Below are 56,470 nucleotides of genomic sequence, written 5' to 3'. Positions count from 1 at the left end.
CTCCCCCCCTTTGTCAACTCCTTTTTTCAACTTTTTTGTATGTCATTGTTGTAAATACCCTTCTTCCCCGTAACCGCGCGCCGTCAAGCCCGACAGACTGCAGGCTAAAAGGCCGGCAGTAAACGTGCGAAGGCCGCTCAGAAAAGCCGGAGACTGCTCCCGTCCTATGCTTAGGTGTCTGATAGAGATGATACTATAAAAAAAGCATAGACAATACCAGCCTATGCTTTTCTCTGTTTTTTCTAATAGATAACGAGGCATTGTGGGGAACCTAGTTAAGGGACAAGCTTAATTGACTGCCTCAACAAGAGCTCGGGCTATTTGTGATACGCTTTGGTAGCCTTCCTCAGAAACTTTTTTGGTGAGTGTTCCCCCTATACCGACTGCACAAGCACCGGCTTCTTTCCAATCTCTGATATTGTTGATTGTTATGCCCCCAGAAGGCATGAGTTTAATATCAGGAAGCGGGCCGTGTACAGCTTTAATAAAGTTCTTTCCTACAGTTTCACTCGGAAATAATTTTATTATGGTTGCCCCCATTTTTGTTGCTTTTACAATCTCTGTTACTGTAGCACATCCCGGTGTATATTCAATATTGTGCTTATGAGCATACTCAGCTATTTCTTCCGAACAGTGCGGACTGACTAGAAATTTTGCTCCTGCCCTATCAGCCAGTTCTGCTTGATCACTATTCATGACAGTCCCCGCTCCAATGATAACCTGTTTATCTCTTTTGTAATAATTTGTTAATTCTTCAATAACTTTATCTGCGTTTGGTGTTGAAAAGGTGATCTCAATATTTTTGATACCTCCGCGTACTGAATATTTAGCAATTTCAATAGCATCTTTCTCACTTTTCCCGCGGATGACCGCGAAAAAATAGTTATTTAACAACTGTGCTGTAATCATATCAGCCTCCCTTAGTACTATTTAAAAATACTCTTATAAGCAGCTTTTAAATTTGGAAATACTCCTTGATATTTTTCTGAATCAGGCAGCGTTTGGCTCAACTCCTTAGAAACCAGACAGACATCAACTCCTGCATTTTGGGCAGCTTTCGCACCTGTCAAGGAATCTTCAAACGCAAGAGCATCTTCAGGAAATTTACCAGCCAAACTAAGAACTTTCTTATATACATCTGGTGCCGGTTTTAAAAACTCAACTTGATCTCCTGTCACGACATAGTTAAAAAAGCAGCAGAGCTCTTTTGAGTTTAGAAGCTCATAAACACGTTGATTATTTGAAGAAGACGCAAGAGCAATTTGATAGCCGTCTTTTTTTAAAAGGCTCCCCATTTCTACTGCAAAATATGATGTTGGAACCTTATCTTCTGCCAATTTTTGATAAAAATAATCTTCTCGAATTTTCCTAACAGCTTGCAGCGTAGCCTCATCCAAAAACTTACCCATAGCGAGATTATTATCGTGAGCACTTTGACCAGCCATCGAATAGATAAACTCATCACTAACGCTGATATCAAAGGTTTTAAATCCTTTTCTCCATCCTTCTGCATAGATTTTTTCAGAGTCAAAAAACAGTCCATCCATATCAAAAATCACTAATGACTTCTCTTGAACTTGTATTTTAGAACTCATCATCTTCATCTTCCTTTAAAGAATCACTGATATGCCAGATAGTTTCTCTTGAAGGTATGAACTGTTCCAGACTCTCAACGGCTGTTTCTATATCAGAACCTAAAATTTTATGGTTGAGAACTTCTAAAATCATAGATAGATTGACATTGCTAACAACAAAAACCTTTTCAGCCTGCTCACTGCTTAACTGTCTAATAGCAAGAACTGCTTGGTTGTAAGGAGAAGCACCGATCAAATCTACAAAGACAATCGTTCCATTTGTCAAATCTGATTCTTTAATTTTGGCAGATAAGCGCTCTCCAAACGCTTCCACACTTTCCCCAGCTGATAGTTTTTCTGTTTGTATATCTGAAACGTCTCCCAAAATAACAGCCAAAGCATCCTTAAAGCCTGCTGAAAGTTCACCATGACTGGCAATAATAATATCCAATTGTTTCACCTCCTGTATCTGATTCTTGGTTTAAAACCAAGGAGCCTTACTGATCCAACTAGAGCTCAAATTTTTTCAAAACTTCATCCAGCGATGTTTTTGCCGCTGCCGGTGTTGCTTGAAAATAGATATCATTAACACCATGATGTTCTTTTAAATCTTTTAACAGTTCTGCATCTGTCTTATTTAAATGAACAGATTTTGTCACTAAAATGTCATCCTCACCTTTCTTAGCAATTCCACCAATATTAAGTTCAGAAACAGGAATGCCATATTTCACTAAATCTACAATTGTTTTAACAGTTTTAGCAATTAAAATACAGCTATATTCTTTAAATTGGTACTCATCCCAATAGTATTTAGCTTTTTCTTCTGACATGACAATGGTTTTCTGTCCCGTTCTGTTGCCGGCACTTTTGTACAAATCCTTCATAAACTTATCTTGAGCAACGACATCGTCAACAACAAAAATAGAATTCACACCATTGCGCTGGGATAAGGTGATCATGACCTGACCATGTATCAGACGCTCATCAACCCTCGCTAAATTAACATTTCCCATATTTTTTTCCTTTTCTTCCTTGCACTATAAGATTCCAATTGCAGCCAAAAGAGCTAAAATAAGCGTCAGCCACAGCAATGATTGTGTAACTTTCAGACCTTTTTTAACATAGTATAAATAGACTCCTATAACTACAGCCAAAGGCAATAATCCTGGAACAATCTTATCCAGTAAATCCTGAATAACAAACTCTTTGCCTGAAAGCTTAAATTTCAAGCTAGACGTCACTGTCACATAATTTCCTGCTAAAACCCCCATCATAAATAAGCCTAAAATAGACAATAAATTAATGGCATTCTGCACACCAGTGCTATGCATCAAACTTGTTGCATTGCGTCCCAGAGAGAAGCCTTGTTTGGCAAAAAATAAACCAACGGATAATTGATAAATAGCAAAGCAAACAAAAGGGAACAAGGCTCCCAACGCATTACCTGACTGCGCCCATGGTACAGCAATGGCTATAAAAATATACTGTATGGTTCCGGAATCAATAGCATCACCAATCCCTGCTAAAGCTCCCATCAAACCAGCCTTTGTGTTATACATTAAATCATCACTCATAGTGATTTCTTCATGTGCATTTTCTTGGCGTGCCCTTTCCCGTTCCATAGAAGCCATAAGACCGGTTATAATACCGCCTCCCCAAGTCAGCTGTGTGTTAAAAAATAGCAGTTGACGTTCATAAGCTTCTCTTCTTTTTTCAGGATCTTTATACAGTTTATTCAAGACCGGCATCATTGCATATAGTAAAGAAGATGCTATATAGCGATCAAATGAATGAGGAATTTCATTTGCAAAATGCCATCTTAAATAAGCTTTATTAACATCTTTTTGGCTAATTTCCTCAGGCTGATTAGCAGTAGTCGTTTTACTGATAGTTGAAGTCATTTTCTCTACCTCTCATTTAAAAATCATCATCGTCATCTTCTAAACTACTTGATGACTTCGAGGAACCGGCGGCCTGTGTATTTGTTTTAGTAGCCATTACAAAAATCACAGCCACAATCGTTCCCAATATCGCATAGGTTACCATAGTTACATTAGAATCCTTAAGAATAACACTGGCGAAATAAGCTAAAAAGAAGAAAACCAGATAATCTCTACGTCCAATAACATAGATAGTTGTCGCAATACCGATAGCTGCCAAACCGCCGCCTACAACTTCCAAAACGTGTAAAATAACGGTTCCTTTTAGAGCAGCGATAACATCAGCAATGACCGGCGTTCCCCAATATAAAGCGACAAAAATCAAAGGAACAAATAAGATAAATGATGCCAGAGTTGGATATAAAATGATTGAACGTTTAATAGCTTTTTCATCCATCTTTTCAACGGCACGATCGGTATATTTACCAAGAAACGTATTCAGAAAGAAACGAAATTGGTACAAATAACTTCCTAGCAAGCCTACAGGAACTGCTACTGCAATGGCCGCCTGAGGCTTTAAGTTTCCCAACAACGCTACTGGCACAGCAATTGCAGCAGCAACCGCTGGTTCAGAAGGCATTGAGCCCCCCGGTGAGAATACACCCATATAAATCAATTGCAGCGCTGCTGTAACAATCATGGCATGATAGACATCCCCCATGACAAAACCGCAAAACAGTCCTGTCATGAGAGGTGAAAACCGCAGAGTTAACGTTGCACCGCCACCCAGCCATCTGGACATAATAGCGGCAACCCATAAACCTATGGCTAAACTTTGAACAGCTGTTAAAGTTTCCATCTTTTTTCCTCCTATTTTTTATTTGCAATATAGTCTTCCAGCTTCAATAGTTTTTCTTTGAGGTTTTTTTTACTGGTATCCACTGGAATCAAGTGAACTTTTTCTTTGCTATCCATGAAATCTACTATATCGTTGATAACGCTTTCATTTTTAGGGAAAATTCCCATATTAGTCAAGGAAGTTGGCAAATTCATTTTATTGTAATAAGGCAGCAAGTCATCAATAACATTCCACTTATCTTCAAGCGCTAATTGGTAAAATATGCCATAGGCAACTTTTTCACCATGTAAATAAGAATGACTTTTCGGAATATATTTAGCAATTCCATCATGTAAAGCATGGGCAGCTGCGTTGCGTGCATATTTATCGCCTAACCCGCCAACAAGACCTGCTGTGGCAAAAATAATTTCAGAGCAATGAACAAATTCATCTGTAACATTAACATTTTTCATGTCTTCAATGGCCTTACTTCCGTCTCGCATAAGAATATCTTTGGCGATAAGAGCTGTATAACGAGCCAGCGCAACAAAGGGTTCATTCTGCAAAAAACTTTGCTGGGTTATCATATCACTTTCATACCATTTAGCTAAAGTATCTGCTATTCCGGCAATAAAATAATTAACAGGCGAATCAATAATTAATCTGGGATCAGCCAGTAAAAAACGAGACTGCTGCAGAAAATGCTCAGTTTTCCCTTCAGCTTCTCCGCTCTCTTTATACATTACTGACAAAGGGGTCCATGGCGCACAATTGCTGGCTAACGTCGGTATGAGACCGAAAGGTACATTCGCAATATTACCAGCATAGCCTACAAGGTCAGCAAGCTTACCGCCGCCAACTCCTATAATAAAATCTATTTTATCTCCCTTCACCTTATCAACAATCAAATCTGCACCATAGTAGCTACACTCACCTGTGTATTGATGAAATTCAAACTCAAAATCCGAAGTATTTAAAAACGTCAGATAAGGTTTTGCCTTTTCCCAAGAGATGGTTCCATGGACTACCAGCACTTTTTTAGCCTGTGCAGAGTTAAGCAGTTTCTCGACATCCATGATGGCATTTTCGCCATAACGGTAATACTGCGGCCCAACTTTAACCTTAAAATCTTTCAGCATTTCAACCCCCTCCTTTAATCCATGAGCTTTCCGCTTGAACGCTGCGCACAGGTAACTTTCTTAAAGAAACATTTTCACAGTCTTCAACGCATTTTTCTCCCATTGCTTCTAGACACTCCATTGTGTAGGCTGAAGTATGCGGTGTAACAACAACATTATCAAACGCCAAATAAGGATGGTCAGAACGTCCGGGTTCAACTTCAAGAACGTCAGTGGCAAAACCAGCAATTTTCCCGGAGCTTAAACCTTCCACAATTGCCTCTTCTGAAACCAATGCTCCTCGTGCAGAATTTGAAATGTAAACATTGTTTTTCATTTTGGCAACTTCAGCTTTACCGATGAAATGATAATTCTCTTCAGTTAAGTTGGCACACAAACACAAGACATCTGACTGCGTTAAAACTGTATTAAAATCAACTTTTTCAGCACCAAATTGCTCAATCTCCGCCCTTGAACGGTAAGGATCGTAAGCCAATACTTGACAGCGAAAACCATTTCTCACTGTTTCAGCTACGCAACTTCCTGTATTACCAAGGCCAATAACACCAACTACCTTGTTATAAAGCGTATGCCCGATAAACTGTGCTCGCTCTTCCCACTTATCATCCTTTACTCTTTGCTGCGCTTGACTGGTCTTACGCATAACGTTTAATAAATTGGTTATATTATTGCCCGCAACAGCATCACGTTCTACCAGAGCCGGAACAAGAGCGACAATTGTTCCATGAGCCTTTGCCGCTGCCAGGTCAACGTTATTATAGCCAATTCCATGACGCGAAATAAGTTTTAAATCGTCCTTATAGTCAAAAAACTCCCGGCTGAAAAACGGTGTTACACTGGCAATGATCATGTCATAACCGTCCAAAGCTGCCGCCAACTCTTTTCCAGGCACCGTCTGCTCAAATCTAAAATAATCAACTTCACCAAGCGCCTTTAAACGGTCCATATGTTTCGGAAAAATTTTCCCAAAGCTACTGGAATTGACAATAGCAATCTTATGTTTCAGCATCTCTTCTCCTCATTCTTTTAATTTTACAGCATGACCGCCAAAACCATGTCGCAAGGCAGCAACCACCTTATTTGAAAAACTGTCAGTCAGCTTACTTGAATTCCTGACAAATAAAGAGTTGGCAATGACAGGAACAGGCACTTCTAGCTGTAAGGCTTCTTCGACAGTCCATTGCGCTTCACCATTAGCCTCAATAATACCTTCAATCTTTTCTAATTTAGCGTCATCCTTAAACGCTTCTCCAGCAATTTCCACCAGCCAAGAACGGATAACGGAGCCATGATCCCAAACATTAGCCACTTTTGCGTAATCATAGTTAAATCCAGACGCTTCCAATACCGAAAATCCTTCGCCAATTGCTTGCATCATTCCATATTCGATGCCGTTGTGAACCATTTTCAGATAGTGACCTGCAGACGGTTCAGGAACAAACAGACAGCCTCCTTTGATTGAAATAGCCTCAAAGAAATCCGCTATATCATCATAGACCTCCTGCTCACCGCCAATCATCAAACAAGCTCCGTGCCGGGCACCGGAAACGCCTCCAGAGGTTCCGCAGTCAATAAAGCCAATATCTTTTTCTTTAAGAGATTGATAATTTTTTAAGCTATCTTTAAAATTCGAATTACCACTATCAATAATAATATCTCCTGCCTGCAGGTTCTCTTTTAGCTTGTCAATCAAATGATTCGTTATTTCTCCTGCAGGTGTACTTAGAAGAATAATCTTCTTAGTTTCCAATGATTCAATTAAAGCACCAAGCGAATCTACCGTTTGAACACTTGCTCTTACTGCTTTTTTTCGAACCTTAGAATCCTCATCAAATCCTATAACATTCCAATCATGATCTTGAGCATTTAAAGCTAAATTAAACCCCATTTTGCCTAGGCCGATAATTCCAATTGTTTTCATAAACACGCTCCTCTGCTTAAATCTAAGCTTAGTATATAATAAAAATTTTGTTTTGTAAATATTATTTCGAAAAAAATTTTTTCTTTTGATTTTTATCTTCTTTTATCTTATAATTATTATCAAAAAGATGAGGATGGATACTCGTTTGAAAAATCAATACCTAAGCACCATTATTAATCGTCATAAGTATGAATTCAGCAATACAGATGAGCAAATCGCCAGATATTTTCTTTCCTTAGGTGATGATATTATAAATAAAACGATTGCTGTCCTATCGGAAGAAATTGGTGTCTCACAATCATCTATCTTTACTTTTGTTAAAAAAATAGGCTTTAAAGGGTTCCAAAACTTTAAATTATCTGTTGCTTCAAATCTAAAAAAGGAAAATCCCGACGACGGGCCGACTAATATTTTAACAAGTATCAATGATATTTCTGACTCAGATTCCAGTTCAGAAATTGCAGAGAAAGTCATTTATTCTAATATTCAATCGCTTTATTCCATCATCGAAACAATTCCCCAGATTCCTATCGATCAGATTATTAATATTATTGAAAAATCAAGAACTATTTATTTCATGGGAATTGGAGGCTCATCTATCCTCGCATGGGACAGCTATCATAAATTCTTAAGAACGAAATACAACTGCAGCTACATATTTGATTACCATATGCAGTTGAGTCAAGCTTCTAAGCTAAACGAAAAGGACTGCGTCTTTTTGTTTTCACATTCGGGAGAGTCTATCCAAACTATTGAACTGGCCCGCACTGTACACTCAAAAAATGGAAAAATTATTTCTTTGACCGGCAATCCAAAATCCGAATTAGTAAAACTGTCAGATGAATGTGTTATCGTTAATTCTCAGGATTCTTTATTTCGTGCTGAGTCTCTGACATCTCGAATACTATATTTAACAATCTTAGATATCATTTATGTGAATTTGATGTTCAGAGATGAGGCAGCTAATACCCGGTCATTGATGGATGTCCGCAACGCCTTAAAAATAACAAAAAACGGGAACATCATTACTTGGTAAAAAATACGTCATCTTTCTAATTTGAATTATGCTATTTATCCCATAAACAAATAAAAAGAGCAATAAGAACCTACATTTTATGATCTGGTTCTTATTGCTCTTTTTATATATAGCAGCAGAGACTGCTTTTTGTGCCTTTTTTTACTGCTGCGCTGAAACATAACAGCAAAACAGATTGTTGGATAATTTTGACTGTCTGTCCTGCTTTTTACTGAACTTTAAATTCTTTTTGATAGGTTTTTGCTTCTTCTTCGGTTGATAAGACAAAATGTCCCGGAGTGATTTCTCGCATCTCACGCACTTGTCCGTCTAATTCATGGGCAGGATCGTAAACCTTGTGAACGCGTTTGCGCTCTAACTCGGGATCGGGTTCAGGAACTGCCGATAACAGGCTCTTTGTGTATGGATGAATAGGATGATGGTAAACTTCATCTGATGTTCCAATTTCCACTATTTTCCCCCAATGCATAACGCCGATACGGTCAGAAATGTACTTAACCATAGATAAGTCGTGAGCAATAAATAGGTAAGTCAATCCTTGTTCATGCTGCAGTTTTTGCATCAGATTAACGACTTGAGCCTGGATGGAGACATCCAAGGCAGAGATTGGTTCATCGGCAATGATAAATTTGGGCTCTACAGCCAAAGCACGAGCTATTCCGATACGCTGCCGCTGACCGCCTGAAAACTCATGCGGATAACGCGTTAGATGGTCCTTATTCAAACCAACTAAATCAAGCAGCTCTTGAACTTTAACATCACGTTCCTCTTTATTTTTAACTAATTTATAAGTATCAAGACCTTCAGCGATGATGTCTCTGACTTTCATACGTCCGTTCAGACTGGCTTGAGGGTCCTGGAAGATCATCTGTGCTTTCTTACGAAAGGCAAAGAGCTCTTTCCCTTTAAGGCTTGAAATGGTTTCGCCCTCAAAATCAATCTCACCTTCATCAATATTATAGAGTTTAAGAATAGCGCGGCCGATAGTCGTTTTACCTGAACCGGATTCTCCGACAAGGCCAAAGACTTCCCCCTCATAGATATCAAAGCTGACATTGTCAATAGCCTTGACTTCATTGGATCTGCCTTTATTGAATATCAACGAAACATTTTTGACTTCCACCAGTTTTTTACGATTTTCAGTCATTAGGCTCTTCTCCCTTCAAGCTCTTCCATTTTTCCCAGCGCTTCAAAATTCTTTCTGGAGGCACAATTTGAGGAGCACGTTCATCCAGCAGCCAAGTAGCTGCATAATGAGAATCACTGACTTTGAAAAACGGTGGTTCTTCTTCAAGATCAATGTCAAGTGCAAATTCATTTCTCGGAGCAAAGGCATCGCCTTTTGGCGGATGCAGCAAATCAGGCGGTGTTCCCGGAATCGATTGCAGACTTCCTGCTGCTGTACTAGTTGTCGGCATAGAGTTCAAAAGTCCCCAAGTATAGGGATGTTGTGGATTGTAGAAAACTTCGTCCACTTTTCCGTACTCGACAATCTTTCCGGCATACATGACAGCAACTCGATCAGCCATGCCAGCCACAACACCTAAATCATGCGTAATAAAAATAATAGAAGAATCTGTGTTTTTTTGGATTTCTTTCATCAAATGAAGAATCTGTGCCTGAATCGTCACATCAAGGGCTGTTGTCGGTTCATCAGCAATGAGAATTTCCGGATTGGTTGCAAGAGCAATGGCAATAACAGCCCGCTGGCGCATACCGCCCGACCATTGATGAGGATAATCATTGATGTGTTCTTCAGCGTTAGGAATGCCGACCTTTTTCATGATATCTAAAGCACGCGTCAAAGCTTCTTTTTTAGCAAGCTTTTCATGCTTGATGATTGGCTCAGCAATTTGTAGGCCAATTTTCATTGTCGGATCGAGGCTGGTCATCGGATCTTGGAAAATCATGGAAATATCATTGCCGCGGATATTAACCCAGTCTTCTTCTTTTAAATCAATGAGATTGCGGCCTTTAAATTCAATATCTCCTGAAATCTCAGCGTTTTTAGCAGACAGCCCCATCAAGGTACGGGTTGTTACAGATTTACCAGAACCGGATTCACCTACAATAGCAAGGGTTTCACCCTTTTCCAGATAGAAACTGACATCACGGATCGCTTTAACCTCACCAGCATAGGTATGAAAATTGACATGGAGGTTATTGACCTGTAAAATTTTTTCTTTACTCATATCTTCCTCCTTAGTCCTTATCTGATTTTGGATCAAATGCATCACGCAAACCATCACCCAGCAAAATAAAGGCTAAGGAAATCAGTACCAAAGCAAGGGCCGGCAGAATAATCTGATAAGGATAGTACTGCAAGTTTTCCTGAGCATCAGAAATCAGAGACCCCAGTGAAGAAGTCGGCGGTTTCACACCCAAGTTGATTGCTGAAAGAATAGCTTCATACATGATAGCCGAAGGAATGGTCATCATAATCTGAACGATAATAACTCCGGAAATATTAGGTAGGATATGCTTAAAGGCTATCTTAGGTCCGCTTTCACCAAGGGTTCTCGCAGCCAAAACAAAATCTCTTTCCTTATAAGACAAGGTCATATTTCTGACCTGTCTGGCCATTGAGGTCCAGCCGGTCAAACCGATAGAAAGAATGATAGCCAATATCCCATTACCCAATAAAAGTCCTAGCATTGTCACAATAATCAAGTTAGGAACAGAAGAAATGATTTCAATAATACGCTGCATGACCGTATCAACCATTCCGCCGATATAACCGGAAGTTAGACCGTAAATGACACCGATGAGAAGGTCAATGCAGGTCGCCGCAACCGCAACTAACAGCGAAATACGGATACCAACAATAATCCGTTTGCCAAGGCTGCGTCCTAAGCTGTCAGTCCCTAATAAGAAATGTTTTCCTTCTGGAACCGACTGATCTTCATAAACATTAGAAGCAGAACTGGAGCCAGGCATTTGAAACACACCATTCCAGCCAGGAATCCCTAGACCGCTGTTAGGCGGTAAATTACTATAAGTAGATACCTTATCCGAATCAAAACTATTGGCATCCTTTTGTGACACAAACAAAGGTGACAGCAGTGAAAATGTGATCAGCAAGGTAAGAAACCAAAGTGAAACAACTGCTAATTTATTTTTCTTTAAACGCCGCCAAGCATCCTGCAGAAAAGACAGGGCTGGCTTTTCAATTTTTTCTTGTGCACTGGCGCTTCCTGCACCAACAAGCACAAATTTTCTATTCTTATCTGCCATGTTAGTCTCCTTACTGCAAACGAACGCGCGGATCAACAATACTGGTAATAATATCTGTCAGCAAAATCATGCTCATCAGCATTACCGCGTAAACAATAGTTGTTCCCATAATAACAGGATAGTCATTGGACGGAATTGAATTCACAAACTGTTCTCCGATTCCCGGAATGGAGAATATTCTTTCGATCAAAACAGAACCAGTTAACAAGTTAGCCGCCATAGGACCCACCAAGGTTAGAACAGGAATCATAGAATTGCGGTAGGCGTGACGGTTGGCTACCTGCCGATCTGTCAGCCCCTTAGCCCTTGCCAACTGAATATAATCAGAATTCAAGGCTTCAATCATCTCACTTCTGACAAAACGTGTGGTCACAGCAAAAGGATTAAAGGATAGAGCTAATGTCGGAAGGATGGTTTGCGAAAAGCTTCCCCAACCTGAAACCGGCAGAAACTGAAAACGGTAGCCTAAAGCATTAAGCAGAAAAACCGCCAAAATGAAAGATGGAACGGAATACCCAAGTGTTGAAATCACACTTAAAAGACCATCAACTCTATCATTTTGATGCCGTGCAGAAAGAGCTCCAACGATCAAGCCCAGACCTACACCTAAAATCAAGGCCTGTAATCCCAGCTGGGCAGAAATACCCAATCTTTGGACAATAAGCGTTGTTACAGATTGATTGGTATATTGGAAACTTGTTCCCAAATCGCCGGTAAAGACATTTTTTAAATAAATCAAATACTGTTGCCATTCAGGTTTGTCAAGTCCATACTGCACATTTAAGGCAGCAATAGCTTCTGGAGTTAATTTAGGGTTATTAAAAGGAGTTCCTTTCATCGCTTTCATAAGAAAGAAAGTAATGGTGACAACTATAAATAAGGTCAGCAAAAGAATCCCTATACGTTTAAGAATATATTTAAGCATAATGTTCCTTTTCTTAGTTTTTATTGGAGCTTTTCCCAATAAAAACAAGAACTGGCCTAAGCCAATCCTTGCCATGTGTGAAAAATTCCTTATCCTAAGCCTTATTTTTTATAAGCATAAGTGAAGTCTACATTTAATCCTGTAGAGCTGCGGATTAAACCTTTAATGCTAGGATTTTGCAGTCCCTTCATACTGCGGAAGTAAATTGGATTAATATTGGCTTCGTCAAATAAAGCTTTTTCAGCTGCTTTGTAGTCTTCAGCTGCTTTAGCAGGTTCTAAGGCATCCGTTGTCACAGCTTTTTCATAAGCTTGGTCATAAGCAGGGTTTGAGAACTTACCGTTATTTTGTGAAGAATCACTGCCAAACAGGCCATAGAAAGTTGAACCTTCTGGATAGTCACCACCCCAAAGTGACATTACAATATCAAAGTTTTGTGTTTTTGAATCTTGCAGACGTTGTTTGAAAGGAACAAGTTTTTCTTCAATGGTTAAACCTGGCAGAGCCTTTTCCCAAGCGCCTTTAATGTAATCAAGACCGGACTTAGCAGTTGGTGAATCAGCATCAGAAGTAATTGTAAATTTCACTGATGTTTCACCAATTTCCTGCAAACCTTCTTTAAAGAGTTTTCTTGCTTTCTCCACATCATAAGCGTAACCAGGTGCTACTTCTTTTGATAAATCCTTGCCATCAACTTTGGCCAGTTTATAAGGAGCTATACCGGTTGCCGCACGGGAACCTGTCGGAACAACTGTATCAACATAAGCCTTACGGTTAGTTGCATAGTTAAGGGCTTGACGGATTTTCTTATTAGATAGAGCTTTATTGGCACCTGTTTGATTGTATTCAAAGTAGGTTGTTGTAGCTTCATAAATATTGACAACATCTTTGTTGTTTTTATTAGCTTTGAAAAGGGCTGGTGTATTGGAAATTTCCGCCATATCCAACTCACCACGTTTGTACATTTGAACTGCTGTTTCAGGCTTCTTAATTGTTTGAATGTTGACAACTTTTGTCTTGACCTTGTCAGCATTCCAGTAGTACTTGTTCTTTTTAAGTTTGTAAGTGCCGTTTGTTCCATTCCAGCCGGTTGCAATATAAGGTCCTGAATAGATTTGACTGTCAGAATTTGTTCCGTATTTCTTACCAACTTTATTGACAAAGGCTTCTTTTTGCGGCATAAAGCTTGTAAAGGCAAGGAGATACTTCATTTGCGGAGTTGGCGTTTCCAAAGTAAAGATGACCTTATTTCCTTCAGCTTTCACACCCAAAGCATTGAGATCTGTTATTTCTCCGCTGTTAATAGCTTTGGCGTTTTTCACATGTGAATCAAGTGCTATATTTGAATACTCAGAAGCTGTTTTAGGATTAACAATGCGCTGCCATGAATAAACAAAATCTTTGGCTGTAATAGGACTGCCGTCTGACCACTTGATGCCTTTGCGAAGTGTAGCTGTATAGGTTAAACCGTCTTTTGATACCTCTACTTTTTTAGCCAAATCAGGAACTGTCTTACCTTCAGCATTGACACGAAGAAGGTTGCTTCCTGAATTTCCTATAACTACTCCAGAATATGTATCTGTACTTTTAGAAATGTCCAAAGAGTTGATTTCTGTACGGAAATACCAATTAATCTCATCTTTTGATGATTGTTTGCTGCCATTTCCACAGGCTGCCAAAGCAGCTACTGAAGCTAAAGCAACCACTCCTAAGCCGACATGTTTCCATGTACTTTTTTTTGTTTCGAACATAAAAGTCTCCTTTTTATTAGCCTTTAATAGCTTGAAATTTAAAACCAATATTACAAATATTTTATCTTATTTTAACCTTTTTAGCAAGTATTCAAAAAATTCAAACAAGCATCTCCTAAAAGCTTAGAAAGCGCTTTATTCCAAAGTTTTTTAAAGGAAATCTCCTAAAAATGCTAAAAAATTATTTTTCAAAGCAAGCAATTTTAGTCTATAAAATCCTATTTTTTCTTAATTACATCCTCATATCAAGGCCACTAAAATTTTAAGAAAGGCCTTTCCTCCATAAATAAAAATTATGCTATAATTGAACATATGATGAAAAAGATTTTATGCCTTGCGCTGCTCTTTCTTTCCTTACTTGGTTTTCAAGTTAAGGCCGAGGAAAACTTTGATGCAGCTGCCAAACATGCCATTGCTGTCGAAGCCGATACTGGTAAAATTCTTTATGAAAAAGATGCCCTAAGTCCTGCCGGGATTGCTTCTATTACAAAGATTTTGACTGTTTATATGGTTTATAAGGAGATTAAATCCGGCGAGCTTACCTGGAATACCAAGGTAAAAATTTCTGATTATCCTTATGAACTGACAAGGGATTACAGCGCCAGCAATGTCCCCATGGAAGCCAGAAAATATACTGTTAAACAATTAGTAGATGCCGCCATGATTGCCAGCGCCAATAGTGCAGCTATAGCCTTGGCCGAAAAAGTTGGCGGAACAGAAGCCAGATTTGTCGATATGATGAAAAAACAGCTGCAAGACTGGGGAATTACCGACGCCAAATTGGTCAACGCTTCCGGACTTAATAATAAACTTTTGGGTGAACATATCTATCCCGGTTCCAGCAATGATGAAGAAAATATGATGAGTGCTAAAGATGTTGCCATTATCGCTCGCCACTTGATCAAAGAATTTCCTCAAATCTTAAAAATCACTAAAAAAACAAGCAGCGATTTTGCCGGAACCAAGATGGACACTTACAATTACATGCTGCCTAATAGGCCTTACGCCCGAGAAGGTATTGATGGTCTTAAAACAGGAACAACTGAACTTGCAGGAGCTTGCTTTGTCGCTACGACTAAGGAGAATGGTATGCGTATTATTTCTGTTGTTTTAAACGCTGACCACTCTGATAGCGATGATTCTGCTCGCTTCAAAGCAACTAACGATTTGCTCAACTATGTCAACAACACTTATGAATTGACTACCTTGATCCATAAAGGGCAAGCCTATAAAAATAGCAGAGCAAAGGTCATTGATGGTAAACAAGCAAGTGTCCCTGCTGTTGCTGAAAAGGACTTTATCGCTGTACAAAATAAGACAACTAATAAAAAAAGCTCTGTCACCATCACCTCGAAAAAAGAAGGCTATACTGCAGCCATTAAAAAAGGGCAAAACGTAGGGGAGGCCACCTTTAAAGACAGCAGCCCTGTCGGTCAAGGTTATCTGGAGTCTCCGCCCAAGGTTAAACTAGTTGCCAAATCCCAAGTTAAGCGCAGCTTCTTTCTTAAGGTCTGGTGGAATCATTTTGTCAGATATGTCAATGAGAAACTTTAAGAAAATCTGAGCTGCTTTGTTTGCTGAAAGCCTACTGATAAAAAAGAGGAGAAGCCAAATGTGTACTGGCTTCTCCTTTTAAACTGAGCTGCCTAAAGCAGCACAAGTATTATTGATGTTTTAAATAGAATTAGAATCGTTAGAATCAGTATTTGACTCTGCATCTGGCAGTGAAAATTGTGAATCCTTAACTTTATTCCATTTTGAAAATTCGCCTTTTGCTCTTAAATCAAGGCTGCCTCTGTCACCGTTGTATGAAATACTCAAATCAAAATCTTTTAAATAAAGTTTTTTCTTATCAAAAGTGACTTTAAAATCTTTCTTTAGCTCAGTTTGATTGATTCCTCTGACATAAAGATTCAACTCTTCTCTAAACAAAGAAACAACATCGACATTTTGACTGCGTAAAGTCAGCTTATACTCACTTCCACTTTGTTTGAGAACTAAGTCATCCTCCATAGAATAGAGAACCTTTAAAAAATTGAAATAGCTCGGATGAATAGTATATCTGCCTTGAGGGTCAGCTGTCCGCCAGCTGCCGTCTTTTGAGGTCCGCACACGGGCAGTGTTTTGATCTCCGATAATCTCTTGATAGCGATTTGTCCCATTGACGGTTTCATCAATAACAACATTGGCTTTTTCGATTGTTTCACCAGAAGTATCATAGGCTAAATCTGCTGTCATTTGCTGACTCTTATGACCGTTTGAGCTAACATCTGTGTTCATGTCAAAATGCACTGTTTCAACAGAACTGTTGGCCTTTTCAACCTTTTTGAGAAAACTCTTGACAGACATCTTACTTGTTTCCTGCTGGTTTTTAGCCGAATTGGCCATACGCTGAAGGCCACAGCCCGTCAGTAAAAGCAAACCGGCAAAAAGCGTTAACAAAATTGAACATTTTTTCTTCATATTTTCTCCCTTCAAAGAGTGTTTGCCTCTATTTGTTTATTGTAACATTTTTTGAAAGCTCTTTCAATGCAGCTGAAAAACTAACATATGCTATAATAAAGATAAATTTCGGGTGAAAAACTGGAGGCCATCTATGGAAATTAGGGATATCGAATATGTTAAGGCGATTGTAGATAAGGGAAGCATTACCAAGGCCGCTCAGGCGCTTTACATTACCCAGCCCTCGCTAAGCACTTATATTAAGAATATGCAGCAGCGGCTAGGATTTGAAGTATTTATCCAACATGGCAAAAAATTAGATTTAACCTATTTAGGTGAAGAATTTTTGAAATATGGCATGCAGATTTTGAAAGTTCAAGAGGACTTTAACGACACCATGCAAAATGTATTGGACAACAAATTTGGACGGCTAAGATTAGCAATTCCTCTTTTAAGAAGCTCTTACTTAGTACCAGTCCTTTTGCCAAAATTTCAAGAGCAGTTTCCTAATGTTGAAGTCCAGCTGAACGAATCCTCTTCCAAAACTTTTTTTCATCTCATTGAAAACGGCGATGTCGACCTTGCATTAATGAACCGAACAAAAGAGGGGCATCGGCTGGAAACAGAGAAAATAAAATCTGAAGAGATTTTACTTGCCCTTCCTGCCAATCACCCCTTGAGTCAATTTGGTGTTTACAGCAATAAGGAACCATATCCTTCTTTAAATTTAGACTTATTAGCAGATGAGCTTTTTATTTTGCATCAGCCTAATCAGTTCTCAAGACAGGTCGCCGATGATATTTTTGCTAAAAATCATTTCCAGCCTCAAAGAATTTTAGCGACGCGCAACATTGAAACAGCCATCAACTTAGTTGCTAATAATTTTGGTGTTTGTTTCATTAATGCTTCTCACACCAAGCACCTTAACTATAACGGAAAAATTAGTTTTTTCTCGCTGAAGGACAAGGTTTATGTCGACTTAATTGTTGCTTACCGCAAAAATCGTATTCTTCCTTCATTCGCTAAGGCATTTATAGATATTTGTAAAAATTCCATCTAAATTGGAATAGCTCCAATTAGGACAGCCGTTGCTGTCTGCAGAACAAAGCTCGCTAAGCCCCACTTCAAGTATTCTTTTTGATAGTCGATAAAGCTGACCTCGGTCCTATCAACCAATACATAAAGGAAGGCAACCAGCGGACTGGCAAAGCGGACAGCCTGTCCCATTAATGAAGCTACCCCAACTTGCACAGGTGTTGCTCCGTAAGAATAAGCTATAGGAGCAATAACTGGCAGGAGCCCGAAATAGAAGGCATCATTTGGTAAGAAGAATAAACCTGGAAGAGAAATCAAGGCTAAAATTAAAGGAATATAGCCACCCAGGCTGTGCGGAATCATTGATACCAATTGATGGGCAATAGCGCTGCTCATGCCGCTTCCATTAAGAACCCCCATAATAACTCCAGCACCAAAGACTAAGGAAACAGGCCCCAAAGCTTCTGAACCATTTGCTAACAAGCGAGAATTTTGGAGAGATAAATCTTGATAATTGACGATTAAAGCAATGGCTGTCCCCAGCAAGAATAAAATGCCACCATTAATAACATCCATAATCAGTAAAACCATAATTGCAATGGTCAACAGTAAATTAAAGTAAATTAATTTTGGTCGCTTATATTCAACATTGGTGAGAGTTACATCGTTAATAATATGAGTAGTTTCACTTTCTGTTAAGATCCCTTGACCGGGAACATAACCCAATCTTTTTCTTTCCCTTTTGCCGTAAGTATAGGCTTGGAATAGACCTAAAAGTGCTGCTACAAACATCCCTGGCAAAACAGGAAGCAAAAATTCTTTAGGACCGATATTCAAAACAGGCATGGCCCGCGCCATAGGGCCGCTCCAAGGAACTAGGTTCATAACAGAATTGCCAAAACCAATGATGGCAGCAAGATAAATCTGCTTCATACCCATTTTTTTATAAAGCAACAGCATGGCAGCGGTTACAATCAAAACCGTAGTTGTTCCGTCACCATCTAGTGAAACAGACAGAGTGATGACCGCAGAAGCAATAGTGATTTTCATAGGATCACCCTTTGCCCACTTAATCATCATGACCGCTAAAGGATCAAAAAGTCCGACATCCAGCATAATGGAGAAATACAAAATAGCAAAGAGCAAGAGAGTGATTGTCGGCGCCACCCCTGTTGTAATCTTACCAGAACCAGCTACAGCATAATAAAGCCCTTCATAAATCCATTCGAAAGCTTTCAGTATGGAAACATGCTTTAGATATGCTGCAACAATACCAAAAATTGCTGGAACCAAAATCAAACCGACAAAGGGTGTAATCTTCTTTGTCAACAGCAGCACCATAAATATAACAATCATTAAATATCCAAGCAGTGCTAACATATTCTATCCTCCTCAATGAATGCTGTTCCTACCATAATTTTTCTGGCTGTTCGATAACTTGAAACAGATTTTATCAGAGTTTCATTATCGCTAGTCTCGTAATCAATTGAAACTGATATTTTACCACTGCTGTGAGCAATTTCTAATTGATTGCCTAAATTCTTATCGCTGACTAATTCATACGGAATCGTTCCTTTAATTTTGCTGGCTGCACCTGTACACAAAGCTCCCGTCAGCGCAATAGATTTATGAGCTTTCTGCATACTCATCATTCTGACAGCAAGATCGAAATTAGCAGCCTCTATTTTTTCATTTTCCGTCGTAACATAAGTCTTAGGAGCCGAAACAACAGTAAGTTTCGGTACCCCCGGAGTGATAACTGCACTGTCTTCTAATTTATCAATAAGTCCCATCAGCTTAGCAGCTCTTCCTCTGATTTCTTCCAGCCGAGCCAACAGTTCAAGATCACTGTCAATCATCTCAGGACTTTCTGTCCCTTCCAATCCCAAGTCCTCTGCCCGAACATAAACCAAAGGGTTAGCTGCATCGACAAGCGAAACAGTTAGTTCTTGACCGTTTTCCAAAACAAGGGTATCTTTTGTGTTACCAGTTGGCAGCAGTTTGCCGCTGAAGGCGCCCGAAGGCTCAACAAACTGCAGTTCTATTTTGATCCCTTTACCGGGAACACCGGAAATGGCAAAGTCCCCTTCATAAGTTAATTTTCCATCAGGTGTAGGAATGTACTCGTTGATAACTTTTTTAGTATTGGTATTGTAGACACGAACCATAGTTGTTGGCGAGCTTGTTTCCACCAGCTGATTTTCAATAGCATAAATCCCCACAGCAGAAGAAATATTGCCGCAGTTGCCCGAGTAAGAAACCACAGGTTTATCAACCGCTACCTGAGCAAATGTATAATTAACATCCCAATCTTCTTTTTCTTCTTTAGAAATAATCGCTACTTTGCTGGTTGTCGATACTGCTCCGCCTAAACCATTAATTTGTCTGATGTCTGGACTTCCCATTAATTTCAGGAGAATCTTATCTCTGGCATCTTTATCGGTCGGCAGTACTTTTTCATCAATGAAAACACCCTTGCTAGTACCGCCGCGATAAATACTTACTGGTATTTCTTCTAACATATTCACCACTCTTTCTAAGATAATTTTAGGTTAGTTAATCAGTTTAGATTTTTGCAAGAAGCTCCGTCAATTCACTGATATCAATGTCTTCCAGTTTTTCAATTGTCTTAGCAATTTTCTCTGCCAATTCTCTGTCAATATTAGCTGTTAAGGAATAATATTTTTCCAACAGAACATTCCAGCTGGCTGGTCTTGATGTAAATCCTTGGTAGTCATCTTTTTCGACAACATACACCTGACCATCATTGGTTTCAATTTCCAGCTTAATAGCCATTTCTGCTGGGAAGCGTTTGCTAAAGGCAGGGTTTTCTCTAACAGTAACTTTTTGCAGCAAGTCTTGAACATCTTGCTTCAGAATTCTTTCTTGTTCATACTGTGCTGGCAGCACTTGACCATCTAAGTAGGCTGCAGCTAGCATGTAAGGAAGGGAATGGTCGGCTTCTTCCTTAAGCCTAATTTGCTTCTTATCTCCTTCCTCACCGCCACCGATAATGTTGAAGGCAACATCAAAAGTATCCAAGCGAATCTCTTTAATATCTTCTGGAGCAATATGCTCTTTATTTCTAAATTCAATCAAACCTTCGATCGAAGATTGAGAGTGAATTTCAGCATTGTAGCGCTTGATGATCGTTTTTACAACGCGTTCCAAACCTTCTTTTTCCCAATCAATATCAAATTTACCCACGATTGTTTCATAAAAACCTTTATTGCCCTCAAAGACTTCACGCGGTCCAGTGATATTGTACTTAGCCAACAGGGCAGATGACATAGCTCCCCTAGCAGTATTTGGAGCTGCTAAGCCTTTCCAGTTAGACAAGGCCCCTGTTCTTGTCACGCGCAGAGAATTATAACTGGTTCCTGAAATAGCAATTGCATTTGCAATTTGTTCCTTGCTCAAGCCAAGTGCCTTAGCTGCACCGGCTGCTGCACCATAAGCTTCTTGAACAGTATGGTCAAAACCATGTTTTCTAACAGGTGCTTCATCGGACAAACGGCATTGAATTTGGTAAGCAATGGCAAGACCAAGCAAGAAATCTTTACCTGTTCCTTTATTGTGTTCCGTTGCTGCCAAGATAGCCGAAATATTATCAGATGGGTGGCAGGTTTCCCCCTTTGCCAAGTAAGCATCGTTATAATCCAAATAGCGAATAGCCGCTCCATTAAATAAAGCTGCATAATCAGGAGTTGTTTTTCCGCCGCCAATCAAAGAAACTGAGCCTTCCTTAGTCAAATCATGTGTCATTTGTTGGATGTTTTTTATGGTCTGGCTTTTCAAGGCTCCTACAGCGCAGCCAATAGCATCCAAAACTCGTCCTTTAAGAGCTTCAATCTCTTCTTTGCTTAGATCTTCGAAGGTTTTGTCTGCGACCCATTGACCCATTTGTTCAACAACTGTTAGATTTTCCATATTTTTTCTCCTTTTTTCTTGTTAAATCAATTATAATGTAACCGCATTCATTGCACAAATTAATATTTTATATATATTACATAGCCTAAACCTATGATTATACTGATTTTGCTATTATCAAATGATTTAAAAGCTTTTTGAGACAAAATAAAAAAGATTTAGAAACATTAAATCAATTATGTTTCTAAATCTTAATTTTTCTGATTAACCTACAGAACCTTCCATTTCATAGGAAATGAGGCGGTTGAGTTCTACAGCATATTCCATAGGAAGTTCTTTGGTGAAAGGCTCTACAAAGCCCATGACAATCATCTCAGTAGCTTCTGATTCTGTCAAGCCACGGCTCATGAGATAGTAAAGCTGCTCTTCTGAAATTTTGGAAACCTTAGCCTCATGTTCCAAAGCAACCTGTGAGTTATGAATTTCATTAAATGGAATGGTGTCTGATGCTGAAATATCATCCATGATGATGGTGTCGCATTCAATATGGCTGACAGACTTTTTGGAGGCTTTATTAAAGGTAACTTGTCCGCGATAGTCTACCTTGCCGCCGCCCTTGGCAATGGATTTCGACACAATAGACGATGAGGTGTGCGGAGCATTGTGAATCATTTTAGCCCCTGTATCCTGATGCTGACCATGATTAGCAAAGGCAATTGACAGCATGGTTCCGCGGGCTCCTTCACCATCAAGATAAACCGAAGGGTATTTCATGGTAGTATGGGCACCCAAATTGCCATCAATCCATTCAACCGTCGCATTCGTGTTTGCCTTGGCCCGTTTAGTAACCAGATTGTAAACATTATCCGACCAGTTCTGAATGGTTGAATAGCGCATATAGCTGCCTTCTAAGGCAAAGATTTCGACGATAGCCGCATGGAGGCTGGCTGTTGAATAAGTAGGTGCTGTACAGCCTTCAACATAATGAACACTAGCCCCCTCATCAACAATAATCAAAGTCCTTTCAAACTGGCCTGTCCCCTCATTATTGATGCGGAAATAGGTCTGCAAGGGAATATCAACCTTAACGCCCTTTGGCACATAGATAAAGGTTCCGCCAGACCAAAAGGCTGAATTCAGCGCAGCCAATTTATTATCAGTCGGCGGCACTAATTTAGCAAAATATTTTTTGAAAAGTTCTGGGTACTCCTTGAGCGCTGAATCAGTATCCGTAAAGATAATGCCAAGTTTATCATACTCTTCTTTCATATTATGGTAAACGACTTCTGATTCATACTGAGCAGAAGCGCCAGCTAAAAAGGCACGCTCTGCTTCAGGAATGCCAATCTTTTCAAAGGTATCTTTAATCTTCTCTGGAACCTCATCCCAAGAACGGGCGGGTTTATCTGTTGGCTTTTGATAATAAATAATATCATCAAAATCAATTCCTGATAGGTCAGGTCCCCATTCCTGCATGGGCATTTTATGAAAGACTTCCAGAGACTTCAAGCGAAAATCCAGTATCCATTCAGGCTCACCTTTAATGCGAGACATCTCACGGACCGCTGCTTCTGTCGGTCCTTTTCCGGTTGTCGCAATAGGCTTTACATCATCATGAAAGCCAAATTGATAATCTCCTAGATCAATGGGCTTGGGTTTTACTGTTTCGTTTTCGGGCATAATGTCCTTTCTTTAATTTTCTAATTCTTTTGTCTTTTAATAACTGTTCCAATCTAGCAAACTTGCTGGAGAAGACGATCCTCCTAGCAAATGACTAATTTCACCAGCTCAGCTACTGACTGGCTTATTATCAAAATTAGCAGCTTTGTGTCGCTTGAGCGTCACTCTCACTGCGTTCGATTGCTTTTTTTAGGGCATTCCAGGCCAGAGTTGAGCACTTGATCCGCTGAGGAAATTTGGAAACACCTGCCAAAAATTCTGCATCTCCCAGCTTTTTTTGCTCTTTGTTTTTTTCTCCTTGAACCATTTTTGAAAAAATATCAGCTAACTCAAGCGCTTCTTCCTTGGTCTTTCCAATGACAGCATCTGTCATCATACTGGATGAGGCGGTTGAGATGGTGCAGCCTTCACCGGCAAAAGCGATGTCAGATATCTTGTCGCCATCAAATTTGACAGATAAACTGATGACATCACCGCAAGTCGGATTATTGAGATTGACCTGCTCTACTCCTTCTAAAAAACCATGGTGATGGGGATTTTTTGAATGATCCCCAACAACAGCCATATAAAGACTATCTAATCTTGAGAGTGCCATTAAAGAACTCCTTTGCTTTGATGATTGCTTCAATCAATTTGTCGCAATCTTCTTTTGTGTTATAAATATAAAAACTTGCCCGTGCCGCTGAAGAAATACCTAAATGATTGATTAGCGGCTGAGCACAGTGATGGCCTGCCCGTACCGCTACTCCTTCATAATCAAGTGCTGTAGCCACATCGTGCGGGTGCAGCCCGTCTAGGTTAAAAGCAATGACTGCAGAGTGCTTAGATGGATCTTGAGATCCATAAATCTGCAAGCCATCAATTGCCTGCAGTTTAGGCAGGACATAACGGACTAAGTCCTGCTCGTAAGCATGAATCGTGTCCATTCCTAAATTTTCAAGGTAATCAACTGCTGCTCCTAAGGCAATAGCACCAGCAATATTAGGTGTTCCAGCTTCAAATTTCCAAGGCAATTCCTTCCAGCTAGCCTCTTGCTCGTAAACGAAATCAATCATCTCACCGCCAAATTCGACAGGGCTCATTTGATTGAGAATCTCTTCCTTACCATAGAGAACACCAATTCCAGTTGGCCCCAGCATTTTATGGCCTGAAAGGGCATAAAAATCACAGTCCAAATTCTGAACGTCAATACTCATATGGGGGGCAGATTGGGCACCGTCAACTACCATATAAGCGCCGTGCTGATGTGCCAAAGCCGCAGCTTCTTTAACGGGGTTAACAGAGCCCAAAACATTTGAAACATGGGCTAGGCTGACAAATTTGGTTTTGTCATTTATTTTGCTCTCAAAATCAAGCATATCAAGCTGCCCATCTTTTAAATAAGCATAAACCAGCTTAGCACCAGTCTTGCGGCAGGCTTCCTGCCAAGGTATGATGTTGGAATGATGTTCCATAATGGAGATGAGGACTTCATCACCCGGCTGCAGAACCTCCTCTGCAAAGCGAGCAACCCAGTTAAGACCGGTTGTCGTTCCTCTTGTAAAGAGAACTTCCTTGCTTGATTTAGCTTTAATGAAAGCCCGCAGTTTCTCACGCGCAGCTTCATACTCTCGAGTAGCCCGTTCTGCCAAAGTATGGACACCGCGGTGCACATTGGCATTGTCCTGATGGTAATAATCATTTAAACAAGCTAAAACCTGATTAGGCTTTTGTGTGGTGGCAGCATTATCCAGATAAACCAAGGGTTCATCGTTAACATACTGGTTTAAAATAGGAAAATCCTGTCTGATTTTTTGAATATCTAACTTATCCATTTTATCTCTTATCCAATTTTTCATCCAAAACGGTAATCATTTCGTCACGGACAGCCTTAATTGGAATTTCAGTAATAACCGTTCCAAGGAAACCGCGGATAACTAAGCGTTCTGCTGTTTCTTTATCAATACCACGGCTCATCAGATAATACATATCTTCTGGGTCAACCTGTCCAATAGAAGCCGCGTGACCTGCCGTCACTTCATTTTCATCAATCAGCAAAATAGGGTTGGCATCACTTCTGGCCTTATCAGAAAGCATGAGAACACGGCTTTCTTGCTGAGCATCTGCTCCCTTAGCACCTTTGATAATATGGCCAATACCGTTAAAGGTAAGGGTTCCGCGCTCTAGAATAACTCCATGCTGGAGAATATGGCCAACCGAATTATTACCGTAGTTAGTTACCCGGGTATCAATTCCCTGTACCTGACGGCCGCTGGAAGCAGCAACAACTTTGAGTTCAGCATGGCTGCCCTTGCCAATAAGGTCACTGTCAAAATCAGCAATAACATTGCCTTCATTCATGACACCGAGCGCCCAGTCAATGCTGGCATCATTGTCCAGACGGCCGCGGCGGCTGATATAAGTCGTCAGATTTTCCCCTAAACGGTCAATAGCTGAGAATTTAACCTGACTGCCAGCCTGTGCCAGCACTTCAACAGCAATGTTAGCACTGGTCTTCACATCACCGTCACCGATTGTTTCAAAGCGCTCCAAGTAACTAACCTTAGCGTTGCGTCCGGCAATAATTAAAATATGCTTATTGAAAGGAACATCGCTTGTGCTGTCCTGCAGAAAAATACCTTCAATCGGCAAATCCACTTCAACATTATCCGGTACATACAGAACAGCTCCGCTGTTAAAATAAGCTGTGTGATAAGCAGCTAGTTTATCCTCGTCAAATTTGAGGGCCGTTGCAAAATATTTCTCAACAGCCTGCGGAATTTCTTCCAAGGCTGAATGAAAATCGGTGAAAATCACGCCTTGTTCAACAAGTTCTGCCGGCAGACTTTCTAAGACTGTCTGAGTGCCAACCTGAACAAGCTTAGGATTGTCTCCCAAAGCAGTAAAATCAGGGACATCTGCAGAAATTGGACTTTCAGAAATCGTGCCGTCTCCCAGATTCCAACGCTGAAACTTAACACGTTCAATCTTTGGAAGTTCTAAATCATCAATTTTATCAAAAGCCGCCTGCCGCTTTTCTTGCAGCCATTGTGGCTCTGCCTTTGCCTGTGAAAAATTTAAAATAGATTCTTTTGTCATTTGTTACTCCCTTTCTTTCTTATCAGAAGTTACAAATTAGACTTCTTCGCTGTATTCAAGACCCAGCTCTTCCGCAATTTTGGCATAACCTTCTTTTTCCAGCCGAACGGCAAGCTCTGCTCCGCCTGAAAGCACAATACGTCCATCCATCATAACATGGACAACATCAGGTGTGATGTAGTTAAGCAAGCGTTGATAGTGGGTAATAATCATGGCACCAAAATTTTCACCGCGCATGGCATTAACCCCCTTAGAAACAACCTTAAGTGCATCAATATCAAGACCAGAGTCAATTTCATCAAGAAGGGCAAACTTAGGTTCCAGCATCAGCAGCTGCAAGATTTCATTGCGTTTTTTCTCACCGCCTGAGAAACCTTCATTAAGATAGCGTTCTGCCATTTCTTCCTTCATACCGAGGAGTTCCATCTTTTCGTCTAATTTTGTAATGAAGTCACGGACTGAAACTTTTTCATCATCTTTCTTGCCAGCATTCATAGCTGCTCGAATGAATTCAGCATTAGTAATGCCAGGGATTTCAGACGGATACTGCATAGCAAGGAAGAGTCCCAAACGAGCACGCTCATCAACTTCCATTTCTAAAATATTTTCACCGTCCAAAAGCACCTCTCCTTGGGTTACTTCAAAAACAGGATTTCCCATGATGGCTGCTGAAAGGGTTGATTTTCCTGTCCCGTTAGGCCCCATGATAGCCGCAATTTCACCAGTTTTAAGCGTCAGATTGACACCTTTCAAAATTTCTTTATCTTCAATAGAAACATGAAGATTTTTTATTTCTAGTACAGACATTGTACACTCCTTTCCTCTTATCAGTAATCATTATAGCAAAAAAAGTCCGTTTGGACTTTTCCTAGGTTCAAAAATTACTTCTTCTTTCGCCGATGTTTGGCGACTACAGATTGACGGTAATCACTGTTTCCAATAAAGGCCAAAAGTTTAAACAGAGGCGTTCTTTTTGGTCCCCAAATTTCTAAGCCCTCAATAAAGACTTCTAAAGCAAAGCCAACCCCTAGCATAAGCAGGATACCGCCCAAGCGGCTGGAAATATTTAACAACAAGGAAACCAGTGAAAAGAACATAGCAATACCGTAAACAACCAAGACAGCTCCACGGTGGGTAAAGCCCATGGCCAGCAATCTATGGTGCAGGTGCATATTGTCAGCTTCATAAAACTTTTTCCCTGACAGCGTCCGTCTGATAATGGCAACTGTGGTATCAACGATAGGAACTCCAAGAACAATAATCGGCGTCACCACAGCAACAGCAGTCGCATTTTTCAAGCCCTGCAGTGATAGGACAGAAATCATAAAACCGATAAAAAGAGCACCTGTATCCCCCAGATAAATGATTGCAGGATGATAATTGTAGGGGAAAAATCCAGCAATAGCAAAAATCAAAACAAAAATAGTAAAGGTTAAGAATATATCAGATTGATAAAGGAAGAAGTATGAAACCAGACCCATAGTTGTCAGACTGATAATAGAAACACCGCTGACTAAGCCATCTAAACCATCAATCAGGTTAACAGCGTTGGTGATAGCCACTACCCATGAAATAGTCAGAAAGAAGCTTAAAAAGGGATTAAATTGCAGCATGGGACCGCCAAATGGAATTTTAAAACTGTCAAAACGAAAATCTGTAAAAATCCAAATAGTAATGGCCCCAATTAGAATGCCCAAAAACTTCATCTTGGGAGACAGCTCATAAACATCATCAATAAAGCCTGTCAGTGTTACAACCAAGCTGCCGATAACAACAGGCAGGATGTAGTCAAAATAGGACTGTCCCCAAATCTGCATTTTTAAAATTGCAGGCATCAGAACCAGTGTAGCAGTAACAAATGAAATGACAATCGCTAAGCCGCCGGCACTGGGCATAGGTACCTTGTTAATTCGTCTGGCATTGGGATTGTCAACCGCCCCAACTCTGAAAGAGAAAAATCTCACCAAAGGCGTCAGAATAAGGGACATCAGCAGCGTTGCAATCAATACAAGAACAAATTTCAATGTAATTGGTATCATTTTTCATCATCCAATCATTTGTAGTTCTTGCAGAGCATTTGACATGATAAGCTGTACACCATGTTCCAAGAGATAGGCCCGCGTCTTGGTTCCCCTGTCAGCGTGCTCCAGCATCTTGGCAAACATGAGATCAGCATAATAGTCCGGCTTATTTTCAAGACTGAGGAGAATCGTCATATGATAGGCATCCGTTTCCTTAAAAAGCTCTGAAGCTTCTACCTCATAGTCAACTGTCTTGGCAAAATTGACAGCCTCTTTAATAGTTGGAAAATCAAGTACAAAATGGATATAATCTGGCTGTTCTTCTTCATTTTGTCTTTGAGCCTTCTCTTCTTCTTTTTTCTCTGCTTCAGCCAGTTTATCCAGAGCTGCCGTGTCCCCTTTTTCCCGCATGGTTTCTTCCAAGGTCTTGAAGAAATCCTCAGGAGTCATTTTAGCAATATCATCAAAATCAGATAAATCTTCTAAGTTAAGATTCTTGTTGATTTCTGATTTGGTCACAAAAACATCTATACGGTCATTTCTCGGAGTCACACGAAAGCTCAGCATACCGCTGTCTTTGAAATTTTCAGGTAGATCCAATTCGTCCATAACAGTATAGAAAAATTCTTCTGTCTTTTCCTGAGGAATTAAGAAATCCTTTAATTCCATGCCTCTTTCTTCCAAATCTTCCATACTGATGGTAATCTTTAGCGTTGTTTCGCTGATTTGTTTCATTTCCATAGTCTTTACCTCATGCGAGTAGTTATTTCATTATACAAGAAAAGCCTAGTTTTTTCAATTTTGGAGAAGAAAAACAGCAAAAGTCGCTAGCTTAACCAAAAACGGCCGTAATCAGACCATACATGATCAAGAGAGCTCCAAGGCCGATACGGTATTTCCCAAAGAAGGTGAAATCATGATTTTTAACATAATCTGTCAGGAAGCGAATAACATAGAGACTGACTACAAAAGCGACTACCATAGCAACCAGCAAAATAAGAAGCTGACTGCCCATTAAAACAGTGCCTGATTTGATGAATTTAAAAACCTTGTACAGACTAGCACCAAACATGATAGGAATTCCTAGGAAAAAAGTAAACTCAGTAGCAACTTCACGGCTGGTTCCTACCAAGATACCACCCAAAATGGTTGCTCCTGACCGGCTGGTCCCAGGAATAAGTGATAAAACCTGAAAAAGGCCGATATAAATGGCTGTTTTATAAGGCATGTTGGCTAAACGAGTGATAGCCGGCTCAACATTTTCATGGCGTTTTTCCACGTAGATGAAGGCTATACCATAGATAATCAGCATCAAAGCCACAGTGAAAAAATTTTGAAAATGAGCATCCAGCCAGTCATTTAATTTCAGACCAATAACAGCGGCCGGCAAGGCAGCAATGACAACCTTCAGCCAAAGCTGCCAAGTCAGCTGGACTTCACGGGCTGTTTTTCCCTTCTTAAAGGGATTCAGCCGGTCAAAATAAACAACGACGACAGCCAAGATAGCTCCAAGCTGAATAACAACATTAAACATGTTGGTAAAAGGAGCATTTGCATCCTTAAATTTAATAAATTCTTCCACCAAAATCAAGTGTCCAGTGCTTGAGATAGGCAGCCATTCCGTGATTCCTTCCACTATCCCGAAAATAATGGCCTTGATGATTTCAATTAATAACATATAATCTCCTTTTATTTACTTTGGACAGTTTGGCGGTGAAGGCTTTGGATTAAAAGGCTCCGCCTCCACCTCCGCCTCCGCCGCCAGAGAAGCCGCCACCTGCTGAACCTCCTGAGGATACCGAAAAGTTTGAAGCTTGCGTAGCAGTTGAGGTGTAGTTTGACAAATGACTAGATGATAGACCCACATAATAACCAGGGTTGACATCAAGATAGCTGTTCATTTGCGGATTATCAAGCTTGATATCTTTAAGTTTCAGATAGTCTTGAATCCGTTCTGCATAGCCGTATAAAGTAGCGTAAACTAAGATTCTGTTCCAAACGACAACACCTGCTAAGTCAACATCATCGAATGTCTTCACATCGCGAATCATATTTTTAAAGGCATCCCAGCCCTGTCTGACTTGAAGACCTTCCTGAGTCAGCAGACCTGTGACTTTGTAATAGTCATCTTTTCGATAATAGACAATTAGAAAAATTAAGGATAAGACAAATACTAAGCTATTGGTTCCCAGACCAAACCAGTAACCCTTAAACAGACTAAAGATGTCTATAGCTAAAGACAGCAATAAGGCAAGAGCAGTCAATAAATAAACTACGGACAAGAAAAACTTCTCTTGTCTTGTTCTTTTGCGGTGAAGTGTTTCCAAGCCTAATTCGTCAATTGCCTCACTAATCCGATTGTCTAAGTTTTGAACACGCTGCTCAAATAAATCAAGAATTTTCTTGCCTTTCTGTCGGATTACTGCTTGACTGCTGTTTTTGAATATTTTTTTGTCTATTTTGTAATCAGCAAAAGCATCCTCAATAGGCATTTTGCCTTTTCCATAAACAAAACTAAGAAAGGCCTTCTCATACGGCTCTAGCCTATTAGAATCCGTAACAGTAAAGTACTTGTGATCATCAGATATTTTGATTTTTCTTTGGTCAATTAAATCTAAAAGACTAGCTTGAACCAGCTCCTTAAAGCCCAAATCATAACGGCGTCTCCTACCTTTTAAAGGTGAGAGTTCCCTGATTTCTAAATCATAAGCATAACGTGCCAGAATCAAGGGCGATAAGTCTGCTGGCGGACTGAACAAATGCATGTGTCTGGAAACCTTTTTTTGCCCTAGAAGCCCCTTCCAAATCAAATAACAAAGGCCAGACAATAGCAGCAAGCCAGCAGCCACTAACGGCAATAATTTGCCAACAAGGAAAGGATAAAACTTCTGATTGCGGGCAATTTTCTTTTCAACAGCCTGAAATCGTCCTAATCCTTTACTAGAATTAGCAGCAGCAAGCGAAAAGTCAGAACTTGGCCAGTAAGCATGCAGTTCCACTTTTTTACCTTCACCTAAATGATTGAGGCTTATTTTGTAGAGATTATTTTTGCGACTAATTTTTGGCTGAGTCTTAAAATAACCCGTATGGGCATAGAGTTTGCTGCCTTTTAGTGAAGATCCCGGACCCTCAACTGTTAAAATAACTTTTTCCAAAGCAGCATCCCAATCACTGATAGGAACCCAGTTAAGCTCTGCGATATCTGAATGAACAGTTGTTGTTTTTTTCAGTTTCCAGTTCACAGAAAGTACAATCCGGTCACCGCTTTTTCCGCTATTATAGACTTTCACACGGTAACCATCTGACAGCTTTTCAATTTCTGTTTTTATCGAACGCTTATGAAACTTCCCTTTTTTATCTATCTCATAGGCATGAATATTAGGATGACTGCCGATTTTAAAACCTTTGGGAACATTACCTGCCGTGCCCAGAGTAACATACTGTCCCTTATAGCTGGAATCAAAATCGTAAACAACATTCTGCCGAAATTCGGCCGTATTATTTCTATTGATAGTCAGATTTCCCATATAAAGGCGAATGCTGTAATCAACATCATCAGCTGCAGCAAGGCCAGACATCATTAAACTACAGCAGACTATCAAAAAGCACAGTATTTTTTTCATTACTAATCTCCTAAAAATCCTTTTCCCTATTTTATCATAAAAACTGCCTAAAGATAAACCTTGTATATATTCCCATTAATAACAAGAACGAGGTTATCGTAAACAGACTTAATTTCAAAAAAGAATAGCACTTCTAGTAACTATATTTTAGAAGCTGTACTAGGATAGGGCAAAGTGAAGACAAGAACCTGTAATTATCCCTTTTATAATATTGCACAATATAATGGAAAGAATTATCATCAGAAAATTTACAATACCTAATAGAAAAATTTTATAGAAGACATTAATCTTAGAGTTATCTAAAATTAATCTAATCAAGTAAAAATTAGTTAACTTCCCCCTCTTATAAGGAGAGGTATAAAAATCGTGTAAGGGGTTATCGGCTTTTTCAGCATCTTTCAAAAGCAGGTTGTTATAAAGGGACATTTTTTCATAAAAACCACTCGTATCGCTGACTAAACCTATTTTCTAAAATTCTTGGTTTGTTAGTTCACGGGAATCTTGTCCTAAAATAGAAGATCTGCCACTATCTGCTCTTAGTTGTCCGGTTAAAATATTAATCGTTGTCGTTTTTCCTGATCCCGAAGGTCCAAGAAAGCCAAAAATCTGACCCTTTTCAATGGAAAAACTAATGTCATCAAGCGCAACAGTCCGGTTAAACGTTTTTCTGATAGTTTGAGCAACAATAACTGGGGTATTCATACGTTTTCCTTTCTTAATGCTATGGCGTTATTATAAGGAACAAAAAGAAAACGACATCACTGTCAGGTGACATGGATATCGCTGTAAAAATTTATTGATTTGATTTAGAGACTCCCTGATGAAACTTTTAGCCAGTGCTTTGAGAATTCTATCACGACACTAATATCTTTGAGCCGCTCTCACAGCAGTAATGTTCTGATAAATTCAGTATATTCAGACACTCATATTGAAATGCGGCTCTTTTTCCTGTAAAATGATAGAGGAAAAATTTTATACAGGAGTCTTCTAATGAAAAAGACATTTTTAAGCTGCCTTGCTGCTCTTTTCATGCTGTTTACTGGCGTGACGGGTGCTAAGGCAGATGAATATTTACGTGTTGGGATGGAAGCTGCCTATGCTCCTTTCAACTGGACTCAGGACAATAACCGCAACGGCGCTGTTCCAATTGAAGGAACCAAGCAGTACGCCAACGGTTACGATGTGCAGACAGCTAAAAAGATTGCCAAAGCTTTAGGCAAAAAGCCCTTGATTGTAAAAACGAAATGGGAGGGGCTGGTCCCTGCTCTTACATCCGGTAAAATCGACATGATTATCGCCGGCATGAGTCCAACAGAAGAGCGTAAAAAACAGATTGACTTTTCTGTCAGCTACTACACCAGCGAACCAGTTCTTGTAGTACGTAAAGACGGGAAATATGCTGATGCTGAAAATCTTGAGGACTTCTCTGGTGCCAAGGTGACTTCCCAACAAGGTGTCTACCTTTATGATCTTATCAGTCAGATTCCTAAGGTCTCACAAGAAACAGCCATGGGAGACTTCTCCCAAATGCGGCAGGCTCTGGCTTCCAATGTTATTGACGCTTATGTTTCTGAGCGCCCAGAAGCCACCTCATCCACCAAAGCTAATAAAGACTTTAAAATGATTGCTTTGAAAAAAGGATTTAAGGTCAGCCCGTCCGATGTTGCTCTCGCTATCGGTATGCGTAAAGGAGATTCGCGCTTGGAACAGGTTAATGCTGCCCTTGCTCAATTCCCCCTAAATGATCAGATTAGCTTAATGGACAAAATCATTCCGCTGCAGCCCAGCCATGACGACAGCAGCCAGAAAAAGACTAAGCCTAGCTTTTTCAACCAAGTCAGCACGATTCTCAAAAACAATTGGAAAGCCCTGCTGCGCGGAACAGGTGTAACCCTGCTGATTTCAATTATAGGTACAATCGCCGGTCTGATTATCGGACTTCTAATTGGCGTCTATCGTACCGCTCCAAAGGCATCTAATCTTATTTTAGCTTGGCTGCAAAAGATTTTCGGTTGGCTGCTTAACGTCTATATTGAAATCTTCCGCGGAACCCCAATGATTGTACAGGCCATGGTTATCTACTACGGAACTGCTCAAGCCTTTGGTGTGTCTCTCGATCGTACCTTGGCGGCCATTTTCATCGTTTCCATCAATACCGGAGCTTACATGAGTGAAATTGTCCGCGGCGGTATTTTCGCTGTTGACAAAGGTCAATTTGAAGCTGCAACCGCACTTGGTTTCACCCATGGACAAACCATGAGAAAGATTGTGCTCCCTCAGGTTATCCGCAATATTCTTCCTGCAACGGGTAATGAATTCGTCATCAACATCAAAGATACCTCCGTGTTGAACGTTATCTCCGTTGTGGAACTTTACTTCTCAGGAAATACTGTAGCAACACAAACCTACCAATATTTCCAAACCTTCACCATTATCGCCATCATCTACTTTGTCCTTACTTTCACTGTGACACGTATCCTTCGTTACGTTGAAAAACGCTTTGATGCTGATAATTACACAACTGGTGCCAACCAAATTCAAACCAAGGCGGTGAAATAATGACACAGACAATTATTGAAATCAAACATTTGAAAAAATCTTTTGGACAAAATGAAGTTCTCAAAGACATTTCACTCTCTGTCAACAAGGGTGAGGTTATCTCTATCATCGGTTCCTCTGGTTCTGGAAAATCAACTTTACTGCGCTCTATTAACCTTTTAGAAGATCCAACTGGCGGAGAAATTCTCTTCCACGGACAAAATGTTCTTGACAAGGGCTACAACTTGACCGAATACCGTGAAAAACTCGGTATGGTTTTCCAATCCTTCAACCTCTTTGAAAACCTAAATGTTTTGGAAAATGCCATTGTTGCCCAAACAACCGTGCTCAAGCGCTCTCGCTCAGAAGCCGAAACCATTGCCAAAGAAAACCTGAATAAGGTCGGTATGACTGAGCAATACTGGCAGGCTAAACCAAAGCAGCTTTCTGGCGGTCAAAAGCAACGTGTAGCTATCGCACGTGCCCTCTCTGTCAATCCAGAAGCCTTGCTCTTTGACGAGCCAACATCAGCTCTTGACCCAGAAATGGTCGGGGAAGTTCTCAAAACCATGAAAGACCTAGCACAGTCAGGTTTGACCATGATTATCGTCACTCACGAAATGGACTTTGCCAAAGAAGTATCTGACCGTGTGATTTTCATGGATCAAGGTGTCATTGCAGAAAGCGGCACACCGCAGCAAATCTTTGAAACCCCAACACATCAACGTACAAAAGAATTCCTACAACGTTTCTTGAAATAAAAACAGTAAAATCCGCTAGTTCATTCCAGCGGATTTTTACTTATAAGTCATATATTTTTGAACGCTCATTTCTGTCACTTTTTCAGCCAATAAGGTTTTAACTCATCTTCCATCTCACAAAATGCAAGAGCTAAAAACATCAATGAAATCACAATTCTTTTCTTACTTTCTTTCTTCACAATAGCTATTGATCAACTTTTTCCTTGACAGGTGAGTGAGTACTCACTATAATTAAACGTGAAGAGGTGAGCAAACACTCACTAGTTTAGAAAGAGGTTTTTCATGAAAAAATTACTGGATTTACAGGCTCTTAGAAAAAACTTTGGTCAACAAGTCGTCCTTAACAATATCAATTTTAGTTTAGCTACTGGTGAAATTATTGGCTTAATCGGCCCATCCGGAGCTGGAAAATCAACCATGATTAAAACCATGCTGGGGATGGAAAAGGCAGATGATGGTGAGGCTCTTGTTCTTAATCATCGCATGCCAAATCGGCGTATTTTAGGAGAACTAGGCTATATGGCACAATCTGACGCCCTTTACGAAACACTTTCTGGCTTGGAGAATATGGTATTTTTCGCACAAATGAAAGGACTAACTAGGGCAGAAATTCCTGAAGCCATTGATCACGCTGCTCAAGTCGTTGACTTATCTGATCATCTTAATAAGTCAGTTGCAGGCTATTCTGGAGGTATGAAACGTCGTCTGTCCTTAGCCATTGCGCTTTTGGGAAATCCTAAACTTCTTATTCTCGATGAGCCAACTGTTGGTATCGATCCTGCATTGCGTCGTAAGGTCTGGCGAGAATTACGCCAATTAAAGCAAGATGGTGTCGGTATTTTAGTCACAACACATGTTATGGATGAGGCTGAATTAACAGACAAGGTGGGCTTGTTGTTAGATGGTAAGATTATGGCCTTTGATAGTCCTGACAATTTAAAATCCACCTATGCGGTCAACACCATCGAAGATGTTTTCTTAAAAGCAGAAGGAGAATTATTATGAGAATTCTAGCCATTTCAAAAAAAGTATTAATAGAATTATTGCGTGATAAACGGTCTCTAGCCCTCTTGTTTTTGGCTCCTATTTTTATCATGTGGCTGATGAATGCTGCTTTCTCTGCCAGTACAGATACCAATGTTAAAATCGCCTCTGTTAATGTCTCTGATATAGTTACCAAATCATTAGATAATGCTAAGCATATGAGCATTAGGAACTATAAAACAGAAAGAATAGCCCAAAAAGCCTTAAAAGATGAAAAGGTTGATGCCATCCTTATTTACAAAAATAAGGGAAATTATAAGGTAACTTACGCCAACACCGACCCTAGCAAGACCAACTTAACACGGCAAGTCATCAAAAGCACTCTCAAACAGACTCAGGTTCAAGAATTGATTCAAAATCTCAAAAGAGCTCAAGAAGCCAGTGCTCAGGCTGCTAAAAAGGCACAGGAGGTTCAGACTCGAGCTCAAGGCAATCTTATACAATCTAGAACTAACAAGCGCCCACCAACCGCAAACAAAGCTGGAACTATACAGGCTAAAGTTGACTCCAAACAAACCAAATTTGACCTATCTGAAAACTACAGTTATGGAAATAAGGATACAACCTTTTTTTCCAAAATGGTCCCCATTCTTATGGGATTTTTCGTTTTCTTCTTTGTTTTCCTCATCTCAGGCATGGCCCTTCTTAAAGAACGCACAACAGGAACATTGGATCGGCTCTTAGCCACCCCTGTTAAACGCTCCGATATCGTTTTTGGTTATATGCTGTCTTATGGTCTTATCGCTGCCTTCCAAACGATAGTTATTGTTTTTTCAACCATCTGGCTCTTAGATCTTCAGGTAGTCGGCAGTATTTGTGATCTTATCTTGATTAACATTCTTTTTGCTCTCCTTGCTCTAGCCTTTGGCCTCTTGCTATCCACCTTAGCCCAGTCAGAATTCCAGATGATGCAGTTTATTCCCCTTATTATTGTTCCGCAGATCTTTTTCTCAGGTATCATTCCTTTAGACTCTATGGCAGATTGGGTGCAGTCTCTTGGTAAAATTCTGCCGCTCTATTATGCCGGGCATGCTTTGTCCAAAGTTATTCTGAATGGTAGTAACATTTTCAGCCTTAAAGCTGATTTATTCTTTCTCTTCATCTTTCTTCTTATTCTGACCATTTTGAATATCATTGGACTTAAGCGTTACCGCAAGGTATAATTAAAATAAAAATGAGGTCATTATGAATAAAAACAATATTTTAGACAATTACCGCGACTGGCTAGGCCATCATAAAATGCCAGCCGGCAAAAAGAAAACCTTAGCTGCAGCTATTGAACTCTTTTCTCAGCAAGGCTATAATGGAACTTCGACAACCCAAATCGCAGAAAAAGCTGGGATTAGTCAAGCCACCATTTTTAAATACTTTAAAACAAAAAGTGATCTGCTTGCTGAGATTATGCAGCCCATGATTCCTGAATTAAAAAAAGCTTTTCTCCCTCAATTAAAAAAACATATTCAGCTAGAAGACACCGTCCATTTTATCGTTCAAGATCGTTTTAAATTTTTAGCTCAAAATGCCGATTTGATTAAAATTCTCCTTCAGGAATGTCTGGTCAATGCCCAATTGCGGCAGATGCTGCTGGCAAACATTAAAGCAGTTATAGTTGCCGATTTTGAGGAATACTGGCAGCTTTTAAGGCAAAATAATCCTCAGATTGCCAATCTCAGTGCTTTGGAGCTTGTCCGAATAAATGCCGGTCTTCTTTTTGCCTATTTCACTCAGCGCTTTATTTTAAATATACCCACACAATCAGAAGCAGATGATTTAAGTTTAATCGAGAAACAAATTCTATCACTATTAACGTTGAAGTAATTCTTCAACCAAAAAGAAAATTCTTGTCATGTCTTTTTAAAATTTACTTTACTGGTTAAGTATTTTGTGCTATACTATTCCCTGTTAACGTTAATAATTTCTCATCAAAGGAGGTTGTATGGCCGAAAAAACTGACTTAGCATCTGCCTATCGCAGATTGAAAAGTCCAAATATCAAAACCCGAAAACGTGCTTTGAAAATTATTCATGAGCACAAACGTCAAGGTAAAAAAACTTAATACTCAATAAAAATCAAAAATAGACTAGCCGACGAGCTGCAGACTGTACTAAGGTAGGGCAAAGCGAAGGCAAGAATCTATAGTTTTGATTTTTGAAGAGTATAAAAACTCGATAATTCCTTCATTTTATATGCTTACCCATTGTCAGACAAAAAATCTGCTAGAGAACTTACTCCAGCAGATTTTTTTATTATTGAGCTTTTAAGGCTGATAAAATCTGTGTCCGTATATCTTCGACACCGTCAGGCGTGTTTGGCAAAAAGACTGTCTGATTGCCACCCGCAGCAAACTGATTTAAGGTATCAAGATATTGGTTGGTCAACAGGATTGACATAATCTGTTCTTCTGTCATACCAACATTAGCTTGCTTGAGTTCGGCGATAGACTCAGCTAATCCATCAACAATAGCTTTACGCTGTTGGGCAATACCAACACCGTGAAGACGGTCTTTCTCAGCTTCTGCTTCCGCCGCAGTGACGATCTTAATCTTGTCAGCATTTGCCAACTCTTGAGCCGCTACACGCTTACGCTGAGCCGCATTGATCTCATTCATGGACTGTTTGACTTCAGCATCTGGCTCAACCTTGGTAATCAAGGTTTTGACAATGATATAGCCATACGTTGACATTTCTTCTGCTACTTGATGTTGAACTTCAAGGGCAATTTCATCTTTTTTCTCAAACAGTTCATCCAAGGTCAATTTAGGAACAGATGAACGCAGGGCATCTTCAATATAAGACTTGATCTGTGCTTCAGGCCGTATTAATTTGTAATAAGCATCTGTTACATTTTGTTCATTGACACGGTACTGCGTAGCCACATTAAGGGTTACAAAGACATTATCCTTGGTTTTAGTTTCAACGATAATTTCAGACTGCAGTAAGCGCAGCTGAACACGCGCAGCAATCTTGTCAATTCCAAAGGGGAGACGTAGGTGAATACCACTGCTGGACGTTAGTTGATACTTACCAAAACGCTCAATAATAGCCACTGTCTGCTGACGAACAACATACAAGCCGCTAGCGACTAAAATAATGCAAAACAACAAGATAATACAAAGAAAGATAAAAATTCCCATAGATGGTATTCTCCTTTTATTCTAATATTTCACCTATTATAAACTATTCCGTAATACTTGGCAAGACAAACTAAACCAGCATATTATACAAGCTTTCATTGCCATGAAGATTGATATAGCTTGGGTCAAAAGCACTCAAGCGGTCGATTAAAGCCTGATAGTCATTCTTATCAGCTAGGGTAATACCAATAAGAACCGGCCCTCTCCCTTTATTGGCGCGTTTAATATACTCAAAACGTGTGATGTCATCGTTTGGTCCCAGGATATTATTAACAAATTCACGCAGGGCTCCGGGACGCTGTGGAAAATTAACAACGAAATAATGCTTAACACCATCGTAAATCAGGGCGCGCTCTTCCATTTCCTGCATCCGATTAATATCGTTATTACCCCCAGAAATCACACAGACAACTGTCTTACCCTTGATGTCTTCTTTCATGACTTCCAAAGCTGCAATAGAAGCAGCACCTGCAGGCTCAGCAATAATTCCCTGCTTGGAATACATATCAATTAAAGTTTCAGAAATCAAGCCTTCATCAACACCAACCAGACGGTCAACATATTTTCTGGCTACTTCATAAGTAGATTGGCCAACTTTTTGCACTGCAATCCCATCGGCAAATTTATCAATGTGTTCCAATTTAACCGGATGTCCCTTATCAAAAGCCGCCCGCATGCTGCGTGCTCCCATGGCTTCAACACCAACCACTTCAATTTCCGGTGCAGCATCCTTAATATAAGTAGCTATGCCAGCAATCAAGCCGCCACCGCCAACTGGCACCAAAATAGTATCAAAACTCAGACCATCTTCCTGAGCCTGCTCATAAATTTCATAAGCAACCGTGCCCTGGCCAGCCTGCACTTTTTCATTATCAAAGGGATCAATAAAAGTCATTTCTTCAGCCTTGGTATAATCCTGAGCAGCTTGAGCCGAAGCATCAAAGGTGTCTCCCACCAGCTTAATATCAACGAAAGAGCCGCCGAAAAACCGAACTTGAGAAATCTTTTGATGAGGGGTAGTTACTGGCATGAAGATAGTAGCAGGAATTTTCATTTCATTGCAGGTATAAGCAACTCCCTGCGCATGATTTCCCGCAGAAGCACAGACAACTCCGCGTGTTTTTTCCTCATCAGATAATTGTGAAATGGCATAGTAAGCACCCCGCAGTTTAAAAGAACGCACTTTCTGCATATTTTCACGTTTTAAGTAAACAGTTGCTTGGTATTTTTCAGATAAATAACGATCGAATTCAAGCGGTGTACGCACAACAACATCTTTTAAAACGGCGTTGGCTGCAACCACATCTCTAGCTGAAATCATAGCTCTCCTCTTTTTCAAAATATTCAGTCTATTTATTATAACAAAAAATTTTATAAAATGATATAGGAAGCTAAAAAGCATGATGACCTGCGCATGAAATCAGAAAACATAGTTTTCACGCTGAAAGCTATAAAACGAGCTGAAAGCTAAAGAAAAAAATACCGGAAAAATATCCGGCATTTAGTAATTTTATTAGTTATAAATTTTGAAAGCATCGTCATCGTTTTGGTTAACGAATGGCATTGCTTTACGAAGCTCAGCACCGATTTTTTCGATTTCAAGTTCTTCAGCTTCTTTACGGAAGGCTTTCAAACGTGGGAAGCCAGCATCATGATCTTCAACGAATTCACGCGCAAATTTACCTGATTGAATATCTGCAAGAGCTGCTTTCATATTTTCCTTCACTTCCGGACCAATAACGCGCGGACCAGTTACAAAATCACCAAATTCAGCAGTGTTTGAACATGACTGACGCATCTTCTTGAAGCCGCCTTCGTAAATAAGGTCAACAATCAGTTTCATTTCATGAAGCACTTCAAAGTAAGCCAACTGCGGTGCATAGCCTGCTTCAGTAAGTACTTCAAATCCTGCTTCAATAAGGTGAGTTAAGCCTCCCATCAATACAGCTTGTTCACCAAAGAGGTCTTCTTCCGTTTCTTCTTTAAATGTTGTTACAAGCAATCCTACACGGGCTGAACCAATACCTTTAGCCCAGTCCATAGCAATATTTTCAGCATTTCCAGTTGGATTTTGATAAACAGCATAAAGTGCCGGTACACCAAAACCTTCTGTATAAGTACGACGTACCAAATGTCCTGGTCCTTTAGGAGCAACCATGAAAACATCAACATCTTCAGGGGCTTTGATGTAGCCAAAATGAATATTGAAGCCGTGAGCAAAACCAAGAGCTTTACCAGCACTCAAATTAGGCTCAATTTCTGCCTTATAAATATCTTTTTGAATTTCATCTGGTGCTAAAACCATGATAACATCAGCCAACTTAGTAGCCTCAGCTACTTCATACACATCAAAACCGTCTTCTTTGGCCTTATCAAATGATTTACCATGACGAACACCGATAATCACATCATGACCTGAATCACGTAAATTTTGTGCGTGCGCATGTCCTTGCGAACCATAGCCAACAACAGCAATTTTTTTACCGTCAAGTGCTGGAACTTTCACATCTGCTTCATATAACATTTCTACTGCCATAATATATCTCTCTTTTCTATTTTTATTATTGCCAAAAGGCTTGATAACTAACTAAAAGGGTCTAGGATAAATCTCTTGTAAATCCTGTCGCGCCGGTACGGGCAATATTTTTAACACCGTAAGGCTGAATCACTCGAATAAGCGCTTCAATTTTATCTGCATCACCAGTCATCTGAATGGTGATTGACTTGGGCGCCACATCAATAACACTGGCACGGAAAGGCTGGATAATAGCCAGGATTTCTGCGCGTTTACTGGTTGGAGCCGCAACCTTAATCAGGATAACCTCACGTTCCAAATGAGGTTGATCCGTGATATCGCGGACACGGACAACATCAATCAAACGATTAAGCTGCTTAATGATCTGCTCCACTTCCTCTAACGAATCAACATCAATAATGATGGTAATTCTGGAAATATTGGGAACCTCGGTATGACCGACTGAAATAGACTCAATATTCACCTGACGTCGGGACAGAACTCCGGTAAAGCGGTTGAGAACCCCGGTGGAATTTTGAAGTTTGGCTGTTAACATTCTACGCATTAAAAGTCACCCCCAACATTTCCGCATTGCTCTTACCTGACGGTACCATTGGATAAACATGTTCACGATTGGAAATATTAACTTCTATTAACATCGGCTTGTTTTCCAAAATAACTTCCAGATCTTTTTCCAAAGTCAGCGGATCAGAAAACTTATAATGACTGATTCCATAAGACTCAGCCAAAAGCTGGAAGTTTGGTTCGTCATCAAAAGTTGACTCGCTTCGGCGCTCATCATAGAAGGACTCCTGCCACTGGCGAACCATACCCAAGGAATGATTGTTAATTAGAACAACCTTGATTGGAACACCATAGCCATTCAAAATAGCCAATTCCTGATTGGTCATTTGAAAACCACCATCTCCGACAAAAAGGACAACTTCCTTGTCAGGGTTAGCCAGTTTAGCACCAATAGCTGCAGGAATGCCAAAGCCCATCGTTCCCAATCCGCCTGATGTGATTATCTGGCGTTCATTTTTATAAGGGTAAAATTGGGCAGCCCACATCTGATGCTGGCCAACGTCTGTAATGACAATTGCCTCTCCTTTAGTTAGTTTGCCAATTGTCTCAATCGCATGCTGCGGCTTGATAATCTCTTCATCAAACTTATAACCGAAAGGAGCCTTAGCCTTGTTTTGCAAGACTTTATCAGTCCATTCCCGATGTCTTGTGGATACCTTATCAGCTTCCAAAAGCTGTTTCAAGGTTTGTTTTGCATCTCCAACAACTGGAATAGCTGTTTTGACAACCTTGCCGATTTCAGCCGGATCAATATCCACATGAGCAACCACAGCTTTTTTAGCAAAAGTCTTAGGATTGCCTGTCAGACGATCAGCAAAGCGTGACCCAAAATTAATGAGAAAATCGCACTCTGTCAGCGCCATATTAGAGGCGTAAGAACCATGCATTCCTCCCATTCCTAAAGATAAAGGATGTTCAATAGGCATTACCCCTAAACTCAAAAGGGTAGACACAACCGGAATATTATAGCGTTCGGCAAAGGCAATCAATTCCAAAGAAGCTTCTGAATAATTCACACCTCCGCCTGCTAAAATCAATGGTTTTTTAGCCTTTTTCAGCTGAGACAAAATTTTCCTAACCTGTAAACTATTTGGCTCAACAGTCGGCTGATAGCCCGGAACATTAAGATCAGTTTTGTAATAAAAGCTAACCGTTTTTTCAGAAATGTCCTTAGGCAGGTCAATAACAACCGGTCCAGGGCGTCCTGTTGTTGCAATGTGAACAGCCTCTGTGACGATGCGCGGAATATCCGCCGCATCACGGACTTGGTAATTGTACTTGGTAATGGGCATTGTAATACCGATAATATCAGCCTCCTGAAAGGCATCTTTCCCAATACCAGGTGTCGCAACCTGTCCCGTGAAGACTAGCATAGGCACACTGTCACTCATAGCATCAGCAATGCCAGTGATAGCATTCGTAGCCCCAGGACCGCTCGTAACCACGGCTACACCGATTTTTCCAGTAGACTTGGCAAAGCCTTCTGCTTCATGCAGTGCCCCCTGCTCATGGCGCGCCAAAATATGACGAATAGTATTATTCTTATAAATCGCGTCATAAAGCGGCAAAACAGCACCACCAGGATAACCGAAAATAGTCGTGATTCCTAAATTCTCCAAAGTATCAAGCAGCAATTCTGATCCTGACCTTGGATTTTCAAGCTGTATTTTTTCCACAGGAACCTCCTTTGCAGTTATTGTTCAAATTTTCAAAAAATTCAAACCACTTAGTTAATATCATAACATTTTTGAAAAAATTTGCAAGTAAATTTGACAATTATCTGCCTTAATTTCATTACTTTTTCACTTCCCTTAAAACTAGGCAAAACTTTCTAGTAAAGAAAGCATCTAGCACACCAAAGAAGCGTCATTACACAGTGCCAACAATGATATTCAAAAAAAGTTGCTAATGCCATCACTATTTGAGTTTCTGAGCTAGCTTCTTCCATATACTAAAACCTTGGTAAATAATAAGTTCTTGGTGAAAGTAAAAAAAGAGAAAGCAGCAAGCTACTTTCTTCTTATATCATTCTTATTTTCTATTCTACACTCATCAAATAAGGGTAAACAGGCTGGTCTCCTTGATGAATTTCAACTTCAAGCTCTTCATATTGATTTTCAAGATCTGTAGCTAGTTTCTGAGCCTGTTCTTGATTGCCTTCTTCACCAACATAGATAATGGCAATTTCACTGTCATCGTCAATCATTTTGTCAAAGGTTTGGCGCAGAGCTTGATCCATATCTGGTGTTGAAACCAAAATACTGCCATCAACCATTCCTAAAACATCATCTTTATGGATATTCAATCCATCAATAGTTGTGTCTCGGACAGCCATTGTTACGCTTCCGCTGACAACATCTGATAGACTGTCTGTCATAGCCTCAACATTATCTTCCAAGGAGTTAGCAGGATTGAAAGCCAAAAGGCTGGTGAAACCTTGCGGGATAGTACGAGTTTCAATAACTGCAGCCGGAACATCTACAACATCTGCAGCACTTTGGGCAGCCATAAAGATATTTTTATTATTCGGTAAAATAATAATGTTCTTAGCGTTAACAGACTCAATAGCCTTAACAATATCTTCTGTAGACGGATTCATGGTTTGACCGCCGGAAATAATATAATCGACTCCTTGTGATTTAAAAATTTCCGCCAAGCCTTCTCCAGCTGCAACAGCTATCAAACCATAGTCTTTGAGTTTCTTAACTGCTGGCTGCGGCTGTTCGTCCTTTTCTTGAAGAGCTTCGTGCTGATTGCGCATGTTATCCACTTTGACCTTAACCAAAGCACCGTATTTGAGCCCTTCTTGCATAACCAGACCGGGATCCTCTGTATGGACATGAACCTTGACAATCTCATCATCATTGACCACTAAAAGAGAATCACCTAAATTGTTTAGATAATTTCGAAAATCTTCGTAATCAAAATCTTTAACATAAGTAGGCCCCTGCTTGAGCGCTACCATAATTTCCGTACAGTAACCAAAAGTAATATCTTCTGTTGCTACGTGACTAGCAACAGATTTATGATGTTCGGCATTAATCATTTCTGTCATATTGGCAGGAGTTGCCTGAAAATCTTCTGACAAAATGTAATCACCAGTCAAGGCTAATAGAAAACCTTCATAAATGAAGACCAAACCTTGCCCGCCTGAATCAACCACACCAACTTCTTTCAAAACAGGAAGCAAATCTGGTGTTTTAGCCAAAGCAGCTTTAGCACCGTCCAAAGCGGCCTGCATCACCTCAACAGCATCATTTGTATTTTCAGACTTCTTGATGGCAGCTGTTGCAGCTCCGCGTGACACTGTTAAAATAGTTCCTTCAACTGGCTTCATAACAGCCTTATAAGCCACCTCAACCCCAGCTTGAAATGCTTGGGCTAAGTCCTTGCCGGTAAGCTCTTTTTTGCCTTTGACACTTTGTGCAAAACCTCTAAAAAGCTGAGAAGTGATAACACCTGAATTTCCACGTGCTCCCATCAGCAGCCCTTTAGAAAGAATTTGACCAACCTCACCGACTGTTGAAGCCGGTTTATCAGAAACTTCCTTAGCACCATTGTCCATGGTCATGCCCATATTAGTCCCTGTATCACCGTCTGGGACAGGAAAAACATTCAGTGAATTGACATACTCTGCTTGTTTACCAAGACGTGTTGCAGCTGCCTGAACCATTCCTTGAAATAAACTTGTTGTAATATTAGCCACTAATCTTCTCCCACAACTTTAATATTTTGGACATAGACATTAACCATATCAGCAGAAATGCCCAATTGATTTTCAAGATTAAACTTAACGCGTTCTTGAATATTTTTAGATACTTCACTAATTTTAACGCCGTAACTCATCACAGTATAAACATCAACTGAAATACCAGCATCAGTTGACTTTATAACAACACCCTTTGAATAATTTTCCTTGCGCAGAAGCGCCTGAAAATTATCCTTGATAGCACTCTTGCTAGCCATGCCAACGACTCCGAAGATTTCATTAGCTGAACCGCCAACAACTGTGGCAATCACGTCATCTGACAATTCAATTTGACCGTCTTTTGTATTAATTTTTACTGTCATTTTGCTACCTCAAAAAGTTTTTATCAGCTTATTTTACCATAATATAGATATCTTGTAAAAACATAACAAAAAAAGAGTCCTAAGACTCTCCTTCCAATTTTAAACACGTTCTACTTTGCCAGACTTAAGCGCACGTGCTGAAGCCCAAACTTTTTTAGGTTTTCCGTCAATAAGAACAGTCACTTTTTGAAGATTTGGTTTTGCTGTACGTTTTGTTTTGTTCATCGCATGTGAACGGTTATTTGCTGATACAGTTCTACGTCCTGTAAAATAACATACTTTAGCCATTTATCTGTTTTTCCTCCTGCTTAGTCTAGGGGTGTTTTCACCACATACCGTAATATTATAGCAAAATACCAGCTGTTTGACAATAGGTCTTTAAACATTTTTCTCAGCTTGCGTATCAAAATGGAAGCTATTATAATTATTACTAAACAGAGAGTTGGTGAATTTAATGACTAAAATAATCAAAAATACTGCTCCTGCACTTGGAGAAGCCTTGGCAGAAGGCGCAGTCATTATTCCAAATATTATCTTCGCGGGCTTATTATACCAACATTATGGCCATTACCATTTTTTACTGCCTTTTGTATTATTATATTCATTTGAAAAAGCCGGTTCCTTTGCCTTGCAAGGTTTTGGAAAACTGAAAAACTTATATAAAATTTTAAGATACAGTCTTTTGCTGGCTATTTTAGGGTGCTGCCTTTGTCTGTTTGGAAATGTGCATTTTATATTTTGGGAAGCAGGCGCTGTCTTAACAGGTCTTGGCTTATCTAATTATAATGCTCTTTTTAAAACAATCAAAGATTATTCAGCGGAAAATAACAATCAAACAAAAAAAGGCGTACTGATTAAAGGCTATCTGATTTTAGGAATCATTATTGCTTTGCTTTTAAGCCTTCGCCATGTGTCAATAACATTCGTATTTGCCATTTTTTTAATGATTTTACTTATGCTATACACCTTTATTTCCCAGCTGGAATGGGAGTCCGGGATGCACAATCAAACCGCTTTTGAAAAAAAGAGAAAATCCTGGCTGCATTTTTTGCCAGCCGGCTGCATGCTGCTATTTGCCTTTTTCACCAGATTATTAAAACAGACAGCAAACAGCAATTATATTCTCTATGTAGGCCTTGCTTTATGTTTATTTCTGATTGTCGGACTGATTTTTAACCCCTTGACTTTTTCCCTGCAGGCCTTGTATACCATGTGGTTTGGAGCTGCAAGAAATTTTTTGGTTATTTACAGTCTCATCTATTTTATAGCTATTAATAAACTTTACATGGTTGGACTTTCTTACATCATGATTGTTTTAGGATTGTTTTTATCAATGGCCGCACAAAAGTATTTTAAAGCTATTAAAGAAGAACAGCAATTGCAAATCATTTTTTTAGTCAGCAGCATGGCATGTTTTTTATTTCTCCTGTCGCCTTGGACTTATCTTTTAGGAATCCTGCTGAGCTGTGCATTTATCGCCTCAGGCAATCGTTTAGTTCTGCAAAACTATATTACAGATAATCGGCTTCCCACTTTAGAAAGAAGAGTCATCCGTTCTAAATTTTATGGGCTGGGCGCTATTATCCAGCAGGTAGTTTTATTATCAACGCTGATAGCAGTATCTTGGATTAAAAACCATAATTCAGCTTTGAGTGCTTATTCACTTGCTGACAGTGTTGAGCATATACAAGGAGCTTTTTTCTGCACAAAATTAATCTGTCTTGCTTTCATTGTAACGGCAGGATTATTTTTAGTAAGATTGACCTTAAAACATATGATGAGATAAAAAGAAAAGCACTCCAAGATATTCTAAATAACTCTTAGAGTGCTTTATCATAGCTCTTATTTGATGCCGATTGCAGGGCTCGAACCTGTGACCTACGCGTTACGAGTGCGTTGCTCTACCAACTGAGCTAAATCGGCTAACAGTAATATTTTACTATTTCTACAAATTTTGTCAACAGAAACAGACAATCGAAAATGCTTGTCTGTTTCGAAAGTATAATTATTTTCAATCGCTAAAAATGGTAAAATAAGTCTTTTTATTGAAGACTTCATCATAGCAAAAAATCCCGTCTGGATGGACGAGATTTTCTTGATTGATAGGTTCAGCAAAATTAAGCTTTGCCTTCTGAACCAAAAACATCGATACGTTCTTCGACAGCTTCTTGGATAGCTTTAACACCATCAGCCAAGAATTTACGTGGGTCGAAGAGTTTCTTCTTATCGTATTCAGCTTCGTTTGCTTCATAAGCAGCTGCAAATTTACGAGTTGCATTTGAGAATGCAATTTGACATTCAGTATTAACGTTAACTTTAGCAACACCAAGTTTGATAGCTGCACGGATTTGGTCATCAGGAATACCTGAACCACCGTGAAGTACGATTGGGAATCCTGGAACAGCTTCTGTCAATTTCTTCAAGTGATCAAGGTCAAGACCTTCCCAGTTTTCTGGGTATGGACCATGAATGTTTCCGATACCTGCTGCCAAGAAGTCAATACCAGTTTCAACCATTGCTTTAGCATCTTCGATTGGTGCCAATTCGCCGCGGCCGATAATACCATCTTCTTCACCGCCGATAGTACCCACTTCAGCTTCTACTGAGATACCTTTAGCATGTGCTTTTGCAACAACTTCTTTAGCTTTTTCAAGATTTTCTTCAACTGGAAGATGTGAACCATCAAACATGATTGATGTGTAGCCAACTTCGATACATTCAAGCGCATCTTCATAATGACCGTGGTCAAGGTGAATTGCAACTGGTACAGTAATACCCATTGATTCTACAAGAGTTTCAATCAACACTTTACAAAGTTTGTAACCGCCCATGTATTTGGCAGCACCCATAGAAGTTTGAATAAGAACTGGAGCTTTTTTAGCTTCTGCCGCACGCAGAATAGCTTGAGTCCATTCAAGGTTGTTAGTATTAAATCCACCGACAGCATAGCCGTTATCACGAGCTGCTTGGACGAATTTTTCTGCTGAAACGATTGCCATTTTTAAAGGCCTCCTAAATATTTTTTGGGGCAACCCCATTACATCGTTTATTTTATCACTTTTACAGTAAAATTTCCAGCCCTTACTCGAAACTTTCATTCCTTTCTTGAAAACTCACAAAGATTAAAAGCTTTAAAATGACGTTACTAAGTGATGACAAAAATTCTCACCATTTTAAACATCAAAAAGAGAGAACCAACCTAGTTCTCTCTAAATATTAATATCAGTCAGCTCACAGCAGTTGATAAAAATCCGTAAATGATACTGCTCCCATATCTCTTTTTAAGGAGAAACTGCCAAGAGTATTAGCATACAACAAGCCCATCAAAACAAAAAGGCTGGCTTAAAGCCAGCTAATACACTATGCGGAGAGAGGGACTTGAACCCTCACGACCAAAAGCGGTCACAAGATCCTTAGTCTTGCGCGTCTGCCAATTCCGCCATCCCCGCAGCAACTTAGTAAATTATATCAACTTACTAAATTGGTGTCAAGCTTATTTCCTGTATTTTTGCAAAAATTCTTTGATTTTCTTTTCATACAACTGCTTATCCTTCTTGAACGTTTCGGCGTGATCGGCTCCTTTAACAAGATAAAGTTCTTTTGGCCCCTTGGTAGCCTTATAATTTTCATAAACCATTCGTGTTGGTACAAAAGTGTCACGGTCTCCATGAATAAAAAGGATTGGCAGTTTATTTTTCTTCAGCTGATTGACCGAACTTGCTTCTCCGTAAGAGAAACCAGCACGAATTTTGGAAATAGCAGAGACTTCATAAAGAATAGGAAAGGCCGGTAGATTGTACATGCTTTTAGCTTGAAATTTAAGTTCATCCCAAACACTGCTGTAGCCAGCATCTTCAATAAGATTATGCACTTGCGGCGGCAGCGTTTCTTCACCGCTGGCCATCATAACAGTGGCAGCTCCCATCGACAATCCAAAAAGAGTAATCTGACTTTTATGATTGCGCTGAACCAGCAATTCTGTCCATTTAATAAGATTCAAACGATCGTTCCAGCCATAGCCGATAATGCGACCTTGGCTTTTTCCTGCAGCAATGTTATCAGGCATGAGAACATTGTAGCCTAATTTGTGAAAAAGCCAGCCATAAGCCTTCATTTTTTCTTTGCTCCCAGAAAAACCATGTACAATGACAGCGGTTTTATCTGTTTTTTGTTTTGCCCTGACATACCAAGCATCTTGTTTGAGACCGCCATTTTCTATCCAAAGGGTCTCTTTAGGAAGCTTATTAAAATACTGCTCATAGTCATACAAAGGATCTGTTTTTACAATTTTAGCACTGCTGATAAAAGATTTATGAGAACGCACTTGAGCCACATGGAAAAAATAAAAGCTAGCTCCAATTGAAACAAAAAAGATTGCAAGCACCAAATATGTTACTACTTTTGTCAGGTTTAACTTTTTCATGTCCCCTATTATACACCTTTTTCAGCAGCTGAAAAAGGTTTTTAAAATTAAATTGCATAAAAATAAGGAGTTAGAACTTTCAACTATCTTAAACTTATCAAATGCTCTTGACTAAATGATAGTTGCTTAGCAATATGTTAGAGATGATTTAATAAATTGCTAAAACAACTAGGAAACAGGCTGCAGAGTGCAGGGGTAAGACTTCTTGGCGTAACCAACAAGTCTTACCCCCAACCACTGCGTCAAACTGCTATATCTTAAATAGTTAAAGAAGGAAGGACTTTTGTCCTAGCCTCAAGCGAAGGCAATAAGGTATAGTTTTGATTTTTGAAGGGTATCAGTTGTCCCATGTAACTTGTAATGATAGCTCTATTGCTGTTTATTGTAGTTATATGGAACTTTTTCTATATAATAAAAGCTCTGTATCTCTAAAGCCATTACCTGCTGCAGAGATTACAGAGCCTATTTTTTTAATCTGTTCTTATTATTAATGACTGTTTTCAACTGCCGCTGTTACGAAGGCTGTATAGAGCTCTTCAGGGCGGTTAGGGCGTGATTGCAGTTCTGGATGATACTGAGCAGCTACAAAAAATTTCTTGTTCGAAAGTTCCACAACTTCTACTAGTCGATTATCCGGAGACACGCCTGAGAAAACAAAGCCGGCATCTTCAAATTGCTGACGATAAGCATTGTTAAATTCATAACGGTGGCGGTGACGGCGCTGAACCACATCTTGATTGTCATAAGCTGCCGCTGCCTTGCTGCCTGCCTTTAACTTGCATGGATAAAGTCCCAAACGCAGGGTGCCGCCCATATCTTCAATATCAATCTGATCACGCATAATATCAATAACGGGATATTTCGTATTTGGATCCAATTCAGCAGAATTAGCTCCTTCAAGATTGAGGACATGACGAGCATACTCCACACAGGTCAGCTGCATTCCAAGGCAGATGCCAAGCATAGGAACATCATTTTCACGCGCATAGCGAATGGCTTCAATTTTTCCTTCAGTACCACGTTGGCCAAAACCGCCTGGTACAATGATACCGTCTGCACTTTCTAGCAATTCAGCAACATTTTCAGCGGTCACATCATTGGCATTGATCCAGTTAAAATCAATAGCCGTATCATTGACATAGCCCGAATGTTTCAAGGCCTCAACTACAGACAAATAAGCATCGGGAAGCTCCACATATTTCCCAACGAGAGCAATCTTGGTAGTCTTCTTAAGGTTCATTACCTTATCAACCATGGCAGACCACTCTGTCATATCAGCCGCTGGCACATTCAGTTTTAAATGATCACAAACAATTTGATCCATGTTTTGTGCCTGCAAATTCAGCGGAATCTGATACAGATGATCAACATCAAGTGATTCAATAACAGCCTCTGGCGCCACATCACAGAATTGAGCCAATTTGTTTTTAATGCCTTGTCCAGCAGGCTGTTCTGTTCGAATGACCAGCATATTAGGCTGAATACCCAAACCGCGCAGTTCTTTAACCGAATGCTGTGTCGGTTTGGTTTTCATTTCCCCGGCTGCCTTAAGATACGGTAGAAGAGTGGTATGAATATACATGACATTATCAGAGCCCACATCAGCCTTCATTTGGCGCAGTGCTTCTAAGAAAGGCAGACTTTCAATATCACCAACAGTTCCTCCGACTTCTGTGATAATGACATCAGAGTCAGTTGTTGTTGCTGCGCGCTTAATTTTTTCCTTCAGAGCATCAGTAATGTGAGGAATAACCTGAACGGTTGCTCCTAAATACTCACCTTTGCGTTCCTTGCGAAGGACTTCACTATAAATTTTCCCAGTTGTCACATTTGAATATTTATTGAGATTAATATCAATAAAACGCTCATAATGCCCGAGGTCAAGGTCAGTCTCAGCACCATCATCAGTTACATAAACCTCACCGTGCTGATAAGGGCTCATAGTCCCTGGGTCAATATTGATGTAAGGATCAAATTTTTGAATGGTTACCTTAAGACCGCGATTTTTCAACAGACGCCCAAGACTGGCCGCTACAATTCCCTTGCCAATAGAAGAAACAACTCCGCCGGTTACAAAAATGTACTTTGTCATTAAACACTCCTTTAATTCATTCGAGAGAAAAAAGAAAAAATGCCCCCTAAAATTAGGGAGCTTATTTCGACCTCAAAAGAGGTGCCCAAGAAATAATATAAACTATCTGACCTCATTTGTCAATGAAGAAATAGCCTTATCTAGCACAGAAAAATTATTCCTCTTCTTCGTCTTCCTCATCATCATCGGAATAATCGTCATCTTCTTCATCTAAATCAACATTTTCATCCAAATCCTCATCTGGAATAATTTCATTGATTTCTGAATCATAAGATTCAACCTCTGACTTTTCATCGTCTGGATTGTCATCATCGTAATCAGTGTTTTCTTCAGGCCTATCAAAGCTTTCATCTTCTGGATCGTCATCGCTGTAGTCAATAGCATCTTCATCACCATCCATAAAGGCATTAACACGTTTGCGTTTACGTTTTGGTGCGCCATCTTCATCTTCTTCGAGAGTAACAATTTCTTCGTCGATTTCATCGATACCATACCAAGAACGCAGACCCCACTTGTTGTCACCGAGCGGGATGAAACTACCATCAGTATTCAAATCTGAATAGAAATAAGGCAGAGCGTGACGAATTTCTGAATCTGATTTTTCCAAATAAACTTGAATAGCATTAACAAGATCGCTAAAATACATCTCATTGTCCCGACCGCGCTCTTCTAAAATAGCACGGGCTACTTCAATCATTGAGAGTTCACTTTTTTCTTGTCCAGCAAATACTTCTAATTCCAAGGCTGTTCTCCTTATTTTATCGTTAACTTATATTTTACGACATTTTTAATGGTAAGTCAAAAAAGATTTTTACAAAAGTCATGCCTATACTCTTCTAAAAACAAAAGCATTATGACTAATTGAGACGCTTGATATACTCTAAAACATCCTGCATATCCTCAGCAATATAATCTGCCTGTTTTTGATCAACTGCCATCCGTTTTTCCTCATAGGCGACAGTCTTAAGGCCTGCATTTTTGGCTGCAGCAATACCAGACGGAGAATCTTCAACAGCAAGTGCCTGATGACCAGGAACACTCAATTGATTAAGAACAGAGAGATAAATGGCTGGATCAGGTTTGCTGGCTTCAAAGTCTTCACCGCTGACAATGACATCAAAGTAATCCCTAATCTCACAATTGAGCAAGATATCTAAAATATATTTCTTTTGAGTTGATGAAGCAACTGCTAAGGCTATGTGATGCGCTTTAGCATACTCCAAAATGGCAATAATATCTTTTCTAAAAAGCGGCAGATAGCTTTCTTTACAATATTTTTCTGCTTCAACCTTTTGCAAGCCCTGTTCAATCTCCTCAAACGACAAAGATGTTTGACTGAGCTGTTTAATACGTCTGAACAAATCTACTCCAGATCGTCCAACCAACCGCGAAAAATCCTCATGCGTCAATTTAGACGGTTCCTTGGCAATTTCTTTTATATAGGCCTGCTGCAATTGAAAATCCAGATACTCAGTATCAACGATAACACCGTCCATATCAAAAACAATTAATTTTATCATAGCAGTTCCTCATTTGCGTTAAAGACTAGATGTAATTGCATTTTTCTTCTATCTTATTATAACAGGCAATTAAAGGCCTTGCTAGAAAAAGATGAAAAAATTAAGGACCTGGAGCGAATTCCCCAAGTCCTATTTAAGAAAAGCAGTGAAGCAGGCTTATTTAACGCTTGCTGTGCTTGTAATAGTATCAACAGCTTTTTTCATGGCAATGTCATGTTTGAGCATGTCTGGTGAAAGAAGTGAGCGCACTTGTTCAACGTCCATGCTGTATTCAGCTGCAAGATCAGTGATTTCTTTTTCGATTTCTTCGTCTGAAGCTTCAAAACCTTCTGCCTTAGCAATTGCTTCAATAACCAGATTTGTTTTCACGCGCTTGTCAGCATCTGCTTCATATTGTTTGTGAAGGTCTTCTTCAGTTGTACCAGTCAACTGGAAGTACATTTCTGATGAAATACCTTGACGCTGCATATTGCCCATGAATTCCTGCATAGCGCGGTGAACTTCATCATGAACCATTTCTTCTGGCAGCTCAACAATTTCCGCATTAGCAACAGCCAAGTCAATCGCTGCACTTTCAACTGCATCATCATAAGCAGTTTCCTTAGCAGCTTCAAGTTCCTTACGGTACTTAGCTTTCAATTCATCCAAAGTTTCAACTTCTTCATCAATGTCTTTAGCTAATTCATCATCAAGTTCTGGAACTTCTTTAGCTTTAACTTCATGGATAGTTGTGACAAATTTAGCATCTTTACCAGCCAAGTCAGCTGCTTGGTAATCTTCTGGGAAAGTAACGTTAACGTCAACTGTTTCACCAGCTTTTTTACCAACCAATTGTTCTTCAAAGCCTGGGATAAATTGACCAGAACCAAGTTCAAGTGAGAAATTATCACCTTTACCACCGTCAAATTCAACACCGTCAACAGAACCAACAAAATCGATAACAACAGTATCACCTTCAACTGCTGCGTCTTCTTTAAGAACAAGTTCAGCTAAGTTGCTGCGTTCACGTTCGATTTTTTCGTCCACTTCTGCATCAGTAACTTCTTTAGACTCTTCTACTGATACTTTAAGGTTTTTATAATCTCCAAGTTTTACTTCTGGCTTAGTGACAACTTCTGCTGTGATTTCCCAGTCTTGCCCTTTTTCCATTGATTTAACATCAATTTTTGGCTGAGCTACAACATCAAGTTCCAATTCAGCAACAGCCCCTTCGTAAGCTGATGGCAAAATGCTGTTTAAAGCTTCCTCATAGAGAGCTTCTTCACCAAATTTTTGATTAAAAACAGTACGTGGAAGATGACCCTTGCGGAATCCTGGCACTGAGATATCTTTCTTTACTTTATTAAAGGCTTGATCAAGAGCTGGTTGAATCTTGTCCTGACCAATCGTGAATGTAATAACTCCACGATTTGTAGCTTTGTTTTCAAATGATGTAGACATGAAGTCGTTTCTCCTTAAAATTTATTTGCACTTTCCAGTTTATCATATTTATTGCCAATTTGGAAGTTTTTTCTTCTATCAAAGGTGCCTAAATTTTTGAAAAAAGTAGTAAACTCAGACTGAAGAAAAAGTCAATTTTTATCAAAAAAACTATTGTATTATGATACTTTCCTTAGGTAGCAACTTCCTTTGAAATTTCATACCTAAGCTCAAGATGCAAAGGGCGTCTGCGGATAAAGGCAAAATAGGGAGTCCGCCGCGGAATCGTTAAGATTCTAGGCGGACTCATCTTTTTGCCAC

51 protein-coding genes, 2 tRNA genes and 1 pseudogene are annotated in these 56,470 nt (G+C 39.7%); 10 read left to right on the top strand and 44 right to left on the bottom strand.

Annotated features, from left to right (window positions below):
• Window positions 1-288: 288 nt before the first annotated feature.
• Genes SCSH_RS09615 through gnd form a run of 9 tightly spaced genes read right to left on the bottom strand, consistent with a single transcriptional unit; the run spans window position 289 to window position 7,448 of the window.
• Window positions 289-906 carry a bifunctional 4-hydroxy-2-oxoglutarate aldolase/2-dehydro-3-deoxy-phosphogluconate aldolase gene (locus SCSH_RS09615; protein WP_152972554.1) on the bottom strand — a complete coding sequence of 206 codons (618 nt, stop codon included), beginning with the start codon at window positions 904-906 and terminating at the stop codon, window positions 289-291.
• 20 nt (window positions 907-926) lie between these two features.
• The gene (locus tag SCSH_RS09610; RefSeq protein WP_027975532.1) at window positions 927-1,598 is read right to left on the bottom strand and encodes an HAD family hydrolase; all 672 of its coding nucleotides are present in this window, start codon (window positions 1,596-1,598) and stop codon (window positions 927-929) included.
• The gene (locus SCSH_RS09605; RefSeq protein WP_057491691.1) at window positions 1,585-2,025 is read right to left on the bottom strand and encodes a PTS sugar transporter subunit IIA; all 441 of its coding nucleotides are present in this window, start codon (window positions 2,023-2,025) and stop codon (window positions 1,585-1,587) included. Before SCSH_RS09605 ends, SCSH_RS09610 begins: the two co-directional genes overlap by 14 nt.
• A 58-nt stretch (window positions 2,026-2,083) precedes the next feature.
• Complete coding sequence (locus SCSH_RS09600) at window positions 2,084-2,587, bottom strand: PTS sugar transporter subunit IIB (RefSeq protein ID WP_027975530.1); 504 nt, start codon at window positions 2,585-2,587, stop codon at window positions 2,084-2,086.
• Between the two features lie 24 nt (window positions 2,588-2,611).
• On the bottom strand, window positions 2,612-3,475 hold the full coding sequence (locus SCSH_RS09595; RefSeq protein ID WP_027975529.1) for a PTS system mannose/fructose/sorbose family transporter subunit IID: 864 nt from the start codon (window positions 3,473-3,475) through the stop codon (window positions 2,612-2,614).
• A 16-nt stretch (window positions 3,476-3,491) separates the two neighbouring features.
• Window positions 3,492-4,313, bottom strand: coding sequence for a PTS mannose/fructose/sorbose/N-acetylgalactosamine transporter subunit IIC (locus SCSH_RS09590; protein WP_057491690.1), 822 nt, complete (start codon window positions 4,311-4,313; stop codon window positions 3,492-3,494).
• Window positions 4,314-4,324: 11 nt separating this feature from the next.
• Entirely contained in the window at window positions 4,325-5,431 is a 1,107-nt protein-coding gene (locus SCSH_RS09585) for an iron-containing alcohol dehydrogenase family protein (RefSeq protein ID WP_057491689.1), read from the bottom strand.
• 1 nt (window position 5,432) lies between these two features.
• Window positions 5,433-6,440, bottom strand: coding sequence for a D-isomer specific 2-hydroxyacid dehydrogenase family protein (locus tag SCSH_RS09580; protein WP_057491688.1), 1,008 nt, complete (start codon window positions 6,438-6,440; stop codon window positions 5,433-5,435).
• 9 nt (window positions 6,441-6,449) lie between these two features.
• The gene (gnd, locus tag SCSH_RS09575; protein ID WP_370695924.1) at window positions 6,450-7,448 is read right to left on the bottom strand and encodes a phosphogluconate dehydrogenase (NAD(+)-dependent, decarboxylating); all 999 of its coding nucleotides are present in this window, start codon (window positions 7,446-7,448) and stop codon (window positions 6,450-6,452) included.
• A 37-nt stretch (window positions 7,449-7,485) separates the two neighbouring features.
• On the opposite strand from gnd, the gene SCSH_RS09570 reads away from it, so the two are divergent.
• Window positions 7,486-8,388, top strand: coding sequence for a MurR/RpiR family transcriptional regulator (locus SCSH_RS09570; protein WP_051175702.1), 903 nt, complete (start codon window positions 7,486-7,488; stop codon window positions 8,386-8,388).
• Window positions 8,389-8,596: 208 nt separating this feature from the next.
• Here SCSH_RS09570 and SCSH_RS09565 read toward each other — a convergent pair whose 3' ends face one another.
• From SCSH_RS09565 to SCSH_RS09545, 5 genes are all read right to left on the bottom strand, one after another.
• A complete protein-coding gene (locus tag SCSH_RS09565; protein WP_057491686.1) occupies window positions 8,597-9,535 on the bottom strand; it encodes an ABC transporter ATP-binding protein in 939 nt (312 codons plus the stop codon).
• Window positions 9,528-10,580, bottom strand: a complete 1,053-nt coding sequence (locus SCSH_RS09560) for an ABC transporter ATP-binding protein (RefSeq protein WP_057491685.1) — start codon at window positions 10,578-10,580, stop codon at window positions 9,528-9,530. Before SCSH_RS09560 ends, SCSH_RS09565 begins: the two co-directional genes overlap by 8 nt.
• Window positions 10,581-10,590: 10 nt before the next feature.
• Window positions 10,591-11,622, bottom strand: coding sequence for an ABC transporter permease (locus SCSH_RS09555; protein ID WP_057491684.1), 1,032 nt, complete (start codon window positions 11,620-11,622; stop codon window positions 10,591-10,593).
• 10 nt (window positions 11,623-11,632) lie between these two features.
• Complete coding sequence (locus SCSH_RS09550; protein WP_057491692.1) at window positions 11,633-12,547, bottom strand: ABC transporter permease; 915 nt, start codon at window positions 12,545-12,547, stop codon at window positions 11,633-11,635.
• Between the two features lie 101 nt (window positions 12,548-12,648).
• Window positions 12,649-14,298: a peptide ABC transporter substrate-binding protein gene (locus tag SCSH_RS09545; protein WP_057491683.1), complete on the bottom strand. Its 1,650-nt coding sequence runs from the start codon at window positions 14,296-14,298 to the stop codon at window positions 12,649-12,651.
• A gap of 315 nt (window positions 14,299-14,613) precedes the next feature.
• Between SCSH_RS09545 and pbp3 the strand changes: the two genes are divergently transcribed.
• On the top strand, window positions 14,614-15,852 hold the full coding sequence (gene pbp3, locus SCSH_RS09540; RefSeq protein WP_057491682.1) for a D-alanyl-D-alanine carboxypeptidase PBP3: 1,239 nt from the start codon (window positions 14,614-14,616) through the stop codon (window positions 15,850-15,852).
• Between the two features lie 120 nt (window positions 15,853-15,972).
• Here the strand turns inward: pbp3 and SCSH_RS09535 are convergent, their stop codons facing one another.
• A complete protein-coding gene (locus SCSH_RS09535) occupies window positions 15,973-16,761 on the bottom strand; it encodes a carboxypeptidase-like regulatory domain-containing protein (RefSeq protein ID WP_057491681.1) in 789 nt (262 codons plus the stop codon).
• Window positions 16,762-16,894: 133 nt separating this feature from the next.
• Between SCSH_RS09535 and SCSH_RS09530 the strand changes: the two genes are divergently transcribed.
• Window positions 16,895-17,800 carry a LysR family transcriptional regulator gene (locus tag SCSH_RS09530; RefSeq protein ID WP_057491680.1) on the top strand — a complete coding sequence of 302 codons (906 nt, stop codon included), beginning with the start codon at window positions 16,895-16,897 and terminating at the stop codon, window positions 17,798-17,800.
• On the opposite strand, the gene SCSH_RS09525 is transcribed toward SCSH_RS09530, so the two are convergent.
• From SCSH_RS09525 to SCSH_RS09465, 13 genes and pseudogenes are all read right to left on the bottom strand, one after another.
• Entirely contained in the window at window positions 17,797-19,155 is a 1,359-nt protein-coding gene (locus SCSH_RS09525; protein WP_057491679.1) for a CitMHS family transporter, read from the bottom strand. The two genes, SCSH_RS09530 and SCSH_RS09525, sit on opposite strands and share 4 nt — an antisense overlap.
• On the bottom strand, window positions 19,149-20,297 hold the full coding sequence (locus SCSH_RS09520; protein ID WP_057491678.1) for a 2-methylaconitate cis-trans isomerase PrpF family protein: 1,149 nt from the start codon (window positions 20,295-20,297) through the stop codon (window positions 19,149-19,151). The genes SCSH_RS09525 and SCSH_RS09520 overlap by 7 nt, the downstream gene beginning before the upstream one ends.
• A 43-nt stretch (window positions 20,298-20,340) precedes the next feature.
• Window positions 20,341-21,705 carry an MmgE/PrpD family protein gene (locus SCSH_RS09515; protein ID WP_057491677.1) on the bottom strand — a complete coding sequence of 455 codons (1,365 nt, stop codon included), beginning with the start codon at window positions 21,703-21,705 and terminating at the stop codon, window positions 20,341-20,343.
• Window positions 21,706-21,909: 204 nt separating this feature from the next.
• Complete coding sequence (gene sufB, locus SCSH_RS09510; protein ID WP_370695923.1) at window positions 21,910-23,328, bottom strand: Fe-S cluster assembly protein SufB; 1,419 nt, start codon at window positions 23,326-23,328, stop codon at window positions 21,910-21,912.
• Between the two features lie 133 nt (window positions 23,329-23,461).
• Window positions 23,462-23,920, bottom strand: a complete 459-nt coding sequence (sufU, locus tag SCSH_RS09505; protein WP_057491675.1) for a Fe-S cluster assembly sulfur transfer protein SufU — start codon at window positions 23,918-23,920, stop codon at window positions 23,462-23,464.
• The gene (locus tag SCSH_RS09500; protein ID WP_057491674.1) at window positions 23,898-25,139 is read right to left on the bottom strand and encodes a cysteine desulfurase; all 1,242 of its coding nucleotides are present in this window, start codon (window positions 25,137-25,139) and stop codon (window positions 23,898-23,900) included. The genes sufU and SCSH_RS09500 overlap by 23 nt, the downstream gene beginning before the upstream one ends.
• 1 nt (window position 25,140) lies before the next feature.
• Window positions 25,141-26,403 carry a Fe-S cluster assembly protein SufD gene (gene sufD / locus SCSH_RS09495; RefSeq protein WP_057491673.1) on the bottom strand — a complete coding sequence of 421 codons (1,263 nt, stop codon included), beginning with the start codon at window positions 26,401-26,403 and terminating at the stop codon, window positions 25,141-25,143.
• Window positions 26,404-26,439: 36 nt separating this feature from the next.
• A complete protein-coding gene (gene sufC, locus SCSH_RS09490) occupies window positions 26,440-27,210 on the bottom strand; it encodes a Fe-S cluster assembly ATPase SufC (protein ID WP_057491672.1) in 771 nt (256 codons plus the stop codon).
• A 74-nt stretch (window positions 27,211-27,284) separates the two neighbouring features.
• Window positions 27,285-28,442, bottom strand: a complete 1,158-nt coding sequence (locus tag SCSH_RS09485; RefSeq protein WP_057491671.1) for a glycosyltransferase family 4 protein — start codon at window positions 28,440-28,442, stop codon at window positions 27,285-27,287.
• 6 nt (window positions 28,443-28,448) lie between these two features.
• Window positions 28,449-29,165, bottom strand: a complete 717-nt coding sequence (mecA, locus tag SCSH_RS09480; protein WP_057491670.1) for an adaptor protein MecA — start codon at window positions 29,163-29,165, stop codon at window positions 28,449-28,451.
• 91 nt (window positions 29,166-29,256) lie between these two features.
• Window positions 29,257-30,102: an undecaprenyl-diphosphate phosphatase gene (locus tag SCSH_RS09475; RefSeq protein WP_057491669.1), complete on the bottom strand. Its 846-nt coding sequence runs from the start codon at window positions 30,100-30,102 to the stop codon at window positions 29,257-29,259.
• A 49-nt stretch (window positions 30,103-30,151) separates the two neighbouring features.
• Window positions 30,152-32,047: a DUF2207 family protein gene (locus tag SCSH_RS09470; RefSeq protein ID WP_057491668.1), complete on the bottom strand. Its 1,896-nt coding sequence runs from the start codon at window positions 32,045-32,047 to the stop codon at window positions 30,152-30,154.
• A gap of 402 nt (window positions 32,048-32,449) precedes the next feature.
• A pseudogene (locus SCSH_RS09465) lies at window positions 32,450-32,749 on the bottom strand (ATP-binding cassette domain-containing protein); the annotation flags it as partial.
• A 288-nt stretch (window positions 32,750-33,037) separates the two neighbouring features.
• Here SCSH_RS09465 and SCSH_RS09460 point away from each other — a divergent pair.
• The 6 genes from SCSH_RS09460 (at window position 33,038) to SCSH_RS11150 (ending at window position 38,446) form a co-directional block, all read left to right on the top strand.
• Window positions 33,038-34,606, top strand: a complete 1,569-nt coding sequence (locus SCSH_RS09460) for an ABC transporter substrate-binding protein/permease (protein ID WP_057491667.1) — start codon at window positions 33,038-33,040, stop codon at window positions 34,604-34,606.
• Window positions 34,606-35,346, top strand: coding sequence for an amino acid ABC transporter ATP-binding protein (locus SCSH_RS09455; protein WP_057491666.1), 741 nt, complete (start codon window positions 34,606-34,608; stop codon window positions 35,344-35,346). Before SCSH_RS09460 ends, SCSH_RS09455 begins: the two co-directional genes overlap by 1 nt.
• A gap of 282 nt (window positions 35,347-35,628) precedes the next feature.
• The gene (locus tag SCSH_RS09450; protein WP_057491665.1) at window positions 35,629-36,351 is read left to right on the top strand and encodes an ABC transporter ATP-binding protein; all 723 of its coding nucleotides are present in this window, start codon (window positions 35,629-35,631) and stop codon (window positions 36,349-36,351) included.
• Window positions 36,348-37,553 (top strand): ABC transporter permease, encoded by a 1,206-nt coding sequence (locus SCSH_RS09445; protein ID WP_057491664.1) that lies wholly within the window; start codon window positions 36,348-36,350, stop codon window positions 37,551-37,553. Before SCSH_RS09450 ends, SCSH_RS09445 begins: the two co-directional genes overlap by 4 nt.
• A 22-nt stretch (window positions 37,554-37,575) precedes the next feature.
• Window positions 37,576-38,208, top strand: a complete 633-nt coding sequence (locus tag SCSH_RS09440; RefSeq protein ID WP_057491663.1) for a TetR/AcrR family transcriptional regulator — start codon at window positions 37,576-37,578, stop codon at window positions 38,206-38,208.
• Window positions 38,209-38,326: 118 nt separating this feature from the next.
• Window positions 38,327-38,446 carry a putative metal homeostasis protein gene (locus SCSH_RS11150; RefSeq protein WP_152972550.1) on the top strand — a complete coding sequence of 40 codons (120 nt, stop codon included), beginning with the start codon at window positions 38,327-38,329 and terminating at the stop codon, window positions 38,444-38,446.
• Window positions 38,447-38,636: 190 nt separating this feature from the next.
• Here the strand turns inward: SCSH_RS11150 and SCSH_RS09435 are convergent, their stop codons facing one another.
• The 8 genes from SCSH_RS09435 to rpmB all read right to left on the bottom strand — a co-directional run bounded on the left by SCSH_RS09435 (window position 38,637) and on the right by rpmB (window position 46,983).
• Window positions 38,637-39,524, bottom strand: a complete 888-nt coding sequence (locus SCSH_RS09435; RefSeq protein ID WP_057491662.1) for an SPFH domain-containing protein — start codon at window positions 39,522-39,524, stop codon at window positions 38,637-38,639.
• 70 nt (window positions 39,525-39,594) lie between these two features.
• On the bottom strand, window positions 39,595-40,845 hold the full coding sequence (gene ilvA, locus SCSH_RS09430; RefSeq protein ID WP_057491661.1) for a threonine ammonia-lyase IlvA: 1,251 nt from the start codon (window positions 40,843-40,845) through the stop codon (window positions 39,595-39,597).
• 192 nt (window positions 40,846-41,037) lie between these two features.
• Window positions 41,038-42,060, bottom strand: a complete 1,023-nt coding sequence (gene ilvC / locus SCSH_RS09425) for a ketol-acid reductoisomerase (RefSeq protein ID WP_057491660.1) — start codon at window positions 42,058-42,060, stop codon at window positions 41,038-41,040.
• Between the two features lie 61 nt (window positions 42,061-42,121).
• A complete protein-coding gene (gene ilvN / locus SCSH_RS09420) occupies window positions 42,122-42,604 on the bottom strand; it encodes an acetolactate synthase small subunit (RefSeq protein WP_003090251.1) in 483 nt (160 codons plus the stop codon).
• Window positions 42,597-44,300 carry an acetolactate synthase large subunit gene (locus tag SCSH_RS09415; protein ID WP_057491659.1) on the bottom strand — a complete coding sequence of 568 codons (1,704 nt, stop codon included), beginning with the start codon at window positions 44,298-44,300 and terminating at the stop codon, window positions 42,597-42,599. Before SCSH_RS09415 ends, ilvN begins: the two co-directional genes overlap by 8 nt.
• A gap of 362 nt (window positions 44,301-44,662) precedes the next feature.
• Entirely contained in the window at window positions 44,663-46,330 is a 1,668-nt protein-coding gene (locus tag SCSH_RS09410; RefSeq protein WP_057491658.1) for a DAK2 domain-containing protein, read from the bottom strand.
• Window positions 46,330-46,695 (bottom strand): Asp23/Gls24 family envelope stress response protein, encoded by a 366-nt coding sequence (locus tag SCSH_RS09405; RefSeq protein WP_003090259.1) that lies wholly within the window; start codon window positions 46,693-46,695, stop codon window positions 46,330-46,332. Before SCSH_RS09405 ends, SCSH_RS09410 begins: the two co-directional genes overlap by 1 nt.
• Window positions 46,696-46,794: 99 nt before the next feature.
• On the bottom strand, window positions 46,795-46,983 hold the full coding sequence (gene rpmB / locus SCSH_RS09400) for a 50S ribosomal protein L28 (RefSeq protein ID WP_027975489.1): 189 nt from the start codon (window positions 46,981-46,983) through the stop codon (window positions 46,795-46,797).
• A gap of 166 nt (window positions 46,984-47,149) precedes the next feature.
• Between rpmB and SCSH_RS09395 the strand changes: the two genes are divergently transcribed.
• Entirely contained in the window at window positions 47,150-48,481 is a 1,332-nt protein-coding gene (locus SCSH_RS09395; RefSeq protein ID WP_057491657.1) for a hypothetical protein, read from the top strand.
• A gap of 64 nt (window positions 48,482-48,545) precedes the next feature.
• Here the strand turns inward: SCSH_RS09395 and SCSH_RS09390 are convergent.
• The 8 genes from SCSH_RS09390 to tig all read right to left on the bottom strand — a co-directional run bounded on the left by SCSH_RS09390 (window position 48,546) and on the right by tig (window position 56,170).
• Window positions 48,546-48,618 (bottom strand) — tRNA-Thr (locus tag SCSH_RS09390).
• Between the two features lie 194 nt (window positions 48,619-48,812).
• Window positions 48,813-49,694 carry a class II fructose-bisphosphate aldolase gene (locus SCSH_RS09385; protein ID WP_057491656.1) on the bottom strand — a complete coding sequence of 294 codons (882 nt, stop codon included), beginning with the start codon at window positions 49,692-49,694 and terminating at the stop codon, window positions 48,813-48,815.
• Between the two features lie 364 nt (window positions 49,695-50,058).
• Window positions 50,059-50,144: transfer RNA gene (locus tag SCSH_RS09380), tRNA-Leu, on the bottom strand.
• 44 nt (window positions 50,145-50,188) lie between these two features.
• Window positions 50,189-51,118, bottom strand: a complete 930-nt coding sequence (locus SCSH_RS09375) for an alpha/beta hydrolase (protein WP_057491655.1) — start codon at window positions 51,116-51,118, stop codon at window positions 50,189-50,191.
• 487 nt (window positions 51,119-51,605) lie between these two features.
• The gene (gene pyrG / locus SCSH_RS09370; RefSeq protein WP_057491654.1) at window positions 51,606-53,210 is read right to left on the bottom strand and encodes a CTP synthase; all 1,605 of its coding nucleotides are present in this window, start codon (window positions 53,208-53,210) and stop codon (window positions 51,606-51,608) included.
• Window positions 53,211-53,364: 154 nt separating this feature from the next.
• Window positions 53,365-53,952: a DNA-directed RNA polymerase subunit delta gene (gene rpoE / locus SCSH_RS09365; RefSeq protein WP_057491653.1), complete on the bottom strand. Its 588-nt coding sequence runs from the start codon at window positions 53,950-53,952 to the stop codon at window positions 53,365-53,367.
• Window positions 53,953-54,067: 115 nt separating this feature from the next.
• Complete coding sequence (locus tag SCSH_RS09360; protein ID WP_057491652.1) at window positions 54,068-54,730, bottom strand: HAD family hydrolase; 663 nt, start codon at window positions 54,728-54,730, stop codon at window positions 54,068-54,070.
• A gap of 156 nt (window positions 54,731-54,886) precedes the next feature.
• Window positions 54,887-56,170 carry a trigger factor gene (gene tig / locus SCSH_RS09355; protein WP_057491651.1) on the bottom strand — a complete coding sequence of 428 codons (1,284 nt, stop codon included), beginning with the start codon at window positions 56,168-56,170 and terminating at the stop codon, window positions 54,887-54,889.
• Window positions 56,171-56,470: the final 300 nt, after the last annotated feature.

The organism is Streptococcus orisasini, assembly GCF_001431045.1.
Taxonomy (GTDB): domain Bacteria; phylum Bacillota; class Bacilli; order Lactobacillales; family Streptococcaceae; genus Streptococcus; species Streptococcus orisasini.
This window is presented reverse-complemented; position numbering and strand designations above follow the sequence as displayed.

Coding starts and splice junctions, on each gene's coding strand:
- SCSH_RS09610 (WP_027975532.1), bottom strand. CDS start 1,598: ATGATGAGTTCTAAAATACAAGTTCAAGAGAAGTCATTAGTGATTTTT.
- SCSH_RS09600 (WP_027975530.1), bottom strand. CDS start 2,587: ATGGGAAATGTTAATTTAGCGAGGGTTGATGAGCGTCTGATACATGGT.
- SCSH_RS09595 (WP_027975529.1), bottom strand. CDS start 3,475: ATGACTTCAACTATCAGTAAAACGACTACTGCTAATCAGCCTGAGGAA.
- SCSH_RS09590 (WP_057491690.1), bottom strand. CDS start 4,313: ATGGAAACTTTAACAGCTGTTCAAAGTTTAGCCATAGGTTTATGGGTT.
- SCSH_RS09585 (WP_057491689.1), bottom strand. CDS start 5,431: ATGCTGAAAGATTTTAAGGTTAAAGTTGGGCCGCAGTATTACCGTTAT.
- SCSH_RS09580 (WP_057491688.1), bottom strand. CDS start 6,440: ATGCTGAAACATAAGATTGCTATTGTCAATTCCAGTAGCTTTGGGAAA.
- SCSH_RS09570 (WP_051175702.1), top strand. CDS start 7,486: ATGGATACTCGTTTGAAAAATCAATACCTAAGCACCATTATTAATCGT.
- SCSH_RS09565 (WP_057491686.1), bottom strand. CDS start 9,535: ATGACTGAAAATCGTAAAAAACTGGTGGAAGTCAAAAATGTTTCGTTG.
- SCSH_RS09560 (WP_057491685.1), bottom strand. CDS start 10,580: ATGAGTAAAGAAAAAATTTTACAGGTCAATAACCTCCATGTCAATTTT.
- SCSH_RS09555 (WP_057491684.1), bottom strand. CDS start 11,622: ATGGCAGATAAGAATAGAAAATTTGTGCTTGTTGGTGCAGGAAGCGCC.
- SCSH_RS09550 (WP_057491692.1), bottom strand. CDS start 12,547: ATGCTTAAATATATTCTTAAACGTATAGGGATTCTTTTGCTGACCTTA.
- SCSH_RS09545 (WP_057491683.1), bottom strand. CDS start 14,298: ATGTTCGAAACAAAAAAAAGTACATGGAAACATGTCGGCTTAGGAGTG.
- pbp3 (WP_057491682.1), top strand. CDS start 14,614: ATGAAAAAGATTTTATGCCTTGCGCTGCTCTTTCTTTCCTTACTTGGT.
- SCSH_RS09535 (WP_057491681.1), bottom strand. CDS start 16,761: ATGAAGAAAAAATGTTCAATTTTGTTAACGCTTTTTGCCGGTTTGCTT.
- SCSH_RS09530 (WP_057491680.1), top strand. CDS start 16,895: ATGGAAATTAGGGATATCGAATATGTTAAGGCGATTGTAGATAAGGGA.
- SCSH_RS09525 (WP_057491679.1), bottom strand. CDS start 19,155: ATGTTAGCACTGCTTGGATATTTAATGATTGTTATATTTATGGTGCTG.
- SCSH_RS09520 (WP_057491678.1), bottom strand. CDS start 20,297: ATGTTAGAAGAAATACCAGTAAGTATTTATCGCGGCGGTACTAGCAAG.
- SCSH_RS09515 (WP_057491677.1), bottom strand. CDS start 21,705: ATGGAAAATCTAACAGTTGTTGAACAAATGGGTCAATGGGTCGCAGAC.
- sufU (WP_057491675.1), bottom strand. CDS start 23,920: ATGGCACTCTCAAGATTAGATAGTCTTTATATGGCTGTTGTTGGGGAT.
- SCSH_RS09500 (WP_057491674.1), bottom strand. CDS start 25,139: ATGGATAAGTTAGATATTCAAAAAATCAGACAGGATTTTCCTATTTTA.
- sufD (WP_057491673.1), bottom strand. CDS start 26,403: ATGACAAAAGAATCTATTTTAAATTTTTCACAGGCAAAGGCAGAGCCA.
- sufC (WP_057491672.1), bottom strand. CDS start 27,210: ATGTCTGTACTAGAAATAAAAAATCTTCATGTTTCTATTGAAGATAAA.
- SCSH_RS09485 (WP_057491671.1), bottom strand. CDS start 28,442: ATGATACCAATTACATTGAAATTTGTTCTTGTATTGATTGCAACGCTG.
- mecA (WP_057491670.1), bottom strand. CDS start 29,165: ATGGAAATGAAACAAATCAGCGAAACAACGCTAAAGATTACCATCAGT.
- SCSH_RS09475 (WP_057491669.1), bottom strand. CDS start 30,102: ATGTTATTAATTGAAATCATCAAGGCCATTATTTTCGGGATAGTGGAA.
- SCSH_RS09470 (WP_057491668.1), bottom strand. CDS start 32,047: ATGAAAAAAATACTGTGCTTTTTGATAGTCTGCTGTAGTTTAATGATG.
- SCSH_RS09460 (WP_057491667.1), top strand. CDS start 33,038: ATGAAAAAGACATTTTTAAGCTGCCTTGCTGCTCTTTTCATGCTGTTT.
- SCSH_RS09455 (WP_057491666.1), top strand. CDS start 34,606: ATGACACAGACAATTATTGAAATCAAACATTTGAAAAAATCTTTTGGA.
- SCSH_RS09450 (WP_057491665.1), top strand. CDS start 35,629: ATGAAAAAATTACTGGATTTACAGGCTCTTAGAAAAAACTTTGGTCAA.
- SCSH_RS09445 (WP_057491664.1), top strand. CDS start 36,348: ATGAGAATTCTAGCCATTTCAAAAAAAGTATTAATAGAATTATTGCGT.
- SCSH_RS09440 (WP_057491663.1), top strand. CDS start 37,576: ATGAATAAAAACAATATTTTAGACAATTACCGCGACTGGCTAGGCCAT.
- SCSH_RS11150 (WP_152972550.1), top strand. CDS start 38,327: ATGGCCGAAAAAACTGACTTAGCATCTGCCTATCGCAGATTGAAAAGT.
- SCSH_RS09435 (WP_057491662.1), bottom strand. CDS start 39,524: ATGGGAATTTTTATCTTTCTTTGTATTATCTTGTTGTTTTGCATTATT.
- ilvA (WP_057491661.1), bottom strand. CDS start 40,845: ATGATTTCAGCTAGAGATGTGGTTGCAGCCAACGCCGTTTTAAAAGAT.
- ilvC (WP_057491660.1), bottom strand. CDS start 42,060: ATGGCAGTAGAAATGTTATATGAAGCAGATGTGAAAGTTCCAGCACTT.
- ilvN (WP_003090251.1), bottom strand. CDS start 42,604: ATGCGTAGAATGTTAACAGCCAAACTTCAAAATTCCACCGGGGTTCTC.
- SCSH_RS09405 (WP_003090259.1), bottom strand. CDS start 46,695: ATGACAGTAAAAATTAATACAAAAGACGGTCAAATTGAATTGTCAGAT.
- rpmB (WP_027975489.1), bottom strand. CDS start 46,983: ATGGCTAAAGTATGTTATTTTACAGGACGTAGAACTGTATCAGCAAAT.
- SCSH_RS09395 (WP_057491657.1), top strand. CDS start 47,150: ATGACTAAAATAATCAAAAATACTGCTCCTGCACTTGGAGAAGCCTTG.
- SCSH_RS09385 (WP_057491656.1), bottom strand. CDS start 49,694: ATGGCAATCGTTTCAGCAGAAAAATTCGTCCAAGCAGCTCGTGATAAC.
- SCSH_RS09375 (WP_057491655.1), bottom strand. CDS start 51,118: ATGAAAAAGTTAAACCTGACAAAAGTAGTAACATATTTGGTGCTTGCA.
- pyrG (WP_057491654.1), bottom strand. CDS start 53,210: ATGACAAAGTACATTTTTGTAACCGGCGGAGTTGTTTCTTCTATTGGC.
- SCSH_RS09360 (WP_057491652.1), bottom strand. CDS start 54,730: ATGATAAAATTAATTGTTTTTGATATGGACGGTGTTATCGTTGATACT.
- tig (WP_057491651.1), bottom strand. CDS start 56,170: ATGTCTACATCATTTGAAAACAAAGCTACAAATCGTGGAGTTATTACA.